This window comes from Stenotrophomonas sp. YIM B13575, from assembly GCF_042787595.1.
Classification (GTDB): domain Bacteria; phylum Pseudomonadota; class Gammaproteobacteria; order Xanthomonadales; family Xanthomonadaceae; genus Stenotrophomonas; species Stenotrophomonas lactitubi_B.
Window position 1 is genome coordinate 1 of the sequence record NZ_JBHZOP010000023.1, and the last position, 44,780, is coordinate 44,780.

Consider the following 44,780-nt stretch of genomic DNA (forward strand, 5'->3'; position numbering starts at 1 on the left):
CACCCACCGGGTTCTGGGAATGTGCCAAACAAGGATGGCACCCACCGGGGTCTGGGAGTACGCCAGCCAAGGTTGGCAGCTACCGGTTCAATGGCCCGGCGATGGCCTTACATTGGTAGGTGCCGACCGTTGGTCGGCACAATTTCTCAGCTGCGATGAACCCTGAAGAAGCGTGCCGACCAACGGTCGGCACCCACCGGGGTCTGGGAGTGTGCCACCCCAGGTTGGCACCTACCCGTGCAACGGTGGTCAGCCGGCCGTACGCAGCGGCGCCATCTTCCACAGCAGCGCGCGGAACGGGGCCAGCAGGCATACGCCGATCGCCAGCTTCACCGCCAGGTCGCCGGCGGCCCAGCTCACCCACGGCAGGGTGGAGCCAGCAAACGCGATCGACCAGAAAATGGTGGTGTCCACCGTCGCGCTGCAGGTGGTGGCCACCATCGGCGCGCGCCACCAGCTGCCACGGCGCAGGCGGTCGAACACGGTGATGTCCAGCAGCTGGGCCACGATGAAGGCCGAGCAAGAAGCGATCGCAATGCGCGGCGTCGCCACCCACACCGACAGCAGCACCGCCACCGCAAAACCAATCCACGCCACGCGGCGGGCCGGACCGGGGCCGAAGCAGCGGTTGATCAGGTTGCTGACCAGAAACGCGACCGGATAGCTGAAGGCGCCCCAGGTCAGCCAGTCATTGATCGGGTACTGCACCAGCACGTTGGACAGCAGCACCGCCGCGCCCATGGCCAGCACCGCCAGCACCAGGGCGCGGGCGGTCAACGGGGCAAAAACAGGCGCAGGACGCACGGACATGGCGAGCCAAGGGAAAAAGGGGATCGTCCATTATCCGCCCGGCCCGCCGCAAAGCCAAAAACGGCCGTTCAGCTTTACAGCTGCTCGCTCAGCGCGTCGCCGGCGGCATAGGCCGTGGGCACATAGGCCAGGGCCTTGCCGTCGCTGTTCTTCACCGTCCAGCCGGCACCGGCATCGGTCGGGTCGAAGCGCACCTGCTGGCCGACCACGAAGCCGGCCACCGGGTCATCGCCCTCGATCGCCGGCCACTGCAGGGTGGCAGTCTGGTCAGCCTTGTCCGGTACCTGCAGCTGCACCTGGCGCTCGCCGGCGGCGGTGGTCGCCACCTGCTTCACTTCCATCGGCGGCAGCGGCACCGCCGGGGTGCGCTCGGCGACTTTGCCATTGCGCTCGCTGGCCTTGAACGGCGCCTTGGACAGCGCTGCAAGGCCCATCGAGGTAGCCAGCGGAACCGACACCACGATCAGTGAAGTGACCAGCACGCTGGCCTGGCCACTATTGATGTGCGGGGCGGCGCCGGCGTGCACGGTCGGCACCGTCAGGGTCGAGAGCAGCAGGGCGGTGGCGGGGGCGCGCAGGGAACGAAGCATGGTGACCTCCTGGTCGGGAAGAGAAGCAGCGGCTCAGCGCTGCGTATCGAAAATGTCGCGTGGGCCGGTGGCTTCGGGCAGGTATTCCAGTGGCCGGCCCTGGTTGTCGCTCACCTGCCAACCGTCGCCCGATCCGGTGGGTTGGAAGTTCACGGTCTGGCCCACGTTGAACTGCACGGCCGGGTCGCCGGGGCGCTTGGGCCATTGCATGGAGGCGGTGTTCTGCGGGTTGCTGGCGTCCCGCAGCAGCACCTCGCGGCGACCATCGACGGTGGTGGAAATGGCGCTGACCTGCATCTGCGGTAGCTTCACCGCGCCCTGGCCCGCGGGCACGCCGGTTTCTTCGGCTTCTTTGGCCGCCGCCGCTTGCGCAGCTGCCGCCATCGGTGCGGACATCTCCAGGCTCGGCCCCTCGGGCACGCTGTTCTGGATGATCACGATGCGGCGCTCGGCATGTGCCGGCGCTGCAGACAACAGGCTGCCGCACACAAGCACGGCCAACGCGGAAAACGGCAGGTTGCGCATCATCTTCTCCTTGCCAGGTCAGGGCGCAGCGGCGGCAGTGTCGGCCGTCGCATGCGCAATGGTCAGTTCCTGCTGCAGCTGGCTGCGCTGGTGCAGGAAGTCGAATACCGATTCCACCGTCACCACCGAGTAGTTGCCGGAAATACGTTCACTGGCCGGATGGTCGGTGGTGGTGGCGTTGGCCACGAACAGGCGCGCACCCACGCGCTTGCCCAGGCCGATATGCAGCACGCTGGGCTGGTACTTCTGCGCACGCAGCCAGTGCTGTGCCTGTTCGCGCTTGACGATCACCGGGCCGCCTTCATTCTGCGCCATCGCTGCGGCCAGCACTTCCAGGATCCACTGGTTGGAATTCTGGAAGTCGGTGGCGAACGGATAGGCCACGACGTTGTACTTCGATTCGTGCAGCGCCTTGGGCTGGATCGTCGGTGCTGCCAGCATCCGCTTCAGTGCCAGCTGCAACGCCGGCGGCGGCACGCCGATGCGCAGGTCGGTATGGGTGCCGCTCTCGCCGACGAAATTGCCCAGGCCCTCGCGGTACAGCTGCGAACTGTCGGTCTTGCAGCGGTTGAGCAGGTGCAGCGCGCGCCAGCGGCCGTCGTCCTCGCGCAGCAGGAAGGCCAGGTGGCTGTGGCGCAGGCCGTAGCGGCTCAGGTCCTGGCCGCCACGCGCTGCGATCACCACGTCAACGTCGGGCAGCGCATCCAGGCGCTCAGCGGTGGCCCACGCCACATCGAACATCGCCGCCTGTGCGGCCACGCTGGGGTAGCGCTCGACGCAGGTGCCGCTGTCGGCCCATGCCGGCGCGGAAGCCAGCAGGCCCATCAACAACAGCAGACCGCAGCGCAGGCGATGCAGACGTTCCATGTATACCGCTCCAGACGCGGGCAGGCCCGCGCGCCGATCATACCCGTATCGCTGGAATCAACGCTCCACGCCCTTGCGCCGCAATTCCTTGTCGCAGGCATCGCTGATCGGCGCGATCGGCAACGGCGGGCGCTCGTTGCGCGGATTACGCAGCGCCGGCTGCTCGCGGTAGGCATCCAGCTGCTGCTGGCACGCGTGCGACAACGGGTCCAGTTCGGTGGGGGTGGTGGAACAGGCCGCCAGCAGGGCCAGCGGCAGCAGAAGCAGGGTACGCATGGGGACGTCCAGTCCGAGGGGGAGGCTGGACTCTAACTGCGCCGACGGATCGAAATGTTCAAAAAGCGCTGGACGGCATCACCCCAACGCCAGCCGCGCTTTGACCTCGGCAGCAATCCGCGCGGTCTCGCGCAGTGGTTCGATGCGGTCGTACTGCCAATCCAACCAGCGCGGCTGCAAGCGCCCGCGTTCGCGCAGCTGCTGCTGGAAGCGCGCCAGCCGTCCCTGCGCCGTATCGGCCAGGGCCACCATCACCGGCATGCGCGTGGCGCTGGCCTCGGACAGCAGGTTCACCGAATCGGGCGACACCACCACCCGGTTGGCCCAGCCGAGCAGGCCGGCATACGGGTTCACGCCATCGCCGCCATCGCCCCAGATCACATGCGGCAGGTCGGCGAACTTCGCGCGCAGGATCTCGGCCAGCGCCGGCGGCGTGCGCCGCGAAGTGGTCGCCAGCAGGCTGCCACCCTCGCTGCGGATCTGTTCGGCCAGCGCCTGGAACACGTGCACCATCGCCGTCTCATCCCATGGTGCCAGCGGCGTCGGGCCGCCCACCAGCAGCGCGGTGCGCGGGCCGGGCAGGGTGCTGAAGCTGGCGAACGCGGCGCGGCCCAAGGCCAGCCAGTCATCGTCCACCGGGTTCAGGCTGCCGACCAGGGTCAGCACGTTGCTGCCGCGCAGGGCGTCATGCTCGGGCACCACCACCACGTCCCAGTGGCGGCAACCGATGCGCGGGTCGAGGATCTGCACCACCTGGCTGCCGCGCGCACGCAGCACGCGCAGGGCACCGGCGGCCTGGCGGCCACAACCGATCGCCAGCGCAGGCGCCTCGGCAGCGAGGGACGCGAACGCCTCGCCGTAGCCGTTCACATCACCGGGTAAGCGCCGCGGCGACAGCCAGCGCCACGGCGCGCGGGGTTGCAGTACCAGGGGGCGGTGGCTGCCCAGGCGCAGCGCCGTCGCCAGCGCGACCGCCTGGCGGACATTACCGGCACGGCCATCGGTGACCGTCCATGGCGTGCTCGATCGTTTCACCATTGGCATTAATTCGTTTCAATCCTGCTGGGTGTTGCAACAGTCGCGACACTCTACACTGCGGATCGACGTTTCGCCCCGCGCCGCCCGCGGGCACTGACCTTAGCCGCCCTGGAGATCCACCGATGTCCCACGCGCTCGACGCTGCTGCACTGGACCAGTTGTTCCGCACCGCCCGTACCCAGAACGCCTTCCTCGACAAGCCGGTCGAAGACGCGCAGCTGCATGCTCTGTACGACCTGCTGAAGTGGGGCCCGACCGCCGCCAACGGCAGCCCGGCGCGCTTCGTGTTCGTGAAGTCGGCCGAAGCCAAGGCCAAGCTGGCACCGGCGCTGTCCGAAGGCAACCACAACAAGACCCTGGCCGCCCCGGTCACCGTCATCGTCGCCTTCGACCAGGACTTCCACGAGAAGCTGCCGTACCTGTTCCCGCACACCGATGCCAAGGCCTGGTTCGACGGCCCGCGCGAAGGCCGCCACGAAGGTGCGTTCCGCAACGGCAGCCTGCAGGGTGCCTACCTGATCCTGGCCGCACGCGCGCTGGGCCTGGATGCGGGCCCGATGTCCGGCTTCGACAATGCCAAGGTCGATGAAGCGTTCTTCGCCGGCACCAGCATCAAGTCGAATTTCCTGGTCAACCTGGGGTACGGTGACGATTCGGGCCTGTTCCCCCGTCTGCCGCGTCTGTCCTTCGACGAAGCGGCGCGCATCGCGTAAGTCGCTGTATCGGTTTCGGGCCCGCCTGCCGTGGCGGGCCATTGCTGCACTGTGTTCCCACCCTACGATCCGGAGAGTTCCTGAGATGAGCGCCACCCGTAAACTGCTGCTGCCGCTGGCCCTGACCCTGGCCATCGCCGCCTGCTCCAAGCCGGCCGACACCGCCGCCCCGGCCGCCGATGCTGCTGCCCCGGCCACCACCGAGCAGGCTGCCACCACCCCGGCCGCCGATGCCGCTGCTGCTGCCCCGGCGGCTGCCGCCATCACCATCGCCTCGGGCACCTACAAGCTCGACCCGACCCACACCGACGTGCTGGCGCAGTGGAGCCACTTCGGTTTCTCCAACCCGAGCGCGCACTTCGGCAATGCCGAAGGCACCCTGGTGTACGACGCCACTGACGTCACCAAGTCCACCGTGGAAGTGAAGCTGCCGCTGAGCGGCCTGAACAGCTTCACCGCCAAGTTCGACGAGCACCTGAAGAGCGCCGACTTCTTCGACGCTGCCAAGTTCCCGGCCGCCAGCTTCAAGAGCACCAAGGTTGAATCGGCCGGCACCAACAAGCTGACCGTCACCGGCGACCTGACCATCAAGGACATCACCAAGCCGGTGACCCTGGATGTGACCGTCAACGGCGGCGGCGAGCACCCGATGGCCAAGGTTCCGGCCGCCGGCTTCGATGCCACCACCACCATCAAGCGCAGCGATTTCGGCGTCGGCGCCTACGCCCCGAACGTCAGCGATGAAGTGAAGATCCGCATCACCACCGAAGCCACCGGCGAGAAGCCGGCTGCTTGATGCAACATCCCGCTCACTCGTCGTGAGAAGGCAGAAGGCCCGCTGAAAAGCGGGCCTTCTTTTTTGGGTTCTGGTAGAGCCGGCCGCTGGCCGGCTGCGGACCTGGATTCGGTGGGTGCGGACCGTTGGTCCGCACAATCTCTCCGAAGCAGGATTTCTCAGCGCAGCGTACCCAGCCACGCGGCCGACGCTTCGCTCGGGCTCTGCTTGGCCTTCACCACCAACCCGCTCGCGCGCACGAACGTCTGCGCGGCCTGTGCCACCACCTGGCGGGCGATCAGCGCCGCCTGCCTGGTCGATGCCTGCTGCTTGCGCAGCTGCACGATATGCACCGACGGACGACCCACCGGCGCGTACTTCTGGTCGCGGCGCAGGATGTCGGCCACCTGTGCCACTTCATGTTCGGCCTGCAGGTAGCGGTGCTGTGCCTCGACCAGCTCACGCAGCGGTACGCGCGCCGCAGCCGGGTCGGCGAAGGCAGACAGCACTGCGTCGCAGGCGCTGTCGTCGGCCAGGCGGGTACGCAGCGTGTCCACGCCGCTCAGGGTCAATTTGCCCACGTGGGGCCTCGTTGGTGCAGGAAAGGAGCGCGATTGTCGCATGGGGTCGCGGTTACCATGGCGGCCGCACTGAACCACGGAAGGCAACACCATGCAGGAAGCGCAGTACTGGCTTGGCGAATTCTGGACCGGCCTGAGCGTGCTCGATCTGATCGGCGGCAGCGGGCTGGGCACCCTGTTGGGGCTGGCGCTGGGCATCTTCGCCTGGCGCTGGCTGCATCGACGCGGTTGGCTGCGGCGACAGCGAGGTTGGCACCACGGGCTGCTGGCCTCGTATGTGGTGCTGCTGCCGTTGCTGGTCGCGTTCTTCGGCCTGCAGCTGGGCTTCACCGCCGGCGCGCACCGCGCGCTGTTCAAGCAGCTCGATCACTTCCAGCCGCACCTGCAGACGATGGTGGAAGGCTGGAGCAGTGGCTTCACCGCCTCGCTGGAAGACGAGCGCATGCGTGCAGCGCTGCAGAGCCAGGGCACGGTAGGCGATGTGGCAGATTCGCTGGCCGCGATCTACCTGAGCGAGCATCCGTTGCCCGGCGTGGACCGGCTGGGTGACGGGCCGATGGCACGTGGCGTGGGCTGGGTGATCGGCAAGGTGCGCGCCGGGCTGCTGCGCGCGATGGTGGAAGACACGCTGATCGACAAGGCCGGCACGGTCGGCCTGGAGCCGAAGATGGTGCGCGAGGCGCTGACGATGCGTATCGACGAACTGCTGCATACACGCGGCGTGCTGCGGCTGGTGAAGGCGCAGATCAACGGCATGATGCCGGGCGTGTACCTGGGGTTGCTGCTGCCGCTGGCGATCATCGCGCTGCTGCTGGCGCTGGAGATCTGGGCCGCGCACCGGTTCGGGTGGGTGCGGCAGGTGGCGCCCCGCGCTCCTGTAGAGCCGAGCCCGTGCTCGGCTCATCGCGCGTAGCGCGAGGGTGGATAGAACAGCAGCCGAGCATGGGCTCGGCGCTACATCGTCAAAGGCGTGCGGACCAACGGTCCGCACCCACCCGCTGCCCGGTCAATCGCCGTCGGTTTCGTCCGGGTGCGCCTTCCAGTAACCGGTCGAGCGGATCCAGTCGCGCGGCACGCCCAGGTGGCCTTCGATGAACTTGCGCATCATCCGTGCGCGGCGCGATTCGGTGGCGATCCAGTAGAACGCATCGCCGTCCGGGGCTTCGAAGTCGGTCAGCATGTCTTCCAGCAGCGTGCTGCTGGCTGCCGGGAAGCCATTGCGCTCCAGCCAGTGGATGCGCACGTTCTCGTACTGCGGCAGGTCCTGGCGCTCGTCCTCGTCGGCCACTTCGATATACGCCTGCACCTGCGCACCTTCGGGCAGCACGTCCAGCCAGCGGGCGATGGCTGGCAGCGCGGTCTCATCGCCAATCAGCACATAGGCGTCGTAGCTGTCGGCCACCACGAACGAACCGCGCGGGCCGCCGATCACCAGCGTGTCGCCGGCCTGTGCGCGCTCAGCCCACGGCCCGGCAATGCCCTGGTCGTGCAGCACGAAGTCGATGGCCAGCTCGCCGGTTTCGTGGTCCCACCAGCGCGGGGTGTAGTCGCGTGCCGGCGAAGGCTGCTTGCCGTTCGGATAGCTGCGGCCCTCGGCGGTCAGCACCGGCAGCACCATCTCGCCGCTGGCGTTGGGGAAGAACAGCTTGATGTGGTCGTCGGCGCCGGGCGAGTCGAAGCCGGCCAGGTCGTCGCCGCCCAGCACGATGCGGCGCATGTGCGGGGTGACAGTCTCGGTGCGCAGCACCGTCAGTTCACGGAAGCGCACATCCAGGCGCAGGCGCGAGTTGTGATGTTCGGTCATGGGGGTACCTGTCAGAAGGTCGCGCGGGGGCGCGCGGCATGGGGGAAGACCTGGCTGGATTCAGTCTGGCTGGGTCGTAGAAAAGGGAGAGGACGCGTTGCCGGCCTGGCCATTGATCAGCGCCGACGCGCGTGTCAGCAGCGCGGCCACCTGCTCGGCTTCGCCGTCGGCCCAGCGCCCGTGGTGGTGCACCAGCGCCAGCTTGAACTCGCGCAGGGCAGCGGCCAGTGGCGCCGGCAGCGAGGCCTTGGTGATCTCGCGGGCGCGGTCGAACGCGCGCCGCTGCGCCAATCGCACCTGGGTGCGCTGCACCTTCAGCTCGAACTCGCCCGCAGTGGTGATGCGGAACACACGGCGGCCGTCCACCTCTTCCGATTCCACCCAGCCGGCCTGCTCGAAGCTGGCCAGCAGCGGGTACATGGTGCCGGCACTGGGGGTGTAGGCCTGCATGAACATGGTGCTGATGTGCTGCATCAACTCGTAGCCGTGGCGCGGCTGCTCGCCGATCAGCGCCAGCACCAGCAGGCGCAGGTCGCCACGGCTGAGCACGCGCGGCTGGCCGTTGCGGCGGGGTACCGCGGCATCGTCGGTGCGGTTCCTGGGGGAGGGGGATCGGCCCATTTCGATATATCGGTAACGTGTGCCGCAAACGATATATCGATAAGCCGGACCCGACAAGTACGGTTTCGGCCACAACGCTTGCCAGATCGGGCCACGCCGCCAGGTGCTGCAAGGGATCAGGGCAGGGTTGCGTGCGGCGCAAGCCACCGTTGCGCGGCCTGACATCCGTATCGGGCCACGCAACGGCGCTGCGGGTTTTCGCCCCGTCGGGGGCGCAGCAGACGAGCGGCGAACCGCGGGAAGGGGCCTGCTCGCCGCCAACCGTGCGCAGTGGCGCCCTCCGCGTCGAGAGGCGCGCGCGACACGTTGTCGCGGGTTCAGCGGCAGCCCGTCAGACAACGCCGACACGGCGCCGGCCTTGCCCTACAACGGTCATCCGCAGCAGTAACACTGCGTCCTGCGCATGGGCGCAGCAGGCCGCAAGCGACAGCTGGCGCAGCCCTTGCAGGCAGCCACAGCGGCCTGCAGCAGTGCTTTGTCCCGCCGGTGGACGTCCCGGGACATGCCATGCAGACAGGGGGGGGCTGCCTCCATACGCCAGCGTAGCCAAGTGACGAAAGCCCTTGGTGCGCTACACTTTGCGGTCTAGAAATCTATCAACAGTCGCGCGCGTGCGTGCGGTAATGGGAGCGCTAATGAACTGGTTGAACGAGGTGCTGAACAACGACCCGAATCCTGTGGAAACCCAGGAGTGGATCGAGTCGTTGAAGGCCGTTATTGATGTCGAGGGCCCCGAGCGCGCGCATCAGCTGCTGGAAGGCATGGTGGAACTGACCCGTCGTTCGGGTGCCTATCTGCCGTTCTCTCCCACTACCGAATACGTCAACACCATCGAGCCGCAGCTGGAGGCCAAGAGCCCGGGCAACGCCGAACTGGAATGGCGCATCCGTTCGATCATCCGCTGGAACGCGATGGCCACCGTGGTGCGCGCCAACCGCAAGCCGGGTGACCTGGGCGGCCACATTGCTTCGTTCGCCTCCGGCGCAACGCTGTACGACGTGGGCTTCAACCACTTCTGGCGCGCCCCCAGCGAGAACCACCCGGGCGACCTGCTGTTCATCCAGGGCCACAGCGCCCCGGGCATCTACGCGCGTTCCTTCCTGGAAGGCCGCATCAGCGAAGAGCAGCTGGACAAGTTCCGCATGGAAGTGGACGGCGGCGGCCTGTCGTCGTACCCGCATCCGTGGCTGATGCCGGAATACTGGCAGACCCCGACCGTGTCGATGGGCCTGGGCCCGCTGGCCGCCATCTACCAGGCGCAGTTCATGCGCTACCTGGAAAACCGTGGCCTGATCGAGAAGTCCGACCGCAAGGTGTGGTGCTTCATCGGCGATGGCGAGAGCGACGAGCCGGAAACCCTGGGTGCCATCGCGCTGGCCGGCCGTGAAGGCCTGGACAACCTGATCTTCGTGGTGAACTGCAACCTGCAGCGCCTGGACGGCCCGGTGCGCGGCAACGGCAAGATCATCCAGGAACTGGAAGGCGTGTTCCGTGGCGGCGGCTGGAATGTCATCAAGCTGCTGTGGGGCGGTTACTGGGATGCCCTGCTGGCCAAGGACACCAATGGCGTCCTGAAGAAGCTGATGATGGAAACCGTCGACGGCGAATACCAGAACTGCAAGGCCTTCGGCGGCGCATATACGCGCGAGCATTTCTTCGGCAAGTACCCGGAAACCGCTGCGATGGTGGCCGGTCTTTCCGACGACGACATCTGGCGCCTGAACCGTGGTGGCCACGACCCGCACAAGGTGTACGCCGCCTACCACCAGGCCGTGAACACCAAGGGCATGCCGACCGTCATCCTGGCCAAGACGGTCAAGGGTTACGGCATGGGCAGCGCCGGTGAGGCACTGAACCCGACCCACCAGACCAAGAAGCTGGACGACGAAGCGGTGCGCCACTTCCGCGACCGCTTCAACATTCCGGTGACCGACGCGCAGCTGGCCGACGGCCAGGTGCCGTTCTACCACCCGGGCCCGGATTCGCCGGAAGTGCAGTACCTGCAGGAACGCCGTGCCGCGCTGGGTGGTTACCTGCCGCAGCGCCGCCGCAAGGCCGAAAAGAGCTTCAATGCACCGAAGCTGGAAAGCTACGAGCGCCTGCTGAAGAGCAGCGGCGAGCGCAGCTACTCCACCACCATGGCCTTCGTGCAGAGCCTGAACATCACCCTGCGCGACAAGGAACTGGGCCCGCACATCGTGCCGATCGTGGCCGACGAAGCCCGTACCTTCGGCATGGAAGGCCTGTTCCGCCAGATCGGCATCTACGCGCCGTTCGGCCAGAAGTACAAGCCGGTCGACGCCGACCAACTGATGTTCTACCGCGAAGACCAGAGCGGCCAGGTGCTGCAGCAGGGCATCAGCGAGCCGGGCGCGATCAGCTCCTGGATGGCCGCCGGTACCAGCTACTCGGTCAGCAACGTGCCGATGCTGCCGTTCTACATCTACTACTCGATGTTCGGCTTCCAGCGCGTGGGCGACATCGCCTGGCAGGCCGCCGACATGCGTACCCGCGGCTTCCTGCTGGGTGGTACCGCCGGGCGCACCACGCTGAACGGTGAAGGCCTGCAGCACGAAGATGGCTTCAGCCATCTGGTGGCCGGTGGCATTCCGAACGTGCGCAGCTACGACCCGACCTTCGGCTTCGAAGTGACGGTGATCCTGCAGCACGGCACCAAGGCGATGATGGAAGATCAGATTGACGAGTACTACTACGTCACCCTGATGAACGAGAACTACACCCACCCGGAGATGCCGGAAGGTGCGGCCGAAGGCATCGTCAAGGGCATGTACCTGCTGACCGACGCCGGCAAGCCGAAGAAGGGCGAGCTGCGCGTGCAGCTGCTGGGTTCGGGCACCATCCTGCGCGAAGCCATTGCCGCGGCCGAGCTGCTGGACAAGGACTTCGGCGTGACCGCCGACATCTGGAGCTGCCCGAGCTTCAACGAACTGCGTCGCGATGGTTTCGACGTGGAACGTGCCAACCGCCTGCATCCGGAAGGTGAGCAGCGCAAGGCCTACGTGACCGAGCTGCTGGAAGGCCGCCAGGGCCCGGCGATTGCCGCCACCGACTACGTGCGTGCGTATGCGGACCAGATCCGTGCGTTCGTGCCGATGTCGTACACGGTGCTGGGTACGGATGGGTTTGGCCGTTCGGATACGCGTGCGAACCTGCGCCGGTTCTTTGAGGTTGACCGGTACTACATCGCGCATGCCGCGATTGCGGCGCTGGCGAAGGACGGGAAGATGACCGCGAAGGATGTGGCCCGGGCGATCAAGCAGTACAAGATTGATCCGGAGAAGGCTAACCCTGTTGGGGTTTGATTTCGATCAGTACGCGTGATGAATAGGGCGGCCTAAGTGCCGCCCTATTCCATTTGAGAGAACTTATATATGCTGAGAAAACTGACAGCTACGCGTCTAGCTACCTTTGCCTCAGCGCAACCGAGAGATGTGGGATGGCTCTGAATGTCTATCAAATCGCCGCCTGTTTACGTGGTGATGAAACAAACAGATCTGAGCAACCAGTTGAAATTGCTGAGAGTCTCGGTGATGTAGTCAGTATTTTCTGTGGCGCTGGTGGACTCGATTTGGGTTTCGAGCAGAGCGGCTTCACCGTGCCGTGCGCTTACGATATTCGTACGGTAAGCATCGACTCTTACAACGCTAACCGAACAGGTGCACATAGAGGACACGTAGCGGATGTGCGAGGTCTGACGGTCGAGAGGGTTCGCGCAGACTCGGCGAAGGCCAGTTTTGCTCCGATCGGTTTGATAGGTGGCCCGCCATGTCAAAGCTTTAGCGGTGCGAACACGGCTGATAAGATTGACGATCCACGTCACTCGCTCCCGGAGCAGTACGCACGATTAGTGCGGGAGCTAAATGCGGATTCGCCGCTACATTTCTTCGCATTCGAGAACGTAGTCGGCCTAGTTGGGCCAAAGCACGCGCATGTGTTCGAGAAGCTAAAGAAGGATCTTGAGGTTGACTTCAATCTGAGCGAAGCGATCTTAGATGCCCACGATTTTGGACTCCCGCAGCGTCGGAGGCGAGTCATTGTCGTTGGATTTAATAAGTCGATTTATGGAGAGCTGCGGTGGATTCCGCCTCAGGCAACGGGTGGTAGAGCCACCGTGAGAGACGCCATTGGTGAGCTACCTGAACCAGTTCACTTTGAGCGAGGCCTGTCGGAGAATGAAATTCCATTTCACCCTAACCATTGGTGCATGAAGCCGAAGTCGCCAAAGTTCAGTAACGGGCTGATGAGTGTGGGGAGCAAGAATAGACGGTGTTTCAAGGTTCTAAGTTGGCATGAGCCGAGTCCGACGGTTGCTTATGGCAATCGAGAGGTCCATGTACACCCCGATCAACATCGAAGACTCAGTGTTCTCGAAGCTATGAGGCTGCAGGGGTTTCCTGATCGATTCGTGTTAAAGGGAACTCTGTCCGCTCAAATCACTCAAGTCAGTGAAGCGGTACCCCCTCCGTTGGCCGAGGTTATCGCAAGCTCAATTAAGGAGCAGCTCAAGCTTAGCTAGTTCAATTGAGTTTCAGTATTTTCGAATTAACTCGCAATGCGGTTAGAATTAAATATGGTCGTTGGCGTTCATGTGAAATGCCGCGCGTCTCGGGTGAAAGTCCGCCAATGGAGTGGGATATGACGAACGACGTAAAGAATCGGAAGGATGAGGTCAAATACATCGAAGAGCAAGGTGCTCTTGCTTCATATCTGTCCGATCCCGGTGTTGCTGGAAGACCGGTTAGAACGCATCTCCAGGCAAGTGATCGGGTAATTGCAAGGGTCACGGATGGCATCTATCGAGAGCCCGCTTCGGCTCTTCGAGAGTTGATATCTAATGCTTGGGATGCAGACGCTACGCAGGTGACTATTCTCACCGACGCTCCTCGATTCGGCCGAGTATATGTTCGAGACGACGGAAATGGCATGTCGTTCGAAACCCTATCTCATCTGATTAAAAATATTGGCGGTAGTGCAAAGAGAAGCGCCAAGGGCGAAGGGCTTGGTGTAACTGGTGGTGATGTTGACAAGTCCCCAGGTGGACGTCAACTGATTGGAAAGATCGGTATTGGACTGTTCTCAATTAGCCAGCTCGCGCGTCGCTTTCGAATTGTTACGAAGGTTAAGGGCCAGAGCTATCGCCTGATCGCTGAGATCTCGCTTAGAACCTACACGGAAGACGGGACAGAGCTGGATCATGCTTCTGCGGAAGGTGACGATAACTACATCAGTGGCGTTGTGGAGGTGGTCAGCCAGCCCGCGGAAGACATAGATTCTCACGGAACCGACCTCATACTCGAGGACGTCAAGCCGCGTGTTCGTGACCTGCTGAGGGATTCTGATCGATGGGCCAAGGTTTTCGAACGCGAGCGCGCCATAAGCGTTGGCGATAAAGAGACTGCCAATGCGATTCGAGTTCAGCGCCCAGTATTTCATTCGGGTTGGATCGGTGCTTCTCCTCCTGGTGAAGCATCAACTGTAGAGGTTGGGCCAAACTTCCCGTGGACCGAAGACACTGATCCTAGCGATAGAATGGCTGCACTGATGGATGCTGTCGAAAAACAGGGAGAAAAAAAGGATCGGCCTGATCTTGCTGCGACGCTTGACGCATACCTTAATATGCTCTGGACGCTGGGGCTATCTGCGCCGGTTCGATATGTTGATAAGCATCCATTTGATCTGAAGGCATCAGAGAACTTTGATCTTTTCTGGATATCAAACGAGGCAAAGGGCCAGGCTACCGAAGTAAAAATGATGCCCGGTGAGACAGTGCGGCGAGCCGTCAAGGAGCGCGCTCCAGGCAACAAAGAGTTAGTTGATGGGCTGGCGCAGGCCGGCGGCGGCTTTAGGGTGTTCATTGATTCGGTTGAGATTAAGCACCCCGTTCGGTTTAAGTACCTCCCCGCTGGTGAGAAAAATCTATCCAAGTCTCTCCTGTTCGTTGGGAGCTATAACCCGGATCTCAGCAAGATATCGGTGGATAGGCGGGGAGGGGGGTTGTCATTGGAGGGGTACGCATTCTGGACGGGAAGGATTGTACCGAAGGAGAATAATGGCGTTTTGGTGCGAATACGGGGGGCGAGTGGTGCCGCATTTGATCCGACTTTCTTTAATTATCAGGTTTCAGAGCTGACTCGCCTTCGTCAGATTACGTCAGAGATATTTATTCGTCGAGGGCTGGACGCGGCGCTGAATATTGATCGGGAGTCTTTTAACTTCTCCCACCCGCACGTCCAGCTCGTAGCTGGCTGGGTTCAGCGCTCCATCCGCCAACTTACTAATAAGCACAAAGACTTAGCTTCCAAGTTGAGGAAAGAGCGGCTCGGGACCAAAGCAGCTGCAGAAAGTAGCGCTCTCGATAAGTTTGTGAGAACGGTTTGGAGCGGGCGGCAGTCGGATGATGTTCCGCCTGAAGTTACGATTTCCGACGAAGTAGGTGTGCGAAGCGCCAGAAGTATGGGTAATGTTGCGCTGCATAGGGCCACGTTGACTTCAGTAAAAGCGCTTCAACAAATGCCTGCGGGCCAAGGCGAAAGCAAGGTGACTGCGCTGGTCCAAGTCCTTCTCGCCTACGACGTTCTGCAGGGGCTTGAATACGCGGAGCAGGAGAATCTGATTGCAGCAATCTTGCACGTATTCTATGGAGTGGAATCGAAATGATGCAGGCTGACCCAAACGGCCAAGGTCTAGATCCTCTGGACGAGATTGACCAAGAAACTGTTTATGGCGAGGCGGCGGAGGTCGACGTTGCCGAAGAGATTGTCTCTGCTAGGAAAAGATCCGACTTCAAACCATGGCACCATCCCGTAAAGCAATTTGTTCGTGAGAAACAATGGTTGTTGCAGGTAGAGCGATTGGGGCAGGCGCCAGGTAGGGATCTTGGCTATCTTTCGCTTCCTGGAGAGGACATGTTTGATGTCAGGGTAATCGGCGAATCGGTGAAGCGAAGGGGTGGAAAAGTTAGGCTTCTCGGATTTAACTCTAGAAAGCCCGGGATGGGAGATGCTGGAAGTCAGATAAATGCTGAATCTGTCCTGCGGCAGGAAAAGATAATCACTGATGACTCCAGGACGCTGCCCGATAGGCTGCAAGATATTGCGGAAAAGCGATCTCATGTTTACCGGATCATGGAGTCCTACGGGAAGTTCGATGTAATTAATATCGATCTCTGTGATCATCTCGGGGCAGAAACCGCCGGCCCTGGGATCTTTGATGTCATCGAGAAAATAGTACTGCATCAAAGGGGGTATGCAACTCCATGGCTATTCATGTTGACTACGAGGGTGCATCCTGATTTCCTCGGCAAGGCGGAAGGGAAGTTCTCCCCTCCATTGCGGAAGAATATTGAGCTTGGTCCCGAATTCTCCGAGAAGCTCGCGGAACTCATAGGGGTTGACATCTGTATTGCCAAGGATGTGGAGCGGTACTGGAAGGTCGCCGGGGATCCGCTGATAAAAATATTTGCAGTTGGGTTGGGTAAATATCTATTGCATTTGCTTCACAATCAAATTCAAGATCCCGCGTCGGTGGAGTTGGCAAGCTGTTGCGCCTATAGAGTCGAATCGAAGAGTCTAGATATGCTCTCTGTTGTATTCAGGGTTACGCCCAGGGAGAAGCTTATGATTTCTGCGGAGCAGCAAAATAACATCGAAATACCTGCTATTGAGATGGCAAGTGCGATTCAGATTGTACGCAAGGCAGGTGCGACTGTGGATGTTGATGCTGTTGTCAACGATCGAGCTGTTCTTGTGAATCTCGTGGAAAAGACAGAAGCTCTTTTGGCAGCTGGGAATTACGATGTTTCAAAGTACCGTGAATGGCTAGGTGCACATGGATTTAGGCCTCATGTCGTGTAGGCGGAAATTGGATTAAATAAATGCGGCGGCTGGTTGCTATCTGGTAGGCCCAATTTCAAGCCGCCGGCCGATGTGCGATTAACAGTCGCACATCATCTGTGAATGACGACGTATTGCCCGCTGAAATAGCCCTCTTAGACTCATTTTCCAAACGCAGATCCTGGAATTCCGCTCGCTTTATAGCTCATTGCTGGGAGTTTTGGCACTGGTGAGCCCGCGTCCGCTCGGGAGAAACACCTCATCCCCGGGTTTAGGTTGGGCTATCAGCTAAGTGAAAATCAATGCTCGCGAATTGCCTTCTACCAGGGGCATTGCGAGCGATGCCAAGCGAGCGACTGTAGGCAGGCTGCCAGTCCACCTGGCATTGAAGCAGCCAGCCTACGGCCCTCCAACTCTAAGTAAGCAGAGTTCTGCAGAGTAGGTGCCACGGCGATCCGCAGGGAATCGGGGTTGATGGTCACTAGATACAGATCGAACAGAGTGTGCACATCAGCACGGAGCAAAAGGCCGTTCCTGACATCGTTGCTCTTCAGGCCAGAATAGGGTCGGATGTGGGCCGCCTCAAGCGCATCGACCACATTGCATCCCGTCATAGCACAGCGGCCGCCGTATGCGTCCAGCAGTGCCTTACGGAAGGCGGGCTGCCCGCGGCGCCGAACGATAGCTGCCAGCACACGCTGCCGTTCGTCCACCTCGTCTGTTGGGGAGAAACTGCCAGATGCCTCCGCCGCTTTGGCCTCTTGATCCAACAGTCCTCTTGTAGGACCAGAGACCGACGTGAGCGTCTCGCCAGAAAGCCCGAGGAGCTTGGCAAGTTTCGGCTCAACCTTTGCACCCACGTTCGATGCTGGAAGAAGCCCGGGTAGCCAAGGCTTACCTGCCTGATCTAGAACATGGGAGATGTTCTGCATGCGGTACTCCCACGCCTTGGACGTGCGTCCGTGTTGGGCCGCCAATTCCCGATAGACCCTCGCCTTCTCAAGGGCTGATCCATTGGCAAGACGGGCCTCCATTTGGCGATACGCCTCAACGGCAGCAGCCAATTCGTCTTCAGTCCACCTGCTCACAGCCTTCCTCTTTCCGCGACCGCACGTGGCGCTCTGGGGAAAGTATGCCGTAAACGACACAATGAGCCGCAAATGGCTTGGGACGGAAGAGCGTAGCGCTGTCAGCGCAAACCACAGACTATTCAGGCCCGTCGGTACGTCTCGTATATGGAGTTCAGTTACAAATCCCTAGTCGGCCGGAAGTAGTCGGCTACTCCAAGGCTGGAGTAGAGGTTGATCGCAAGGCGTCTCACTGGCTCGGCCTATGAAGCCTAGGAAGAGCAACTGTGATGAGGAGTTGTCCACCAGCAGAGCGGGCTCACCTCGGCAAGTGAGCTCGAAGTACCTTGCATCAAAGCGTCCGGCACCGAGGGCTGCATCTTCAGCCACTAGGCTTAGGGCTTCCTCGCGCATGACAGCAAACTCTGTAGCCGAGACCTTTGGGTAGGTCTTCAGCTCCAGATCGCCTTTTAGCAGGTGGAAGTGGGCGAGCGCTGAACCGATCAACGCTGCCAAACACAGTGCTGCGTACGTCAGAGACTTCATCGGAAGTCCTGCAGATCAGAGGCGAACGGATAAGGGGGCAGCGACGACAGCCCGCAGCTTACTGCTCGAGCTTCAGGCCTTGGGCTCTACCCCCGCACCTGCAACCGCTCAGCCACCTGCGCAGTCAACGCCACACACGCCATCTTCAACCCTTCCATCACCCGATCCCCCAGGTACTCCTCGGGCGCGCCATTCTGCCGCGTGCGCTCTGCAGCCAGCATCAACTCCGCCACCACGCGCAGCCCAGCCAGCGCGCAATCCGCATCCGCCAACTGAAGGCACCGCCCAGGCAGTTGATGCCGCTCCGGCCAAGGCTGGCCGTCTGCCGCGGCACCGGTTCCGATGCGGCGCAGCGTGGCAACGAAGGTGTTGGGATCGACGGACGGTTCGCGCTCGGCTTCAGCGTTGTCCGGATCGTACTGCGCGTGCAGGGAACGGAAGTCCGATGTGTTCATGGCAATGCTCCGTACAGGACAGATAGCAGCGCCACCAATAAAGGCGGCGGACGATGCGTGGCTCGAAAACCGGTAAATGCCAGACCGGCGGGCACGAAGGCCCCCACGCACCGCCCGCCATGGAACGCGAACGGATTGCCAGCCGACGCCACACAAAAGGTGACGCCGGCTGGCAAGCGCATACAACTGGCAGATACACGGGTTTTCGAGTCCCGCGCCACCCTTTTCCGGTGGCACGCCAAGAGATACCCGCACAGATGCCAAATGCCAAGAAACTGCAGAACTGACGATTGCCAGTCCTGACGCTTTCGGGATTGTCGCACACGGTGTTAAGCCAGCAAGCGATTGCGCCGCAACGGTCTTGAAGGGCTTGGCGCTATTGGCCCCAAGCGCAGGATGCTCACAGCCAAGCCCACGGCGTAGGACCAATTACGACAGATTGGAGCGGCAGTTCAGCCCGGCGGCGCCTCGGCCGTGGGCACGAAGGTCAGACGGACCCGAACCCGCGCATGCCGCGCGACGCCCTCAACCACAACCGGTTCGAAGCGCCACTGGTCCACAGCGGTAAAGGCTGCACGATCAATCTCCCGCAGTCCGCTGGACCGCGCCACCATCACGTTGGAAACGTGGCCCAGCTCATCCAGTTGAGCAACCAACAGCACCTCCATGGGAACCTGCAGCACGGTATCGGGCAGGGTGGCAGGGGCCGTCGAATACACAACGGCAGGCGCCTGTTGCAGCTCGAAGGTGGGGTTGTCACCGCGCTCTACGAACACTTCGGTGGAAACCTGCGGGTCTGCCGCCATGGCCATGGCAGGTGTAGCGCCCAGCAGCATCAGAACAAGGTTCAGTGCCAGGGCGGTGTTCAAACGGGGCATACGTGGTTTCCATTCCGGTGCGCTGCCAGCATAGCGGTCATGCCCTGGCATCGCTTGCCTTGAATGTCGGCGTGCCGGACTGCTGTACGGATCACACAGGCACGCCCGGTCGTGGCCACAATGCATCGTCGCGCTCCAGGTCGTAGTCGCTGCCGAAGGCGAGCGCTGCCTCGCGTGGTGGAAGGTCTGCGTAGCAGCGCAACAGGTACTCATCCATGCCGGCATCGCGATGGTCGATGGCGAACAGGTGGAGGAGCTCTTTGTCGAAGGCTTCCAGCCATGTGGGGTCGATCTTGGTCATGGTCATCCTCCGCCGGTGCAGGGAGGATGGCCTGAAGGTGTCTCATGTGCTTGGAATGACGCTGCCCCAGTCAATTTCTTGGGGGAGCATTCGCGGAGGCGCCAATCGCGACGGACTTCACCCCATACGCATGGAGTGACTCTGCTGTTCCTGGATGCGGGCGTCCAACGCCTGCTGCTCGTTCTCGCGAGCAAGCGCGCGTTGGTCGCCAACAATAGCCAATTGCTGCAGGGATTCCACCATAGGCGTTTGTGCCGCCACCGCTGTGGGCATGACTGCGCGCAAGTGGGCAGGGTCAGCCAGATCGCCCTGCACGACAAAGATGTTGTGCCCGGCCGGCTGGCTGGCCGTTGCATTGCTCAACAGCACGTGGTCGGCACGCTCCAAGCCCTGCTCACGCGCCTTCACGGTCAAGCTGGCGGTCAAGTTCTCACTGGTCGCGTCGAATGGCCGGCCGTGCTTCTCATCCAGCGCGGCTACACCTTGGCGAATCTGCTTGTGCAATGCGTAGTCGGGATGACCCGGCGCAATACTCGCCAAGCGGCGTCCTTCTCCGGAAGGAAGTTCGGGCTCTTGGTTGGAAACCACAAGTGGGCTCTTGGCGATTTCCCTGTAGGGATCATCGGGATGGAACTGAGTCGCTTTGACCTCACGCTCCAGGCGAACCTCACGGGTCTCGTTCAGGCGCGAAATCTCCTTCGCATCGGTTTCCTTCGTTGTTACATCGATGGGAGGAATGCCCCGGGTGTGGCTCCAACTGCCATCCTTCGCGTTGTACGTGTGGTAATCGATCTTGGTACCGATGACGTTGGGGTCGACAGCGTCGCGCTGCAGGGTCGCCAATGCCTCGAACTTGCTCAGCTCTACGAAGTAGAAGTGCCCGGCGGGCTGGGGCATGTCCAGGTGCACGCTGACCGCGGTCTTGCCAGCACGGAACGCACCGCCGGCCGTATTGTCGAGCATGTTCTGCCAGACTTTTTCTGCCGCCTGCCCGCCCTTGCTGTGCTCTGTGGCGACCAGCAGCATTCGCGGTGTCCAGCAGTTCACGTTGAGATCGTTGGCCTCGAACGAGACATCGTGGGATTTGAGTGTGCTGGTATAGGGCAGGTTGAGGGCCAGCTCTGGCCTACCCGCTCCCATCCACTTTTTGCGTTCGGCCAGATCATTGCTGATCAGTTCTTGACCGAACGTCTCCTGCCTGCGTTCAGTGAAATCTACATTTTCGTTACTACCGAACAGCTTCTCCTGCTGCTCGGCGACTGCTGTTGCAAAGCTGTTGGCGACCCGGCCAGGCAGGCTGTCGTTGCGTACAACCCCCAGCGCCAACAGCCCATAGCCGTCGTTGTCGGGAAGCTGTGCGAGGTAGTTCCAGTAAAGCTCTCGGTTCCCATGCTTGGCATAGAAATCCAGGACTTTAATGTCCTTATCGGTAAGTCCGCTCATGGTTCATCCTTGAAGTTCGATCACGGCTTGGCGCGATAGCGGCGCAGAAGCTCGCGCACTGCAGCTTCCATGCGCTGCCAGTCGCTCAGCATCACGCGCGCGTAGGTCATCTCGATAGTGATGCTGTCGTCCAGATCCACCAGGGAATGACGGCACATGGCAACTCGATCACCGTCGGCGCGTTCAAGTGCCTTGCCATGCGCAACCAGGCCATCGGGAATCCTGTCCGCAGGATCGCAGCTGATGAACGTTCTCAGCTGGCCATCTGTTGAACGCGCCACGTACCAGTCCGGTTCCATCTTCGGATTGTGCACATAAGGCACGCCCAGCTCCTGTTCCGAATCCTTCGCATAGGCGGCCAGCAACAAGGGATCGATTGCATAGGGAGTCAATCCCCATCGCTCGGGTTGTGCTACCCGCAGGTCCAAGCGCTCTACCGGGTCGCTGCGTTCCAGCGATCCTGCCTCGGTCGTGGCGTCGTTGCTGGACCGTCGTGCGAGGTAATCGGTGATGGGTACCCGGTCCAGGTAGTGCAGCTCGATCAGGACCTGCCGTCGGCTGTCCTGGGTTGTACGTACTGGACGGTCACCCGGCGGCGGTGCGTCAAAGTCGGGCCAGAACACGGTGAGCATGACCCCACCATCGGCGAAGGGACCGATCTGGTTGTAGTAGAGATTGGCCGGGAACATGAAACGGTGCGGCCCCAATGTGGCCTCGACCGGTTGCGTCGTATAGGTATGTCCGCCCACCGTGCGCGGGCTGGTTGCGTCTTCGGACATGGCGGTTCCGTTCTGATCCTTTTCCGTGGATGGAGACTTCGCACAGGCGGTTGCGCTTAACACAGCCACCAAGGCGAAGGACGCGAGCCGGCGAGCCGGTGCTCTGCTCATGGGCGATTTCCTTGCGTGATCGAAAACGACTATAGAGCGGCGGGGAGGGAAGCTCCAGCTTCTGCCCGAGTGCGTAGCCCGGCATGTAGGCTCGGGAGCACTCCGTACTGCACGCTGGTTCACACATTCAGCAAGCCACCGCCACCCCGGCACGGGCTCTCCACCTGCCCGCGAACCCACCTATGCGATCATCCGGCCAGGACCGCAGTACCCAACAAGGCTGAGCAGGCATGGAGCAAGCAACACGCTACACGGTAACCCTCTTTCTGGCCGCGCCCGGCACCCCGCTGAACAGCGGCGGCAGCTCACCGCGTGGCCACATGTATTTCCAGACCGCCGCCGGTGAAGAAGTACACAGCTACGGCTTCGCACCGCCGCGCCTGCCGCCCGGTGAGGCCGCTGCCGGTGTGCAGTACGCCGAGGTGGTACACGACGATGCCGACGAGCACCGCGACCCGTACTACAGCCGCACGCTGGAAATCAGCGAGGAGCACTACGGCTGCCTGCGCGATTTCGCCGAGGAGCCGGCCGAGTTCGGCTTCGATGTCGATCGCCCGGCCACCATCAACCGCTGCAGCGATTTCGTCTGGGCCGCGCTGCACTATGCCGGCCTGCATTCGCAGCCGGCACCGCTGGATGGCGGTAGCAATCTGGGCGAGTTCGCGGTGCTGTTCAACCTGCCGGAAATCCAGTGCATTGCGGCGCCGTTCCCGGCCAGCGAGCTGAATGGCGAACAGCACCACCCGATGCCCGAACGCGAGGCCGAGCTGCACCGCGAGGGCGGTCGTCCGAGCCACGAGCCGCCGCCCAGCCCGATGGAAGTGGCCGGTACGCTGCTGGACCCCTCGCACCCCGACCACCGTCTGTTCGCGCAGCTGATCCAGAAGGTCGCTGAGCTGGACGCCGCCCACGGCCGCACCTTTGACGACACCAGCCAGCGCATCAGCGCCAGCTTGCTGGTGCTGGCCAAGCAGAACAACCTGTCCCGCGTGGACCACGTGCTGCTCAGCCGGCCGACCAAGAGCAGCCACGAGGCCGAGAGCATCTTCATCGTGCAGGGCGACCGCGATGACCCTGGGCATCGTCGTGCGAGCATCGCTACGGAGGTGGCGGCGCAGACCGATGTGGCTGATTCGCTGCGGTTGAAGGAGCAATGATGCGGGCAGTGCGTGCGGTTGTTGCGTTTGCTGCGTTTGCCTTGATGGCGGGCTGCGGCAGCGCCTCACCGCCAGCTGAAGTGCCGAAGCTGTTGACCCGGGCCGAGGCTGATGCACGCACCGTGGTGCCTTTCACGCGCGGCGTGCGATTGGACAAGGCGGGGCGCATCGTCGACGTGACATTTGATTTGCCGCCTGCGGTACCTCCCGCGATTCCCAGTTTGAAGATCGGGTTCCGCCTGCAGGCTCAAGACGTCAAGCCGCTGCTCGCCGAGGCGGAGCGGATAAGGGACGTCGGTGTCCCCGCGCGCGTTCGCCTGGAGCGCCTGGAGGGTGACCACGCTACATCGGTGCGGCTGATGACCACGGCCCCGGGAGGCCGCAGCATGGAGCCTCTTCCGCCTGACGGCCACGTCGGCAAGTTGGTTCAGGGGAAAGTTGAAAGCGGGATGCTGATCGAGGCTGGACTGTACTCGCAGGATGTTTCCTACCACATGCTGCAACTGGCCGATGCGGGCCTGCTGGATGCCGGCAGATACCATTTGACCGTGGACCTGCTGGAGGATCGACCCCAGCTCAATGACATATTGGCCGAGTTTATTGTCGGCTTCCAACTACTGGGAAAATGAGAGATGCAGAAGGACACTGCAGAGCGTTTCACCGTCACGATCCATGTGGCTGCTCCGGGAACGCCTCGCTGGGGCGAAAGGGATTCCGTGCCAGTACGGCTCGGGAACTCGTCCGTGGGGCACATGTTCCTGACGATCGATGATGGCAGCGGACGTGATCCGAAAAGCTACGGCTATACGCGTGCGCCCACGCCAACCAACCCGGACGCAGGTGAAGTTGATACCTATGACAATCTGGTCTACAGGAATCCGCGCTACGAGCGCACGATCGAGATCAGCAGGGAACAGTACGACAAGATCATGGAGTTCGCCGAAGCCCCGGAAAGGCATGGTTTCGACAAGAACAATTACAACCTGGTCACCAATGCCTGCACCGACTTCGCCTGGGGGGCGTTGAATCACGCGGGTCTGCGCCCGGTAGGGCTGGCCGGTGAGATCAGGAACTACGAAGGCTCGATCAAGGTGCTGGATAACATCCCCGCGATCAACGCTATCCCGCAGCAGGTCAAGGACAGCGAGCTGGACAAGGTGAAGTGGAATGACATGCCGACGCAGACCTTCGGTCAGTGGTGGATTTCGCAGAATGGCGAGCGGACGCAGGATGCCCATCCCTTGAGCGGAACGCCCGCCGATCCATCCCACGCCGATCACACTCGCCTCAACCAGATCCACCAGCAGGTGGCCGACCTTGGTACCTTCGGTGCGCAGAACGGCAACGTCAGCGCCAGCCTTCTCGCACTCTCCAAAGAGCAGCAGTTCGCCCGCGTGGATGACGTGCTGCTCGGCGAACGTCGTGGCGATTCGGCCCCCAATCTCTTCATCGTGCAAGGCGACCGCAACGACCCGGCGCACCAGCGCGCCAGCCTGCCGGCTGACGTTGCCGCGCAGACGCCGGTGGTGGCCTCCTTCGAGCGCATCGAGCAGCTGGCGCAGGCGCAGCCGCAGCGGGATGCCCAGCGGCAACAGGAAGAGCAGCAGCTGGCCCAGACGCACGCCCCCCGCATGGCGTAGGCGCCCGGTGCAGGATCGCGCGTCCGCCATGCATCCGCAGGCGGACGCCACGGGCCTCACCTGCTACCATTCCCCCGCTACCCAGCCAGCCCCACCCCGCGCAGACAGATGCAGGGCCGGGCCGTCGAAGAACGGCCCCGCGAGCCAGGACACCCTCCGTGCCCATTGAAGGACGCTCGCATGATCCGCAATTCCCTTTTCCGTTCGGCCGCACTGGCCGTGGCCGTGTCGCTGAGCCTTGGTGCCCCGACCGCCTTCGCCACTGACGCCGCCGCCGCCAGCAGCCCCGCCACCGCCGTGCAGCGCCAGGCCATCGCGCAGGGCCTGTACGAGCTGGCTTACAGCCCCAAGCAGAACGCCGTGTTCGTTGCCTCGTCCGGTGGCTTCGGTGACAACGCCGGCCCGGCCCAGGTGCTGCGCCTGAACCCCACTACGCTCGCCGTGGAAACCCGCATCCCGCTGGAGCGCAAGGCGTTCGGCGTGGTGCTGGATGACGCCCACAACCGCCTGTACGTGGGCAACACCGTGGACCTGTCGGTAACCGTGGTCGACACCGCACAGAACAAGGCCATCGTCACCGTGCAGCTGATGGAGAAGAAGACCGGCAAGGACGGCAAGGCCGCCTACACCCACGACCTGCGTGAGCTGGTGGTCGACAGCGCCGCCAACCGCCTGTACGTGACCGGCCACAGCAGCCAGCCCGATGTGAGCAGCGTGCTGTTCGTGATCGATACCACCACGCTGAAGGTGATCAACACCATTCCGGGCCTGGGTAATGCCAAGGCGCCGGGCCTGGCGCTGGATGCCGCCAACAAGCGCGTGTACACCAGCAATCTGCTGGCCGATCTGGTGGTGGTCGGCACCGACTCCAACAAGGTGGAAGCCCAGCACAGGATCGCCGCCGAGCAGCCGATGAACATCGCGCTGGACCCGGCCGGCAAGCGCCTGTTCGTGACCGACCAGGGCTCGGAAATGCTGCGTGGTTACCAGGCCAAGAGCAGCGGCCTGGTCAGCAAGCACCCGGGCCAGCGCGTGCTGGTGCTCGACCGCAGCAACGGCAAGGAACTGGCCAGCATCCCGACCGACGCCGGCCCGCTGGGCATCCTGCTGGATGCACCGCGCAAGCGCCTGTACGTGACGAACCGTGAAGCGGGTACGGTGGCCGCGTACAACAGCGACAGCTACCAGAAGGTGGCTACCTACGCCGTGCCGACGCATCCGAACAGCCTGGCGCTGGATGCGAAGAACAATGTGCTGTACGTGAGCATCAAGAACGGCGAGAAGGATGCCAAGGGCTCGGAAGAGAGCGTGGCGCGGATTCAGCTGTGATGCGATGACGCTGGGCCACGCCCGGCGTCCTGACGCGTGAAAAAGGCAGGGCGTTTGCCATGCCTTTTTCTTTGCCCGGTTGAAGTCCCCGCCGCCAACCCGCTAGGGTTGAGGCCCATGGCAGGGAGCCAAAGGATCTGAACATGCTGGGTATCCACCGCTGGCTGCACGTCGGCCTGTTGATCATCTTGAGCTCCGTGCTGGGCGCCTGTTCCAGCCGTGATCCTGTTCCACCCGAGCCGCTGGACCTCACGCAGCCGATCGCTGTGGATCAGCCGGGCCAAGAGGTGATTTTCGAGTTCGAGATGAACGGACGCAACTTCACTCCCAGCCGCATTCATGCGTTGGAACTCGAGATGCAACGCCAAAGACCGTACAGCGCGGATGCGCCGGACTTGGAGCGCTTGAACATTCCGTTCGAAGTGGTCCTGCAGCGCTGGACAGGCGGGGCTTGGAAGGATGTGCCTACCTACGACAATTACCAGGCACTAGCACTCAACGCAGGTCAGCCGCTTCCTGCGTGGCATACGTCGGACACTTGGCGCTATGCAATGTTGCGGTCAGGTAGCGGCGGGCAGTACATGCTGAGTGTCGTTGCCTTGCCCCTGCAGAACGACAACCGCTATCGAGTGCAGGTTCGCACCGTCAAAGTGACCCCGGAACTGGGCGAGTATTCGGCTCGTCTTCGCGTCCACGCTGCACGACCCGTTGGTAAGTAGGCTCTATTTACATCCCTTGGAAGGAACTGAAGGAACAATCTTATGGACAAGCCACGCTACACCGTAGATATCGTCATTGCGGCACCTGGGACCCCTCTGCTTGATCTTTCGACCGGTAAGCAGGAGGTCGTGGATGGTGTTCTGCAGACCTCCGCGCCGGGGCACATGTTCTACGTCCTGCACGCTACGGGTGTGCCTCCCCAGAGCTACGGCTTTGCACCTGTGGTGCATGGCGACATCAATGGGCCGGGCGACATCGTGAAGAAAGATGATCTGATCTATAAGGATCCGCGATACACCCGGACGCTCGAAATCAGCGAGGAGCAATACAAGAAGCTCGACACCTTCGGCAAAGATCCCGAGGGGTTTGGCTTCAGCAAGCACTACCAGGATGTCCGCAACAACTGCGTGGACTTCACCTGGGAAGCCTTGAACCACGCGGGCATCGAGCGGAAAAGAAGCATCGACGTGAATGCGCTGGGAGGTCCCGCCGGGCAGCTTTTCCCGGATGTCCGCATTCCTCTGGACATCAATGGCGGGGGCAAGGACGGTTATCGTCCGCTGCGTAACATCCACGGCGTCGACAGCATCGATCCGCCGTTCCCCAACAGTGATCTCAATCGTACGAAAACCAACCCGATGCCCGATCGTACGTGGAAGCATCGCCTGCTGAGCGACAACGACGACATCGGCGAGCGCAGCGGCGAGCGGGTGGCCAACGACGCACGCGTGCCTGGCGACGCATTGCATCCGCTCGACCAGCGGGTGCGGGCGGCGCTGGGGGAAGCGGCCGAGCGCCAAGGGCTGCCGGCGGGACAGCAGCCCGAGCTCTTGGCGGGCCACCTGACGCGATTGGCGGTGCAGGGGGGCTACACCGAACGCGATACCTTGCAGGTGGCCTTCAGCAGTGGCGGCGCTGTGGATTCGCCGGGCTATGTTTTTCTGCAGCGCACTGGCGACACCGCTTCACCGGACCCTGCAGCGAACCGCCAGCGCTTGTCGCTGGTCGATGCCCAGCAGGGCACGGTTGAAGAGGTGTACCAACAAGCCAGCGTGCAGCATCAGGGGCGTGAGTCCAGCCGCATTGCGCATGAGGATCAGCTGCAGCAACAGACGCAGCAGTCCCAGCCGCGAATGGGCTGATATCGGCCCATGCCACAAAGGCGTCGATCGCATCGACGCCTGCCGGTGTTCACCCCATCCGATGCGCAGGGTTCTGCTGCTGATCCTGCGCCTGTGCATCCAGCGTCTGCTGCTCGGCCTGCACCGGCTGCTGCCCACCCAGTCCCAGCTTCTGCAGTGACTCCTCGGCCGGCGTCTGCGCGGCCACGGCGGTCGGCAGCATCGCCCGCAGGTGCGCCGGGTTGGCCGGGTCGCCCTGCACCACGAAGATGTTGTGCCCGGCCGGGTGGTTGGCCGTGGCGTTGCTCACTACCACGTGGTCGGCGCGTTCCAGGCCCTGTTCGCGGGCTTTGACGGCCAGGCTGGCGGCCACGTTCTCGCTGGTGGCGTCGAACGCGCGGCCGTGCTTCTCGTCCAGTGCGGCCACGTTCTGGCGGATCTGCTGGTGGAGGGAATCGTCAGGGGTCATTGGGGGCTCCATGTGGCCGCTACCGTGTGGCCGGATGCTGCCAGTGTAAAACGGTCACGGGCTGCGCCGGTAACCGCTTTGTTGCTAGCCTGTGGCCCGGCGACGCAGGGGATGGCGTCCGGTGCAATGGCAGCGGGGGAGAGCGTGGTGCACGGGGAGACAATCCGGATACGGGGACAGGCGGCCGCGCGGTTGCTGCTGGGCGTGGGGGTGTGGGCCTGCGCAGGTGCTGCGGTGGCTGACACGCCGGTAGCAGCGGACGATCCCGCCTGCCCATCGCAGGACTTCACGCGTTTCCTGCAACGCTTTGCCGACCCGGCCGATGACCGGGTGCGCCTGCGCTATACCTCCGACCCGCTGGAGTACGAGGTGCCGATGCACACCGTGCGCGACGACCACCAGGGGCTGGCACCCACGCACGTCGTGCTGGAACAGGGCGGCGCGCGATTGAAACGTTTCAGCTACCGCTACCTCGCTGCGTTCGATATGTTCGTGCCTTCGCCGGTCAGCCGTGACCCGGTCGCGCTGGAGCGCATGCGCGCAGGTACCTACAACGCGCCCACACGCATCGAAGCGATCGACGACAACGGGCAGCGCGTGACCTTCGGCAGCGACGACGAGCGCGATACCTACACCTTCGCGCGCCGCTACGGCTGCTGGATGCTGACGCGCGCCAGCAACCTGCGTGACTGAGCGGGCGCTGCGGCGCTGATGATCATTTGTCCGCCGGGCGGTGGTCGTAACTGATCACCCGCTCGGCCTGCCATTGACCGTCCACCCGGCGCCAGACCTGGATGAAACGGGCCTGCCCGGTCCAGCGTTCAACGCCATCGGTGCCACGCTCATGGAAGCGGTGGTCGCCGATTTCCAGTGCGCGATCATCCTGCAGCGGGAAGACCTGCAGCGAGCTCTCCACCAGCTCGCGCCGCAGGTGCCAGCCGCCCTTGCGCGCGCTGTCGCACAGGTTGGCCACGCTGCGGCGGAAGTCCTCGCGGCTGTTGGCGGACTTGCCATCCTTGTCATGGAAGAACTCCATGTCTTCGGTGGTCATCGCGGCGGCCCTGTCGGCATCGCAGGCATCGAAGGCCACGGCGAACAGCTGCGTATCGGCCGCGCGGATCTGCTCGCGCAGGGTGTCGCTGGCGGGGGCGGTGCCGGCGAGTGCGGCGGCGAGCAGGGGCAGGGCGAGCAGCATGGCGAGGCTCCGTTGAGGACCGGCGCAGACTGGCACGTGGGCCGTCTCACCGTAAGCGGTCGCTGACGAAACCCGGGGAGGGCCCGACCAATGCCGTACTGGCGGGTGCGAACCGATGCAACCCGGTGCCCGTGTACGCGATGTCATGGCCTGCGCCGATTCCATCACAGGGGGCTCCGTTGCCAGTGCCTAGGCTGGATTCCTCATTCTCCCCGGGAGCTCCCATGCCTACCTCCTCCATCCGCCTGCACATTGAAGACACCGGCGGCACCGGCCGTCCGGTGATCCTGATTCACGGCTGGCCGCTGTCAGCCGAATCCTGGAAGGCACAGGTGCCATTGCTGCGCGATGCCGGCTACCGCGTGATCAGCTACGACCGCCGCGGCTTCGGTCGCTCGGAAAAGCCCGCCGATGGTTACGAGTACGACACGTTGGCCGCTGACCTGGCCGGCCTGATCGATGAGCGCGACCTGCGCGATGTCACCCTGGTCGGCTTCTCGATGGGCGGTGGCGAGGTGGCGCGCTACGTCGCCAACCATGGTGAGGATCGCCTGCACAGCGTGGTGTTCGCTTCGGCCGTGCCGCCGTACCTGCTGAAGGGCGCTGACAACCCGGACGGGCCGCTGACCCAGGAAAAGGCCGATGAGATGCGCCAGGGGCTGGAGAAAGACCGGGAAGCGTTCTTCGACGGCTTCACCCGTGACTTCTTCAGTGCCGACGGCAAGCTGATGGTCACCGAGGACGAGCGCCAGGCCGCCATTGCACTCGCCCATCAGTCCGACCAGAACGCCGCGCTGGGTTGCATGAAAGCGTTTGCCACCACCGACTTCCGTGCGGACCTGAAGAAGGTGACGGTACCGACGCTGGTGCTGCACGGCGACAGCGATGCCACGGTGCCGTTCGAAGGTTCGGGCAAACGCACGCACGCGGCCATCGCCGGCAGCGAGGTGGTGGTGCTGAAGCATGCGCCGCATGGCTGCAACACCAGCCACGCCGATGATTTCAATCTGGCGCTGCTGGAATTCCTGAAGAAGTAACACCGACTACGGCATCATCCGCACATGCCTACTGCCCGCACGCCGCCCTGGAAGAAGCCCAACCCGAAGGGCCAGAAGACGCAGCCGCTGACGGAGGCGCAGAAGGCGGCGGCGCGGCAGCGTGCGGAAGAGAATGGGCGGCGCTACCCGAACCTGGTGGATAACATGTGGGCGGCGAAGCTGCCGCGCGGTTGAAGCCTTACTGGCTGCCGCGCCCCGCCCACGGCTGCCAACCCCATTCCCGCCATGGCGCGACGGTGCGGGCATGCATTGTCAGTGCAGCGCCGGACGATGCGCTGCAGGCGCGCAGGGCATCGCGCAGCACGGCTGCATCCACCGGCTGCGCCGTGGCCACCTGCAACAGTGTGCCTCGGCGACGCACCTGCACCGGCAGCACGCCATGTACCTCGACCGGGTTGCCGGTTCTGGTCCTGCGATAACGCATGGTGATGGGACGGACAGTCTGCAGCAGTACCGGCGTGCAGGTGTCCAGCAGGCGCAGCTGCTGCTCTGCCGGCGCGCGGACCTCGATGACGGTGGAGGGATAGCCCACGAAGCTCTCCACCATCACCTGGAAGCGCGGGCCGTCGGGCGTCAGGTAGACGGCCAGGCTTATCGTGCCGATGAAAACCATTGCTGCCAGCCAGATCCAGCTCCGCGGCACCTTGGGCGGTAGGGTGATGCTGTTCAGGCCGGGGCTGCGGCGCCGCAGGCGGCGATAACGCCGCTGTGCAGCGGGGCTGGGCAGCAGGCTGTCATCAGGCAGGGCAATCACCCGTGGCGGTAGACGGGCCAGCCGTCGATTGATCACCCGCGCGCCCAGCATCGCAACCGCCCCGCCCAGCAGTGCCGGCAGCACGGTACGCACGAACAGATACAACCCCAGCATCGCCAACACTCCTGCATTGAACGCACATGATCGCGCATCACCGGCGATGGTGTCGCATCTGCCAGCCGACAGCATCGATTGGCTTGGCTAGCATGCGCGTCACTTGCTGGGGATACACCGATGACCGCCTTTACTGCCCGCCTCGGGCGCTTCTTCGGCGCTGGCCTGATGCTGTTGCTGCTGCAGGTGGTGGCGCTGCTGTCGGTTGGCTTGGCCGCAGGGTACTTCCATCACCGTGTGGACCTGTTGCTGGAGCCACTGTCGCTGGCCTGTGGTGGTATTGATCCGGCCGCGCGCCTGCACGTGGCCGAGCATCTGCTGGCGCGTGCCAGCGCGCTGGATGACTGGCAGCCGCTGTTGTGGTTGCCGATGGCAACGCTGCTGCTCGCCGTGCTGGGTACGCTCCTGGTCTGTGTGCACTGGCTGCGGCATGTGGACGCGCCGCTGCGCCGCAGTGCGTGGGGCCTGCTCGCCCTGCACGCGGCGGCGCTGCTGCTGGCCAGCGCGATGCTGCGACTGTATGAGCATGTGTGGGAAGGCATCACCACGGCACTGCCTGCTGCATGCATGACCGATCTGGCACCGGACGGGCAGGCGCTGCCGTCCTCGATGCGGCGATGGTTGCTGCAGCTGTTCGCCAGGGCCGAGCTGATGCCGCCGCACGCACCTGACGCGCTGGCCATCATCCTGTGTGGGCTGTTGCTGGCCGCGATGGTGGTTGGTGTGTGGCTGTGGCGCACCACCTCGCAGCTGACCCGGTTCTGACTCTCGCGCGGGCCGCTGACTGGCACCGACCGACGCTTCTGCGGCACTCTATGCGGATGAATACGGAAACCTCATCCAAGCACACCAGCAAGTTCCTCAGTCTGGTGCTGCGCCATGAACCCGAGAAGATCGGGTTGATCCTGGACGGCCAGGGCTGGGCCAACGTCGACGAGCTCCTGCAGAAGCTGGCTGCACATGGGCGGACGCTCGATCATGCCGGACTGCAGCACATCGTGGCGACCTGCAACAAGCAACGCTTTGCACTGAGCGATGATGGTCAGCGCATCCGCGCGAACCAAGGGCATTCGGTCACGGTCGATCTTGGACTGGTGCCGGTCGAGCCGCCACAGTGGCTGTACCACGGCACGGTGTCGCGCTTCGTCGGCTCGATCCGCGAGCAGGGCCTGCGTGCAGGCGAGCGCCATCACGTGCATCTGTCACTGGACCGGGAGACGGCCCATCAGGTCGGCGCCCGCCGCGGTGCACCGGTCATTCTCAGCGTGCACGCCGGGCGCATGCATGCTGAAGGGCATGTCTTCTACCGCTCCGCCAACGGCGTGTGGTTGACCGACCACGTGCCGCCGAAGTACATCGCCGACTGACTCGGCCCGACGCCGCGACGCCTGCCCACACTCGGCTGCAAGCCTCAATCGCGTTACAGTCGTTGCATCCCATCTCATGGATGTACAGATGCGTCTGCTCCTGCGTGCGTTGCCGTTGCTGTTGTTGTCACTCACCGTCCATGCTGCCGAAGTCGATCGGCGCATTGCGGTGACCATTGACGATCTGCCCTGGGCGCGCCTGGATGAGATCGTGCCGGCCGATCTGCAGGCGCGTCATGCTGCCTTGATGGCACAGCTGCGCCAGGCTGAGGTGCCAGTGATCGGCTTCGTCAACGAAAACAAGCTGGAAGTGGATGGCCAGGTGCAGCCGGCGCGCGTGCAGATGCTGCGCGACTGGCTGGATGCCGGCTACGAGCTGGGCAACCACACCTGGTCGCACATGGACCTCAACGCCAAGGGCGTGCCGGCATTCCAGCAGGATTTCCTGCGCGGCGAGCAGGTACTGCGGCCGCTGCTGGCCGAACGCGGGCAGACGCCACAGTGGATGCGTCATCCGTATCTGCGCGCCGGCCGCACGCCCGAAGATCGCGCGGCGATGGACGTGTTCTTCAAGGAGCACGGCTACCGCGTTGCGCCGGTGACGGTCGACAACGGTGAGTGGGTGTGGGCCTTCGCCTATGCCAACGTGATGAACGAGCAGCCCGATTCACCGCAGCGCGAGGCGACGCTGGCGAGCCTGCGCAAGGGCTATGTGCCGTACATGCTGAACAAGGTGGATTACTACGAGAAGCAGTCGCAGGCGCTGCTGGGGTATGCGCTGCCGCAGGTGTGGCTGATGCATGCCAACGAACTCAATGCAGCGACCTTCGCCGAGCTGGTGGCGGCCACCAAGCGTCGCGGCTATCGCTTCGTGTCACTGCAGGAGGCGGTGCGCGACCCCGCCTATGCGCGCGGTGCGGAGGGCTACAGCGGTCGCTATGGACCGAGCTGGCTGCACCGCTGGGCGATGGCCGAGAACAAGCCCAAGGAATTCTATGCTGGCGAGCCGGAAGTGCCGAAGTGGGTGATGAAGCTGGCCAAGGTGGATGGCGAGTGAGGTTCAGCGCTTGACGGCCAGCACGCCGTCCAGCGCCAGCTCGGCCTTGAAGCCTGCCTTTTCCAGGCGCTTGGCCACTTCGCGCGGCACGTCACGGCCGCTGGTCAGTTTGTTCGGCGCGCCGGTGTAGTGGAACAGGCGCCCCCCCTTGCGGATGACGCGGGCGAGGTGGTCGTAGAACACCTGCGAGTACAGTTCGCCGGCGATGCCGAAGCGCGGCGGGTCATGCAGGATCGCATCGACGCTGTTGCTGGCCACCTGTTCGATCTGCTGCGATACGTCGCCGTGGCTGAAGTGCAGGCGACCGCCAGCGGCGGCTGAATCCGGATCGGGCGACCACGGATTGAGCGTGCGCAGCCACATCACGTCGGCGTTCTTTTCGAACGAACGGATTTGGCCGACACCCGCCTCCAATGCGCAGGCGGCGAAGTAGCCCAGGCCGCCGCAGGTATCGAGGATGATCTTGCCGGCCGGGGCGACCAGCTCGACCTTGCGGCGCGCGTCCTCGAACGGCGACAGCTTGGAGGTCGGCAGCATCTTGATGCCGTCGATCTCGAAAGTCGGTGCGCCCCATTCGGTCGGCACCAGTTTGATCAGCGAGCCGCTGAAGCGGGAGATGGAGGAGAAATCCTCGCCATCCCAGTAGTACAGGGTGCGGTCCTTCAGCTTGCCCGGCCACGGGTAGTGCTGGTCACGGAAGGTGAAACCCTCGGCGTCCAGTTGTACAGCCGCTTCACTGCGCCCCAGGTCGAGCGAGCCCTGCCATTCGGTGGCGCCCTTGTCGTGGGCACGGCGCAGGGTTTCAGCACTGTCGCGGGTCAGCAGGGGGCCGGTGTAATGGGGCACGTTGGGTACAGGGGTGGTTCGGGGGAGGGCATGGTACCGCAGGCGCTGTGCAGCCGAGCCGAGCCGGGCATGGGCGCGGCGCTACCGCAGGTCGGTGCAGCTGAATCCGTGGAGGGTTCCTTCTCCTGAGATCCTGCCGACGCCTCGTGAGGGCTGCATGCCCTGCAACGCGCACGAACGGCGATGGGCATCCTGGGTGGCGGCTGGCTGCCGGTCGAAGTCGTAGCGCATGCTGCCGTCTTCCTGCAGCAACCAATGCACGGTTACACGCTCGGCGCGTTGCCCTTCGATTTCCCAGTCAAAGGTGCGCATCACCACGACCTTGCCGTCATCGGTCTCACGCACCTCGTCATAGGCACCCTGGGTCTTTGCGGTGCCAGCGGCCAGCAGGAGAAGAAAGAGCATCGGTATTCCTCCTCGAAACCGGCAGCGTGTGCCAGCGGCATCGCTGACGCCATGGGAAGAATTGCAATCTGGCCGCTACTGGCATTTCACCGCATACACCGGCCCCGCCCCGATCAGCAGCAGGGCCATGTAGTCGCTGTCGCGTGCCCGGGCCTTCAACGTGGCGCCATCCTCAACGTGGAAGATGCCGAAGCCGCCGGCCATGCGGATCAGCGCGCTGTCGATCTGGTCGGCGTCGTCGCGGAAGTACTGCTGGATGTCGCTGCGGCTGGCCTTGTACAGCGCGTTGGGTTCGCGTTGCCATTGACCGTCGCGCTCGAAGGACACGAAGTACTGGCTTCCTTCTTTTTCGATACGGAACTCGGCGGACTTGCGCGGGCTGGTGGCGAAGCAGCCGAGCATCGGGTCGGAAGAGAACGGCAGCTGGGTGTCGCCGGAACAGGCCACCAGCAGCAGGAGGGCACCGGGCAGCAGCAGGCGGAGCGCGCGCATGGGATGTCCCGACGGGGCAGGTGCGGCCAGTGTAGGCAGCACGCGGTGGCGCCCGGTACAGATTTTCGGCAAGAACCGCGCCGCGCCGGGGTCACGCGCTGTGGTGGATCTCCATGGTGACGTGCACCAGTTCTTCATGGATCGCCAGCGCCTGGCGCACGGTGTCCGGGTCGAGGGTGGCGTCACTGGTTACCACGCTGGCGGCGACGGCGTACTTGCCGCGCCCCACCTGCCACACGTGCAGGTCGGCCAGGCGTGCGGGCCACGGGCCCTGCTCGATCACCTCGCGCACCTCGGCTACCACTGGCGCATCCATCTGTGCGTCGAGCAGGATGCGGCCGCTGTCGCGCAGCAGACCGATCGCCCACACGGTGACCAGCACCGCGCCGACCAGGCCCATCACCGGGTCCAGCCAGGTCAGGCCGAGCAGCTTGCCGCCGAGCAGGGCGACGATGGCCAGCACCGAGGTGGCGGCGTCGGCCAGCACGTGCACGTAGGCCGAACGCAGGTTGAGATCGTGCCCGCGCGAATGGTTGTGATCGTGGTCATGCCCATGATGATCGCCATGATCATGATCATGTCCGTGGCCATGATGGTGATGCGCATGACCAGGACTGTCGTGCAGCCACCACGCGCACAGCAGGTTCACGCCCAGGCCTACCGCGGCGATGGCGATGGCTTCGTTGTAATGGATGGGCGCGGGCACCCACAGTCGTTGCAGCGATTGCACGGCCATCAGCGCGGCAACACCAAGCAGGGCGATCGCGCTGGTGTAGCCGGCCAGGATCTCGATCTTCCAGGTGCCGAAGGCAAAGCGCGGATCGTGTGCATAGCGCCGTGCACAGCGGTAGGCGAACACCGAAAGGCCCAGCGCCAGTGCGTGCGAGCTCATGTGCCAGCCGTCGGCGAGCACGGCCATGGAATTGAACCACCAGCCTCCCACGATCTCGACCAGCATCATGCTGAGGGTGAGCCACATCGCGCGACGGGTATTGCGTTCGGCCAGCGGGTTGCCGTCGTCGAAGCGGTGTTCGTGGCGGCGGGCGGCGGCGAGGACGTCCAGGTGCATGGCGGCAGTGTTGGATGGATACCCCCGTAGGGTATATGATCCGCTCATGGCGCATGTACACAGGAATCGAAAGCAGCTGCTGACCCGGGTCCGTCGCATCGGCGGCCAGGTGGCGGCGTTGGAGCAGGCGTTGAGCACGCCAGAAAGCGAGGCAGGCGACTGCGCCGACGTGCTGGTGCAGGTGGCGGCCGTGCGTGGCGCTGCCCACAGCCTGTTGATGGAACTGCTGCACGAGCACCTGCAGGAACACGTGGTGGGCGCGGAAGACCCGGCCCAGCGGGCGGCCGAAGCCGAGGTGCTGGTGGAGCTGTTGCGGCGTTACGGCAAATAGCCAGGTAGTGCCGGCCGCTGGCCGGCAACTGCAGACGACTTCCGCAGGTCATGAGGTTGCCGGCCAACGGCCGGCACCACCCCTGCGGCGTTGGCGGTGCCGGTGCCGCGCGTTCCAGATGTGGGTGGCGGCCAGCAGCAGGCTGCCGGTGACCGTCAGCGGGGTCTCCCACGCGTGCGAGGGCAGCGCCAGCGCGCCGGCCATCAGCAGGGCCAGGCCGATACCGGCGCTCAGCCACGCCAGCGCAGGCAGGGGATGGCGGCGTTCGGCCCGCCACAGGGCGAAGCCGGTCAGCGGCAGCGCGATGGCCACGAAGACCAGGTGCACCCATTCCGCTTCCGCCCAGACGCCGAACAGCGGCAGCGCGGCCGCCAGCAGGGGCAGTGCCAGGCAATGCAGCAGGCACAGGCTGGACAGGGCGACGGCACCGGCATCAAGCAGGGCGGCGGAGGGCGACTTCATGCGGGGAGGTTCCTTGCGCGACAATTGTTATACAGTAACATTTCAATCCCGCAGCCAACCCGCTCCGACATGAACACTGTTTCCCGCGCCGACCGTCGCCTTCCGGTCACCGTGCTCTCCGGCTTCCTTGGGGCCGGCAAGACCACCCTGCTCAACCAGATCCTGCGCAACCGCGATGGCCTGCGGGTGGCGGTGATCGTCAACGACATGAGCGAGGTCAACATCGATGCACAGCTGGTACGCGATGGCGGCGCGGAGCTGCGTCGCACCGAAGAGACGCTGGTGGAGTTCAGCAACGGCTGCATCTGCTGCACGCTGCGCGATGATCTGCTGCAGGAGGTCCGGCGCCTGGCTGACAGCGGCCGCTACGACTACCTGCTGATCGAATCGACCGGGATCGGCGAGCCGATGCCGGTAGCGGCCACCTTCGCGGTACGCGATGAGCACGGTTTCAGCCTGAGCGATATCGCGCGGCTGGACACGATGGTGACGGTGGTGGATGGCAGCGCCTTCCTGGCCGATTTCGGGTCGACGCTGCGCTTGGCCGAGCGTGGCCAGCAGGCAGGGCCGGACGACGACCGCGGCGTGGTCGACCTGCTGTGCGAGCAGGTGGAGTTCGCCGACGTGATCGTGGTCAGCAAGGTGGACCAGGTGGAGGAGGAGCTGCTGCAGGACACGCTGGCGGTGCTGCGCGGCTTGAACCGTGACGCGAAGCTGCTGCTGTCCCGCTTCGGCGACGTGCCGCTTGCCGAGCTGCTGGATACCGGCCGCTTCGATTTCGAGCGTGCGCAGCAGGCCCCGGGATGGGTGAAGGAGCTGCGCGGCGAACACACGCCGGAAACCGAGGAATACGGCATTGCCAGCTTCGTCTACCGCTCGCGACGGCCGTTCCACCCGGCCCGCTTCGCGCGCACGTTGCAGCACGGCATGCCCGGGGTGATCCGCAGCAAGGGCTGGTTCTGGCTGGCCAACCGCATGGATTGGGTGGGTGAGTTGAACAGTGTGGGCGCGGCCACGCGCACGCAGGCGGCGGGCTTCTGGTATGCGGCGCGCGAGCGTGTGCGCGCTGGGCAGGAGGACACCACGCCGCTGCTGCCACCGACGCCACTGCCCTACAGCGATCTGGGCTGGGCCCGGCAGCAGGCCGACTGCTGGAGCGCGCCGTTGCCCGATGCACAGGAATTCCCGGACGCGGCCGCGCACGCGGCGATGGCACGCCTGTGGCACCCGCTGTGGGGTGACCGCCGGCAGGAACTGGTGGTGATCGGCGTACACATGGATGAGCGCGTGGTGCGGAATGCGCTGGACGCATGCCTGCTCAACGACGACGAGCTGCAGGCCGGGCCCCTGCTGTGGCAGCAGATGCCGCAGACGTTCCCAGTGTGGAAACGTTGATGCGTGGATGAATGCTCGGCTGGCAGTAGATCCACGCCATGCGTGGATGCCAGCCGGCAGGAGCCGAGCATGGGCTCGGCTCTACAGCTCATCGCTTCCGATGGACGTGGACGCATTGCCAGCCAGTAGATCCACGCCATGCGTGGATGCCAGCCGGCAGGAGCCGAGCATGGGCTCGGCTCTACAACGCATCGCTTCCGATGGACGTGGACGCATTGCCAGCCAGTAGATCCACGCCATGCGTGGATGCCAGCCGGCAGGAGCCGAGCATGGGCTCGGCTCTACAGTTCATCGCGCCACTGCCAACCTGCATCACTCACCTGCAGCACCTGCGTTGGCCGCAGGGCCTGCAGCAGGTGCGCGTCATGGCTGACCATCAGCAACGCCCCCGGCCATGCCGCCAGCAGATCTTCCAGCGCCTGCAGCGCGGCCAGGTCCAGCGCATTGCCCGGCTCGTCCAGCAACAACAGCTGCGGGGCAGGATCGGCATACAGCACGCTGGCCAGCGCACCTTTCACCCGCTCGCCATCGCTGAGGCTGCTGGCCGGGCGCTGGATGCGCTGCGCATCCAGGCCCAGCAACGCCAACCGTGTGCGCAGCTCAGCCGGATCGGCCGTGGGATGGGCGGCCTGCACCGCGTCGAGAATGCTCTCTTCGCTGCGCAGATTCAGCAGCTGCTGGTCGAGCAGGGCCAAGGGCGCGTGCCGTTGCACCTGCCCGCTGTCTGCGGCCAGCTCACCGGCCAGCACGCGCAACAGCGTCGACTTGCCGCTGCCGTTGTCGCCGACCACGGCAATGCGCTGGCCACGACGGATCTCCAGCTGCAGTGGCGCACGACAGCCGCGCGGCAGCACCAGCTCATGCGCCTGCAGCAAACGGGCTTGGCCACGCTCGCCTTCGCCACTGAACAACGCCAGTTCCGGCGCCACGTGCACCGCTGCTGCGGCGGCGCGTACCTGCGCAGCGCTGGCCTGCAGGCGATCGCTCTGGATCTGCTGCGCGCGCCCGTGGCTGGCTTCGGCGCGCTGCTTCTGCCGACCGAGCAGGATCGGTGCCTGGTTGGCCTCGCGCGCCTCGCGGGTGCCGCGTGCCTGGCGCTGCTGCTGGCGCTCGTGCTGCTCGCGCGCGCTGCGTTGCTGCTGCCGGTGCTGGGCGCGGACGTGGTCAAGCTGGGCGGCGGCGGCCTCGCGTTCGGCGGCACGCGTGTCGGCATAGTGCTGCCATGGCCCGCCATAACGATGCAGGCCGTGCGCATCCAGTTCGACGATCTGCGTCATCTGCGAGAGCAGGGCGCGGTCATGGCTGATCGCCAGCAGTCCGCCCTGCCATCGCTGCAGCTGTGCATACAGTTGGCGGCGGTGATGGGCATCGAGGTGATTGCTGGGCTCGTCGAGGATCAGCCAGTCCGCGCCGCTGGCCCACGCGCCAGACAGGGCGACCTGCATCGCCTGGCCACCACTGAGCCGCGCGGCGGGTTGCGCGGGATCAAGGTCGGCCGGCAGCTGCATTGCCTGCCACTGCTGCTGCAGGCGTTCGCGCAGGTTCCAGCGGTCGCCGATGCAGGTGAAGTCGCCTGCATCGACGCTGCCCGCTTCGATGCGCGCCAGCGCCGCCAGTTCGGCGCCCACGCCGGCCAGTTCGCCCACCGTGCCACGTGGCGGATAGCCGGGTGTGGGCAACAGGAATACCTGGCCACTGCGGTGCACCTGGCCCTCGTCGGGCGACAGCTGGCCAGCGAGCAGGCGCGCGAGCACGCTCTTGCCCACGCCGTTGGCGCCGACCAGGCCGGTGGCCACCGGTTCGAAGGAAAAGGACAGATTGGAAAACAGCGGTCGGCCATCGGCCAACCGATACGACACGCGATCAAGCGTGAGGGAATGCGAAGTCATGCGACCTCCATGGATGCCTGGTTCTCCCCTGCGCGCAGGGGCGGGAAGAGTCGGGCCGTCTAGTGCGAAGACGGCGGCATCACTGGCGCATTGGTCGCGAGCCTCTTGCAGGAATGAGTGCGCAGTATAGCGCCGTGAGCCGAATGGTCGCGGCCACTGCGCTGCGTTACGGCACCGAATCCAGCCGTGCGCCGACGAATTCGATGAACACCCGCAGCTTCGGCAGCACATGTCGGCCCGACGGCCACAACAGGTGGAACGTGCCGCAGGAATGCACGTGCTCATCCAGCACGGTGACCAGCCGGCCGTCAGCGAGTGCATCGCGCACCGAATGCACCGGCACGAAGGCCAGGCCACCGTCGCGCAGTGCCAGTGCCACCCGTGCCTCGATGGTGTTGGCGACCAGGTGCACCGGCAGTTCCTGCGCCGTTTCTCCCTCGGGCCAAAGGATCGGCCACGGTTCGAGTTTGCCGCTGCTGGGGAAGCGGTAATGCAGCAGGCGGTGCTGCAGCAGGTCGCCCGGCGTGCGTGGAACGCCATGCCGTTGCAGGTACGTCGGCGATGCAACCACACGGCGGGGGAACACACCAAGGCGGCGCGCGGTGAGGCGTGAGTCGCTGGGCTCGCCAACGCGCAGCACGGCGTCGAAGCCTTCCTCGATGACGTCGACCAGTCGATCGGAGAAATCCAGCTCCAGGCGGATGTCGGGATAGGCGGCCATGAACTCGGCCATCAGCGGCAGGGTGAGGTCGCCCACCAGCGGCAGGCTGATGCGCAGGGTGCCGCTGGGCGTCGCGTGCTGCTGGGCCAGTTCGGTGCGTGCGGCGTCGCGCTCGTCGAGGATGCGCCGGCAACGCGCCAGGAACAGCTGGCCCTCGGCAGTGAGGGTGATGCTGCGCGTGCTGCGATGGAACAGTCGCACGCCGAGTGCGTGTTCCAGCCGGGCCACGCACTTGCCGGCGGCCGAGGCGGAGATGCCTTGCACGCGACCGGTGTCGACGAAGCTGCGGGTGTCCGCGGCGTGGACGAAGGTCTGCAGGTTGGCCAGGTTGTCGAGGACGGACATGGGGAAGGTTGCTGCGAAAGAGGGCAGGGTAGGCGGCGGTCGGCGTGCTTGGTGACGCAGCCGGTGCAACAGTGCGGTGCGGGTGTCTGGCGGGCCGATGTGGCCCAATGGTTCCGGGCATCATGCCGATTAAGGACCGTGTGGTCCATGATGCGCGGAGCCCCACCCCGCTTTTTGTCGGCGCCGGGGCTGCCTACCGTGGCGGCCTCTCCCCACGGATCACCCCAATGACCCTCGCCCTTCCTGTTGAAACTGCACCGGCACTGCCCGCGGTGAGCGCGCTGCTGCAGGCCGTGCACCCGCAGCGTCTGGTCGGTGCGGTGGTGCTGGTGCGCGAGCACGGCGTGCTTCGCCATGCCAGCGCCAGTGGCCTGGCCGATCGTGAATCGAATACACCGATGCGCCGCGACCAGATGTTCCGACTGGCTTCTGTGAGCAAACCGCTGCTGACCGCGGTGATCCTGCGCCTGGTGGCCGAGGGCGTGCTCGACCTGGACGCGCCGGTGCAGCGCTGGTTGCCGGCGTTCCGCCCGGCACTGGCCGACGGCAGCCGGCCACCGATCAGCCTGCGCCAGCTGCTCAGCCACAGCAGTGGGCTGGGCTACCGCTTCCTGGAAGCCGATGCCGAGGGACCTTATGCGCAGGCGGGCGTGAGCGATGGCATGGACGCGAACGCGGTGACGCTGCAGCAGAACGTGCAGCGCATCGCGCAGGCGCCGCTGCTGTTCGCGCCGGGCAGCCAGTGGCTGTACTCGCTGGGCGTGGACGTGGCTGGCGCGGTGGCTGAAGCAGCGACAGGCGAGACGTTGCAGGCGTTGTTCGACCGGCTGCTGGTGCAGCCGCTGGGCCTGCGCGATACCGCGTTTGCCACCAGCGACGGTGGCCGCCTGGCGACGCCGTATGTCAGTGACCTGCCGCAGCCGCATCGCTTGCAGGAGGGCGAGGTGGTGCCTGCCTTCGAGGGCTCGGTAGGTATCGAATACAGCCTGGCACGTGCGACCGATCCGCACCGATATCCGTCGGCCGGCGCGGGGCTGGTGGGTACCGCGGACGAGGTGATGACCGTGCTGGAGGCACTGCGCGATTCGCGTGTCTCACAGTTGCTGCCCGACAGTTTGATGGCACAGATGGGAATGCCTCAGTTGGGCGAGCTGGGACCAGTCGATCCACCCGGTTGGGGCTTCGGCCTGGGCTTTGCCGTGCTGCGTGATGCCGCAGCCAGCGGCACACCACAGACCGTGGGCACATGGCGCTGGGGCGGTGCTTACGGCCACAGCTGGTTCGTTGATCCAGCGCGCGGCCTGAGCGTGGTCGCGCTGACCAACACGCTGTACGAAGGCATGCATGGCGCGTTCGTGGATGAATTGCGCGATGCGGTGTACGCCGATCTGGAGACGGCGCGATGAGCGGCCACGCGATCGATGCCGGGGCACCGGCCGGTGAGGCAACGCGATTGCCGTGGCGTGGTCTGCTGGCCTTGGCCGGTGGTGGCTTCATCACCCTGTTGACCGAAACGCTGCCGGCCGGCGTGCTGCGGCCGATGGGCGAGAGTCTCGGCGTCAGCGACGCGGCGGCAGGGCAGCTGGTCAGTGTGTATGCACTGGGCTCGCTGCTGGCTGCGCTGCCGATGACCGCGCTGACCCAGCGCCTACCGCGTCGTCCGCTGCTGCTGGCGGCGATTGCCGGCTTCATGGTGGTCAACACCGTGACCGCGCTCAGCCACGACTACGTGCTGACCCTGGTGGCGCGCTTCCTGGCCGGCGTGGGCGCGGGCCTGCTGTGGTCGCTGGTGGCCGGCTACGCCGCGCGCATGGTGGTGCCGGAACTGCAGGGCAGGGCGATCGCGGTGGCGATGATCGGCTCGCCGCTGGCGTTGTCGCTGGGGGTGCCGGCCGGCACGTTGCTGGGCCAGCAGATCGGCTGGCGCTGGGCGTTCGCGTTGATGAGCGTGCTGGCGGTGCTGCTGCTCGGCTACGCGCGATGGGCGCTGCCCGCATTGCCGGCGGCCGGCGCGGGCCGGCGCATGTCGCTGGGTTTGGTCTGGCGCATGCCCGGCATCCGCAGCACGCTGCTGGTGATGGTGCTGTACGTGCTGGCGCACAACGTGCTGTACACCTACATCGAGCCGTTGGCGGTGCAGGCGGGTGCGGGTGCGTGGCTGGACCGGCTGCTGCTGGCGTTCGGCATCGCCGCGATCGTGGGTATCGCCATTGCCGGCTGGGGCGTGGACCGCCATCTGCGTGCGCTGGTATGGGCCAGCGTGATCGGCTTCGTGATGGCAGTGGTTTCGCTGCTGCTGTGGCCGGGCGTACCGGCCGTGCTGCTGCTGGTGACGATCCTGTGGGGCGTCGCGTTCGGTGCCGTGCCAACCCTGTTCCAGACCGCACTGGCCCGCCGTGCCGGCGCCGCTGCCGACCTCGCGCAATCGATGCTGGTAACCGGTTGGAACCTGGCCATCGCCGCCGGCGGTGTGGGCGGCGGCCTGATGCTGCAGGCCAGCGGCGCCCAGCACCTGGCGTGGTTGCCGTTGCTGCTGCTGGCGGTGTGTGCAGCATGGCTGTGGGCCCGGCCGAAGGCCTGGGCATAGGCGTCGATCAACGGTGACGGGGTTGCCGGCCAGCGGCCGGCACCACAGAGAGCAGAACGTGCGAGCGCCGCGACCCGCTGTTGTTTTTCTCTTCTCTCTTACGTGGTGGAACGCCGCAGAGATCTGTCCCGGGTCGGGCGGGGTGGGTACGCGGGGGTGTCCGCGGCATGGATGCCGCGGCCAAGCCTCCATGGACGGATTCACGGCGTCCCCCGCGTATCCAC

48 protein-coding genes are annotated in these 44,780 nt (G+C 64.4%); 23 read left to right on the forward strand and 25 right to left on the reverse strand.

The annotated features are described in order from the left end of the window. Positions 1-249: 249 nt before the first annotated feature. The 6 genes from ACFX4F_RS05450 to ACFX4F_RS05475 all read right to left on the reverse strand — a co-directional run bounded on the left by ACFX4F_RS05450 (position 250) and on the right by ACFX4F_RS05475 (position 4,106). Entirely contained in the window at positions 250-810 is a 561-nt protein-coding gene (locus tag ACFX4F_RS05450; protein WP_380653020.1) for a queuosine precursor transporter, read from the reverse strand. 74 nt (positions 811-884) lie between these two features. Beyond that, entirely contained in the window at positions 885-1,400 is a 516-nt protein-coding gene (locus ACFX4F_RS05455) for a hypothetical protein (RefSeq protein ID WP_380653023.1), read from the reverse strand. A 33-nt stretch (positions 1,401-1,433) separates the two neighbouring features. Next, positions 1,434-1,925 (reverse strand): hypothetical protein, encoded by a 492-nt coding sequence (locus ACFX4F_RS05460; protein WP_380653026.1) that lies wholly within the window; start codon positions 1,923-1,925, stop codon positions 1,434-1,436. An 18-nt stretch (positions 1,926-1,943) separates the two neighbouring features. Continuing rightward, complete coding sequence (locus ACFX4F_RS05465) at positions 1,944-2,792, reverse strand: DUF2145 domain-containing protein (protein ID WP_380653029.1); 849 nt, start codon at positions 2,790-2,792, stop codon at positions 1,944-1,946. A gap of 57 nt (positions 2,793-2,849) precedes the next feature. After that, entirely contained in the window at positions 2,850-3,068 is a 219-nt protein-coding gene (locus tag ACFX4F_RS05470; protein ID WP_032975596.1) for a hypothetical protein, read from the reverse strand. A 78-nt stretch (positions 3,069-3,146) separates the two neighbouring features. Continuing rightward, entirely contained in the window at positions 3,147-4,106 is a 960-nt protein-coding gene (locus tag ACFX4F_RS05475) for a mitochondrial fission ELM1 family protein (RefSeq protein ID WP_380653033.1), read from the reverse strand. A 122-nt stretch (positions 4,107-4,228) separates the two neighbouring features. On the opposite strand from ACFX4F_RS05475, the gene ACFX4F_RS05480 reads away from it, so the two are divergent. Both ACFX4F_RS05480 and ACFX4F_RS05485 read left to right on the forward strand, forming a co-directional pair. Beyond that, complete coding sequence (locus ACFX4F_RS05480; protein ID WP_025878215.1) at positions 4,229-4,819, forward strand: malonic semialdehyde reductase; 591 nt, start codon at positions 4,229-4,231, stop codon at positions 4,817-4,819. Between the two features lie 85 nt (positions 4,820-4,904). After that, positions 4,905-5,615, forward strand: a complete 711-nt coding sequence (locus ACFX4F_RS05485; protein ID WP_089238300.1) for a YceI family protein — start codon at positions 4,905-4,907, stop codon at positions 5,613-5,615. 158 nt (positions 5,616-5,773) lie between these two features. Here the strand turns inward: ACFX4F_RS05485 and ACFX4F_RS05490 are convergent, their stop codons facing one another. Continuing rightward, positions 5,774-6,175: a hypothetical protein gene (locus ACFX4F_RS05490; RefSeq protein WP_251473070.1), complete on the reverse strand. Its 402-nt coding sequence runs from the start codon at positions 6,173-6,175 to the stop codon at positions 5,774-5,776. A gap of 91 nt (positions 6,176-6,266) precedes the next feature. On the opposite strand from ACFX4F_RS05490, the gene ACFX4F_RS05495 reads away from it, so the two are divergent. Then, positions 6,267-7,088: a hypothetical protein gene (locus ACFX4F_RS05495; protein ID WP_380653038.1), complete on the forward strand. Its 822-nt coding sequence runs from the start codon at positions 6,267-6,269 to the stop codon at positions 7,086-7,088. A 93-nt stretch (positions 7,089-7,181) separates the two neighbouring features. Here ACFX4F_RS05495 and ACFX4F_RS05500 read toward each other — a convergent pair whose 3' ends face one another. Continuing rightward, a complete protein-coding gene (locus ACFX4F_RS05500) occupies positions 7,182-7,979 on the reverse strand; it encodes a siderophore-interacting protein (protein ID WP_380653041.1) in 798 nt (265 codons plus the stop codon). A 60-nt stretch (positions 7,980-8,039) separates the two neighbouring features. After that, entirely contained in the window at positions 8,040-8,600 is a 561-nt protein-coding gene (locus ACFX4F_RS05505) for a PadR family transcriptional regulator (RefSeq protein WP_380653044.1), read from the reverse strand. Positions 8,601-9,235: 635 nt separating this feature from the next. Between ACFX4F_RS05505 and aceE the strand changes: the two genes are divergently transcribed. The 4 genes from aceE to ACFX4F_RS05525 all read left to right on the forward strand — a co-directional run bounded on the left by aceE (position 9,236) and on the right by ACFX4F_RS05525 (position 16,474). Then, positions 9,236-11,923 carry a pyruvate dehydrogenase (acetyl-transferring), homodimeric type gene (gene aceE / locus ACFX4F_RS05510; protein ID WP_099841795.1) on the forward strand — a complete coding sequence of 896 codons (2,688 nt, stop codon included), beginning with the start codon at positions 9,236-9,238 and terminating at the stop codon, positions 11,921-11,923. Positions 11,924-12,057: 134 nt separating this feature from the next. Next, positions 12,058-13,137: a DNA cytosine methyltransferase gene (locus tag ACFX4F_RS05515; protein ID WP_099821379.1), complete on the forward strand. Its 1,080-nt coding sequence runs from the start codon at positions 12,058-12,060 to the stop codon at positions 13,135-13,137. A gap of 119 nt (positions 13,138-13,256) precedes the next feature. Further along, complete coding sequence (locus tag ACFX4F_RS05520; protein WP_099821380.1) at positions 13,257-15,278, forward strand: ATP-binding protein; 2,022 nt, start codon at positions 13,257-13,259, stop codon at positions 15,276-15,278. Next, positions 15,275-16,474 (forward strand): hypothetical protein, encoded by a 1,200-nt coding sequence (locus tag ACFX4F_RS05525; protein WP_133119644.1) that lies wholly within the window; start codon positions 15,275-15,277, stop codon positions 16,472-16,474. The genes ACFX4F_RS05520 and ACFX4F_RS05525 overlap by 4 nt, the downstream gene beginning before the upstream one ends. Before the next feature lie 299 nt (positions 16,475-16,773). On the opposite strand, the gene ACFX4F_RS05530 is transcribed toward ACFX4F_RS05525, so the two are convergent. The 6 genes from ACFX4F_RS05530 to ACFX4F_RS05555 all read right to left on the reverse strand — a co-directional run bounded on the left by ACFX4F_RS05530 (position 16,774) and on the right by ACFX4F_RS05555 (position 22,033). Then, on the reverse strand, positions 16,774-17,385 hold the full coding sequence (locus tag ACFX4F_RS05530; protein WP_165787293.1) for an HNH endonuclease: 612 nt from the start codon (positions 17,383-17,385) through the stop codon (positions 16,774-16,776). 767 nt (positions 17,386-18,152) lie between these two features. Further along, the gene (locus ACFX4F_RS05535; protein WP_099821385.1) at positions 18,153-18,521 is read right to left on the reverse strand and encodes a hypothetical protein; all 369 of its coding nucleotides are present in this window, start codon (positions 18,519-18,521) and stop codon (positions 18,153-18,155) included. A gap of 452 nt (positions 18,522-18,973) precedes the next feature. Next, the gene (locus tag ACFX4F_RS05540) at positions 18,974-19,399 is read right to left on the reverse strand and encodes a TonB family protein (RefSeq protein ID WP_099821386.1); all 426 of its coding nucleotides are present in this window, start codon (positions 19,397-19,399) and stop codon (positions 18,974-18,976) included. Between the two features lie 91 nt (positions 19,400-19,490). Next, positions 19,491-19,700 carry a hypothetical protein gene (locus tag ACFX4F_RS05545; protein ID WP_207761054.1) on the reverse strand — a complete coding sequence of 70 codons (210 nt, stop codon included), beginning with the start codon at positions 19,698-19,700 and terminating at the stop codon, positions 19,491-19,493. A 117-nt stretch (positions 19,701-19,817) separates the two neighbouring features. Then, a complete protein-coding gene (locus tag ACFX4F_RS05550) occupies positions 19,818-21,143 on the reverse strand; it encodes an XVIPCD domain-containing protein (protein WP_099821388.1) in 1,326 nt (441 codons plus the stop codon). A 20-nt stretch (positions 21,144-21,163) separates the two neighbouring features. Further along, the gene (locus ACFX4F_RS05555) at positions 21,164-22,033 is read right to left on the reverse strand and encodes a hypothetical protein (RefSeq protein ID WP_380653053.1); all 870 of its coding nucleotides are present in this window, start codon (positions 22,031-22,033) and stop codon (positions 21,164-21,166) included. Between the two features lie 230 nt (positions 22,034-22,263). On the opposite strand from ACFX4F_RS05555, the gene ACFX4F_RS05560 reads away from it, so the two are divergent. From ACFX4F_RS05560 to ACFX4F_RS05585, 6 genes are all read left to right on the forward strand, one after another. Further along, positions 22,264-23,190 carry an XVIPCD domain-containing protein gene (locus tag ACFX4F_RS05560; RefSeq protein ID WP_099821390.1) on the forward strand — a complete coding sequence of 309 codons (927 nt, stop codon included), beginning with the start codon at positions 22,264-22,266 and terminating at the stop codon, positions 23,188-23,190. Beyond that, a complete protein-coding gene (locus tag ACFX4F_RS05565) occupies positions 23,190-23,819 on the forward strand; it encodes a hypothetical protein (protein ID WP_099821391.1) in 630 nt (209 codons plus the stop codon). Before ACFX4F_RS05560 ends, ACFX4F_RS05565 begins: the two co-directional genes overlap by 1 nt. A 3-nt stretch (positions 23,820-23,822) precedes the next feature. Continuing rightward, positions 23,823-24,830, forward strand: coding sequence for an XVIPCD domain-containing protein (locus ACFX4F_RS05570; RefSeq protein ID WP_099821392.1), 1,008 nt, complete (start codon positions 23,823-23,825; stop codon positions 24,828-24,830). Positions 24,831-25,010: 180 nt separating this feature from the next. Beyond that, positions 25,011-26,159, forward strand: a complete 1,149-nt coding sequence (locus ACFX4F_RS05575; protein ID WP_099821393.1) for a YncE family protein — start codon at positions 25,011-25,013, stop codon at positions 26,157-26,159. Between the two features lie 143 nt (positions 26,160-26,302). Continuing rightward, complete coding sequence (locus ACFX4F_RS05580; RefSeq protein ID WP_380653058.1) at positions 26,303-26,878, forward strand: hypothetical protein; 576 nt, start codon at positions 26,303-26,305, stop codon at positions 26,876-26,878. Positions 26,879-26,920: 42 nt separating this feature from the next. Continuing rightward, positions 26,921-28,021: a hypothetical protein gene (locus ACFX4F_RS05585; protein ID WP_099821395.1), complete on the forward strand. Its 1,101-nt coding sequence runs from the start codon at positions 26,921-26,923 to the stop codon at positions 28,019-28,021. A gap of 49 nt (positions 28,022-28,070) precedes the next feature. Here the strand turns inward: ACFX4F_RS05585 and ACFX4F_RS05590 are convergent, their stop codons facing one another. Beyond that, complete coding sequence (locus tag ACFX4F_RS05590) at positions 28,071-28,469, reverse strand: XVIPCD domain-containing protein (protein WP_243380336.1); 399 nt, start codon at positions 28,467-28,469, stop codon at positions 28,071-28,073. Between the two features lie 234 nt (positions 28,470-28,703). Here ACFX4F_RS05590 and ACFX4F_RS05595 point away from each other — a divergent pair, with 234 nt between their 5' ends. After that, complete coding sequence (locus ACFX4F_RS05595) at positions 28,704-29,162, forward strand: hypothetical protein (protein WP_380653063.1); 459 nt, start codon at positions 28,704-28,706, stop codon at positions 29,160-29,162. 22 nt (positions 29,163-29,184) lie between these two features. Here the strand turns inward: ACFX4F_RS05595 and ACFX4F_RS05600 are convergent, their stop codons facing one another. Then, entirely contained in the window at positions 29,185-29,664 is a 480-nt protein-coding gene (locus tag ACFX4F_RS05600) for a DUF4440 domain-containing protein (protein WP_099821399.1), read from the reverse strand. Positions 29,665-29,888: 224 nt separating this feature from the next. On the opposite strand from ACFX4F_RS05600, the gene ACFX4F_RS05605 reads away from it, so the two are divergent. Then, on the forward strand, positions 29,889-30,701 hold the full coding sequence (locus ACFX4F_RS05605) for an alpha/beta fold hydrolase (protein ID WP_380653067.1): 813 nt from the start codon (positions 29,889-29,891) through the stop codon (positions 30,699-30,701). Positions 30,702-30,725: 24 nt separating this feature from the next. Continuing rightward, positions 30,726-30,896, forward strand: coding sequence for a hypothetical protein (locus tag ACFX4F_RS05610; RefSeq protein WP_099782623.1), 171 nt, complete (start codon positions 30,726-30,728; stop codon positions 30,894-30,896). Positions 30,897-30,900: 4 nt separating this feature from the next. Here the strand turns inward: ACFX4F_RS05610 and ACFX4F_RS05615 are convergent, their stop codons facing one another. Continuing rightward, positions 30,901-31,590 carry a hypothetical protein gene (locus ACFX4F_RS05615; protein WP_380653070.1) on the reverse strand — a complete coding sequence of 230 codons (690 nt, stop codon included), beginning with the start codon at positions 31,588-31,590 and terminating at the stop codon, positions 30,901-30,903. A 120-nt stretch (positions 31,591-31,710) separates the two neighbouring features. Here ACFX4F_RS05615 and ACFX4F_RS05620 point away from each other — a divergent pair, with 120 nt between their 5' ends. From ACFX4F_RS05620 to ACFX4F_RS05630, 3 genes are all read left to right on the forward strand, one after another. After that, positions 31,711-32,355 carry a hypothetical protein gene (locus ACFX4F_RS05620; RefSeq protein WP_380653073.1) on the forward strand — a complete coding sequence of 215 codons (645 nt, stop codon included), beginning with the start codon at positions 31,711-31,713 and terminating at the stop codon, positions 32,353-32,355. Positions 32,356-32,411: 56 nt separating this feature from the next. Continuing rightward, a complete protein-coding gene (locus ACFX4F_RS05625; protein WP_380653076.1) occupies positions 32,412-32,957 on the forward strand; it encodes an RNA 2'-phosphotransferase in 546 nt (181 codons plus the stop codon). An 88-nt stretch (positions 32,958-33,045) separates the two neighbouring features. Further along, entirely contained in the window at positions 33,046-34,014 is a 969-nt protein-coding gene (locus ACFX4F_RS05630; protein ID WP_380653079.1) for a polysaccharide deacetylase family protein, read from the forward strand. 3 nt (positions 34,015-34,017) lie between these two features. Here ACFX4F_RS05630 and ACFX4F_RS05635 read toward each other — a convergent pair whose 3' ends face one another. The 4 genes from ACFX4F_RS05635 to dmeF form a co-directional block, all read right to left on the reverse strand. Further along, positions 34,018-34,860 (reverse strand): class I SAM-dependent methyltransferase, encoded by an 843-nt coding sequence (locus tag ACFX4F_RS05635; protein WP_380653082.1) that lies wholly within the window; start codon positions 34,858-34,860, stop codon positions 34,018-34,020. Positions 34,861-34,941: 81 nt separating this feature from the next. Continuing rightward, positions 34,942-35,265, reverse strand: a complete 324-nt coding sequence (locus ACFX4F_RS05640) for a hypothetical protein (RefSeq protein ID WP_380653085.1) — start codon at positions 35,263-35,265, stop codon at positions 34,942-34,944. A 75-nt stretch (positions 35,266-35,340) separates the two neighbouring features. Beyond that, a complete protein-coding gene (locus tag ACFX4F_RS05645; RefSeq protein WP_380653088.1) occupies positions 35,341-35,757 on the reverse strand; it encodes a hypothetical protein in 417 nt (138 codons plus the stop codon). Between the two features lie 91 nt (positions 35,758-35,848). After that, a complete protein-coding gene (gene dmeF, locus ACFX4F_RS05650; RefSeq protein WP_380653091.1) occupies positions 35,849-36,826 on the reverse strand; it encodes a CDF family Co(II)/Ni(II) efflux transporter DmeF in 978 nt (325 codons plus the stop codon). A 46-nt stretch (positions 36,827-36,872) separates the two neighbouring features. Here dmeF and ACFX4F_RS05655 point away from each other — a divergent pair, with 46 nt between their 5' ends. After that, on the forward strand, positions 36,873-37,157 hold the full coding sequence (locus ACFX4F_RS05655) for a metal-sensing transcriptional repressor (RefSeq protein WP_380653094.1): 285 nt from the start codon (positions 36,873-36,875) through the stop codon (positions 37,155-37,157). A gap of 48 nt (positions 37,158-37,205) precedes the next feature. Here the strand turns inward: ACFX4F_RS05655 and ACFX4F_RS05660 are convergent, their stop codons facing one another. After that, positions 37,206-37,619 carry a MerC domain-containing protein gene (locus tag ACFX4F_RS05660; RefSeq protein ID WP_380653097.1) on the reverse strand — a complete coding sequence of 138 codons (414 nt, stop codon included), beginning with the start codon at positions 37,617-37,619 and terminating at the stop codon, positions 37,206-37,208. 69 nt (positions 37,620-37,688) lie between these two features. Between ACFX4F_RS05660 and ACFX4F_RS05665 the strand changes: the two genes are divergently transcribed. After that, entirely contained in the window at positions 37,689-39,014 is a 1,326-nt protein-coding gene (locus ACFX4F_RS05665; RefSeq protein WP_380653100.1) for a GTP-binding protein, read from the forward strand. Positions 39,015-39,295: 281 nt separating this feature from the next. Here the strand turns inward: ACFX4F_RS05665 and ACFX4F_RS05670 are convergent, their stop codons facing one another. Both ACFX4F_RS05670 and ACFX4F_RS05675 read right to left on the reverse strand, forming a co-directional pair. After that, complete coding sequence (locus ACFX4F_RS05670; RefSeq protein ID WP_380653103.1) at positions 39,296-40,903, reverse strand: ATP-binding cassette domain-containing protein; 1,608 nt, start codon at positions 40,901-40,903, stop codon at positions 39,296-39,298. Between the two features lie 166 nt (positions 40,904-41,069). After that, a complete protein-coding gene (locus ACFX4F_RS05675) occupies positions 41,070-41,969 on the reverse strand; it encodes a LysR family transcriptional regulator (protein ID WP_380653106.1) in 900 nt (299 codons plus the stop codon). A gap of 227 nt (positions 41,970-42,196) precedes the next feature. On the opposite strand from ACFX4F_RS05675, the gene ACFX4F_RS05680 reads away from it, so the two are divergent. Further along, entirely contained in the window at positions 42,197-43,375 is a 1,179-nt protein-coding gene (locus tag ACFX4F_RS05680; protein WP_380653109.1) for a serine hydrolase domain-containing protein, read from the forward strand. Continuing rightward, positions 43,372-44,556, forward strand: coding sequence for an MFS transporter (locus ACFX4F_RS05685; protein WP_380653112.1), 1,185 nt, complete (start codon positions 43,372-43,374; stop codon positions 44,554-44,556). The genes ACFX4F_RS05680 and ACFX4F_RS05685 overlap by 4 nt, the downstream gene beginning before the upstream one ends. The last annotated feature ends 224 nt before the right edge of the window (positions 44,557-44,780 follow it).

What these genes read in the sequence shown, in the direction of transcription:
- ACFX4F_RS05605 (WP_380653067.1), top strand. Translation starts at nt 29,889, where the DNA reads ATGCCTACCTCCTCCATCCGCCTGCACATTGAAGACACCGGCGGCACC.
- ACFX4F_RS05625 (WP_380653076.1), top strand. Translation starts at nt 32,412, where the DNA reads ATGAATACGGAAACCTCATCCAAGCACACCAGCAAGTTCCTCAGTCTG.
- ACFX4F_RS05600 (WP_099821399.1), bottom strand. Translation starts at nt 29,664, where the DNA reads ATGCTGCTCGCCCTGCCCCTGCTCGCCGCCGCACTCGCCGGCACCGCC.
- ACFX4F_RS05615 (WP_380653070.1), bottom strand. Translation starts at nt 31,590, where the DNA reads ATGCTGGGGTTGTATCTGTTCGTGCGTACCGTGCTGCCGGCACTGCTG.
- ACFX4F_RS05570 (WP_099821392.1), top strand. Translation starts at nt 23,823, where the DNA reads ATGCAGAAGGACACTGCAGAGCGTTTCACCGTCACGATCCATGTGGCT.
- ACFX4F_RS05495 (WP_380653038.1), top strand. Translation starts at nt 6,267, where the DNA reads ATGCAGGAAGCGCAGTACTGGCTTGGCGAATTCTGGACCGGCCTGAGC.
- ACFX4F_RS05465 (WP_380653029.1), bottom strand. Translation starts at nt 2,792, where the DNA reads ATGGAACGTCTGCATCGCCTGCGCTGCGGTCTGCTGTTGTTGATGGGC.
- ACFX4F_RS05585 (WP_099821395.1), top strand. Translation starts at nt 26,921, where the DNA reads ATGGACAAGCCACGCTACACCGTAGATATCGTCATTGCGGCACCTGGG.
- ACFX4F_RS05520 (WP_099821380.1), top strand. Translation starts at nt 13,257, where the DNA reads ATGACGAACGACGTAAAGAATCGGAAGGATGAGGTCAAATACATCGAA.
- ACFX4F_RS05535 (WP_099821385.1), bottom strand. Translation starts at nt 18,521, where the DNA reads ATGAACACATCGGACTTCCGTTCCCTGCACGCGCAGTACGATCCGGAC.
- ACFX4F_RS05565 (WP_099821391.1), top strand. Translation starts at nt 23,190, where the DNA reads ATGCGGGCAGTGCGTGCGGTTGTTGCGTTTGCTGCGTTTGCCTTGATG.
- aceE (WP_099841795.1), top strand. Translation starts at nt 9,236, where the DNA reads ATGAACTGGTTGAACGAGGTGCTGAACAACGACCCGAATCCTGTGGAA.
- ACFX4F_RS05675 (WP_380653106.1), bottom strand. Translation starts at nt 41,969, where the DNA reads ATGTCCGTCCTCGACAACCTGGCCAACCTGCAGACCTTCGTCCACGCC.
- ACFX4F_RS05530 (WP_165787293.1), bottom strand. Translation starts at nt 17,385, where the DNA reads ATGCAGAACATCTCCCATGTTCTAGATCAGGCAGGTAAGCCTTGGCTA.
- ACFX4F_RS05460 (WP_380653026.1), bottom strand. Translation starts at nt 1,925, where the DNA reads ATGCGCAACCTGCCGTTTTCCGCGTTGGCCGTGCTTGTGTGCGGCAGC.
- ACFX4F_RS05640 (WP_380653085.1), bottom strand. Translation starts at nt 35,265, where the DNA reads ATGCTCTTTCTTCTCCTGCTGGCCGCTGGCACCGCAAAGACCCAGGGT.
- ACFX4F_RS05500 (WP_380653041.1), bottom strand. Translation starts at nt 7,979, where the DNA reads ATGACCGAACATCACAACTCGCGCCTGCGCCTGGATGTGCGCTTCCGT.
- ACFX4F_RS05665 (WP_380653100.1), top strand. Translation starts at nt 37,689, where the DNA reads ATGAACACTGTTTCCCGCGCCGACCGTCGCCTTCCGGTCACCGTGCTC.
- ACFX4F_RS05620 (WP_380653073.1), top strand. Translation starts at nt 31,711, where the DNA reads ATGACCGCCTTTACTGCCCGCCTCGGGCGCTTCTTCGGCGCTGGCCTG.
- ACFX4F_RS05540 (WP_099821386.1), bottom strand. Translation starts at nt 19,399, where the DNA reads ATGCCCCGTTTGAACACCGCCCTGGCACTGAACCTTGTTCTGATGCTG.
- ACFX4F_RS05680 (WP_380653109.1), top strand. Translation starts at nt 42,197, where the DNA reads ATGACCCTCGCCCTTCCTGTTGAAACTGCACCGGCACTGCCCGCGGTG.
- ACFX4F_RS05660 (WP_380653097.1), bottom strand. Translation starts at nt 37,619, where the DNA reads ATGAAGTCGCCCTCCGCCGCCCTGCTTGATGCCGGTGCCGTCGCCCTG.
- ACFX4F_RS05550 (WP_099821388.1), bottom strand. Translation starts at nt 21,143, where the DNA reads ATGAGCGGACTTACCGATAAGGACATTAAAGTCCTGGATTTCTATGCC.
- ACFX4F_RS05455 (WP_380653023.1), bottom strand. Translation starts at nt 1,400, where the DNA reads ATGCTTCGTTCCCTGCGCGCCCCCGCCACCGCCCTGCTGCTCTCGACC.
- ACFX4F_RS05645 (WP_380653088.1), bottom strand. Translation starts at nt 35,757, where the DNA reads ATGCGCGCGCTCCGCCTGCTGCTGCCCGGTGCCCTCCTGCTGCTGGTG.
- ACFX4F_RS05580 (WP_380653058.1), top strand. Translation starts at nt 26,303, where the DNA reads ATGCTGGGTATCCACCGCTGGCTGCACGTCGGCCTGTTGATCATCTTG.
- ACFX4F_RS05480 (WP_025878215.1), top strand. Translation starts at nt 4,229, where the DNA reads ATGTCCCACGCGCTCGACGCTGCTGCACTGGACCAGTTGTTCCGCACC.
- dmeF (WP_380653091.1), bottom strand. Translation starts at nt 36,826, where the DNA reads ATGCACCTGGACGTCCTCGCCGCCGCCCGCCGCCACGAACACCGCTTC.
- ACFX4F_RS05685 (WP_380653112.1), top strand. Translation starts at nt 43,372, where the DNA reads ATGAGCGGCCACGCGATCGATGCCGGGGCACCGGCCGGTGAGGCAACG.
- ACFX4F_RS05560 (WP_099821390.1), top strand. Translation starts at nt 22,264, where the DNA reads ATGGAGCAAGCAACACGCTACACGGTAACCCTCTTTCTGGCCGCGCCC.
- ACFX4F_RS05610 (WP_099782623.1), top strand. Translation starts at nt 30,726, where the DNA reads ATGCCTACTGCCCGCACGCCGCCCTGGAAGAAGCCCAACCCGAAGGGC.
- ACFX4F_RS05555 (WP_380653053.1), bottom strand. Translation starts at nt 22,033, where the DNA reads ATGAGCAGAGCACCGGCTCGCCGGCTCGCGTCCTTCGCCTTGGTGGCT.
- ACFX4F_RS05485 (WP_089238300.1), top strand. Translation starts at nt 4,905, where the DNA reads ATGAGCGCCACCCGTAAACTGCTGCTGCCGCTGGCCCTGACCCTGGCC.
- ACFX4F_RS05545 (WP_207761054.1), bottom strand. Translation starts at nt 19,700, where the DNA reads ATGACCAAGATCGACCCCACATGGCTGGAAGCCTTCGACAAAGAGCTC.
- ACFX4F_RS05575 (WP_099821393.1), top strand. Translation starts at nt 25,011, where the DNA reads ATGATCCGCAATTCCCTTTTCCGTTCGGCCGCACTGGCCGTGGCCGTG.
- ACFX4F_RS05630 (WP_380653079.1), top strand. Translation starts at nt 33,046, where the DNA reads ATGCGTCTGCTCCTGCGTGCGTTGCCGTTGCTGTTGTTGTCACTCACC.
- ACFX4F_RS05450 (WP_380653020.1), bottom strand. Translation starts at nt 810, where the DNA reads ATGTCCGTGCGTCCTGCGCCTGTTTTTGCCCCGTTGACCGCCCGCGCC.
- ACFX4F_RS05655 (WP_380653094.1), top strand. Translation starts at nt 36,873, where the DNA reads ATGGCGCATGTACACAGGAATCGAAAGCAGCTGCTGACCCGGGTCCGT.
- ACFX4F_RS05475 (WP_380653033.1), bottom strand. Translation starts at nt 4,106, where the DNA reads ATGGTGAAACGATCGAGCACGCCATGGACGGTCACCGATGGCCGTGCC.
- ACFX4F_RS05670 (WP_380653103.1), bottom strand. Translation starts at nt 40,903, where the DNA reads ATGACTTCGCATTCCCTCACGCTTGATCGCGTGTCGTATCGGTTGGCC.
- ACFX4F_RS05470 (WP_032975596.1), bottom strand. Translation starts at nt 3,068, where the DNA reads ATGCGTACCCTGCTTCTGCTGCCGCTGGCCCTGCTGGCGGCCTGTTCC.
- ACFX4F_RS05515 (WP_099821379.1), top strand. Translation starts at nt 12,058, where the DNA reads ATGGCTCTGAATGTCTATCAAATCGCCGCCTGTTTACGTGGTGATGAA.
- ACFX4F_RS05505 (WP_380653044.1), bottom strand. Translation starts at nt 8,600, where the DNA reads ATGGGCCGATCCCCCTCCCCCAGGAACCGCACCGACGATGCCGCGGTA.
- ACFX4F_RS05525 (WP_133119644.1), top strand. Translation starts at nt 15,275, where the DNA reads ATGATGCAGGCTGACCCAAACGGCCAAGGTCTAGATCCTCTGGACGAG.
- ACFX4F_RS05590 (WP_243380336.1), bottom strand. Translation starts at nt 28,469, where the DNA reads ATGACCCCTGACGATTCCCTCCACCAGCAGATCCGCCAGAACGTGGCC.